This window comes from Variovorax sp. (assembly GCF_965279555.1).
GTDB lineage: Bacteria > Pseudomonadota > Gammaproteobacteria > Burkholderiales > Burkholderiaceae_C > Variovorax.
Genome location: NZ_OZ257247.1, coordinates 4654784 through 4710658 on the forward strand (window position 1 = coordinate 4654784; position 55875 = coordinate 4710658).

The following is a 55875-nucleotide window of genomic DNA, read 5'->3' on the forward strand; positions in this document are numbered from 1 at the left end:
TGGCGCGGCCGCTCGACGGCACGGCGCAGGTGCCTTTCTCGAGCCTCGGAATTGCAAGAACGTAGAAGCCAGCCGCAGGGCGCGGTGCTAGTCTCGATGCAGAAACTCTGACGGCGGATGAATTCCAACAATCGAACGAACGGAGACTTCAGGATGGACAACCTCGCACCCCAAGCGCCACAGCAACCGCAGCAAGAGCTGCAGGCCCACCAGCTGGTCCGCCGCACCATCGCCCTGGTGCTGGCCGGCGGACGCGGCTCCCGCCTGAAGCAGCTGACCGACCGCCGCGCCAAGCCGGCGGTGTACTTCGGCGGCAAGTTCCGCATCATCGATTTCGCGTTGTCCAACTGCCTGAACTCCGGCATCCGGCGCATGGCGGTGGTCACGCAGTACAAGTCGCATTCGCTCATGCGCCATCTGCAGCGCGGCTGGAGCTTCCTGCGGGCCGAGCTCAACGAGATGGTCGACGTGCTGCCCGCGCAGCAGCGCGTGGGCGACGAGCACTGGTACCGCGGCACGGCCGACGCGGTGTTCCAGAACCTCGACATCATCCAGACCCGCTCCACGCCGCACGACTACGTCGTGGTGCTGGCCGGCGACCACATCTACAAGATGGACTACTCGATCATGGTCAAGGACCACGCCGAGCGCGGCCTGGGCTGCACCGTCGGCTGCATCGAGGTGCCGCGCATGGAGGCCACCGCCTTCGGCGTGATGCACGTGGACGGCGACCGCAAGGTCACGGCCTTCCTGGAAAAACCCACCGACCCGCCGGCCATGCCCGGCAAGCCGGACGTGGCACTGGCCAGCATGGGCATCTACGTGTTCGATTCCAGCTACCTCTATCGCTTGCTGGAGGAAGACAGCAAGGACCCGAACTCCGACCACGACTTCGGCAAGGACATCATCCCGCGCGCCGTGGCGGAGGGCCGCGCGCTGGCGCATCCGTTCGGCATGTCGTGCGTGACCCGCGCCATGCGCGGCGGCGACAGCCCGACCTACTGGCGTGACGTGGGCACGATCGATGCCTTCTGGGCAGCCAACCTCGATCTGGCCTCGATCACCCCGGAGCTCGACATCTATGACACCAATTGGCCCATCTGGACCTACCAGCGCCAGTTGCCGCCAGCCAAGTTCGTGTTCGGGCGCGACGGCAAGCCCGGCCTCACGACCAACACCATCGTCTCCGGCGGCTGCATCGTGTCGGGGTCGTCGGTGAGCGACTCGGTGCTGTTCTCGGGCGTGCGCATCCATTCGTTCTGCACGATCTCGCAGGCGGTGCTGCTGCCCGACGTCGAAGTGGGACGCGGCTGCCGCCTGAGCAAGGTGGTCATCGACCGCGCCTGCGTGATCCCCGACGACATGGTGATCGGCGAGGACGCCGAGGCCGACGCCGCGCGCTTCGAGCGCACCGAGAGCGGCGTGGTGCTGGTCACGCGCGAAATGCTCAAGCGGCTTGCGCCTGCCTGATACCCACCTTCATCCAGCCTCCCGATGCGAATCCTGCAAGTCAGCGCCGAACTCTTCCCCCTGCTCAAGACGGGCGGCCTGGCCGACATCGCCGGCGCCCTGCCGCTGGCGCTCATGGCCGAAGGACAGGACACGCGCGTGCTGCTGCCGGGCTTTCCGGCCATCACCCAGGGCGTGCGCGAACTGGCGCCCGTGGCCGGGTTCGACGCCCCCTGGGGCGAGCGCTTCGCGCTGCGGCTCGGGCGCGTGGCGGTCGACGGCACGCCGGGCATCCCGGCCTACGTGATCGATGCGCCCGCGCTCTACGACCGGCCCGGCAACCCGTACGAAGACAACTCGCGCCAGCCCTACGGCGACAACCACCGGCGCTTCGCGCTGCTGGGCTGGGCGGCGGCGCGGCTCGCGCAGGGGCTGGATCCGTCCTGGCAGCCCGAGGTGGTGCATGCGCACGACTGGCACGCCGCGCTGGCGCCGGCCTACCTGCACTTCGCGCGCGAGGCCAGCCAGATGGGCGCATCGCGCGTTGGCAGCGTGTTCACGGTGCACAACCTGGCCTACCAGGGCCTCTTCGCGCCGTGGAACTTCGCGGACCTCGGGTTGCCCGGCCCCGCGTTCCAGATGAACGGCATCGAGTACCACGGCCAGGTCTCGTTCATGAAGGGTGGCCTGTGCTACGCCGACCGGCTCACCACGGTGAGCCCGACTTACGCGCTCGAGATCCAGACGCCCGAGCAGGGCTGCGGGCTCGACGGCCTGCTGCGCCAGCGCAGCGGCGTGCTGAGCGGCATCCTCAACGCGGTCGACGACCAGGTCTGGAACCCGGCGACCGATCCTGCGCTGGTGCAGGGCTATCACACGCCCGAAGGCCGCCACATGGCCGGCAAGGCGCGCTGCAAGTCGGTGCTGCAGCACCAGCTGGGGTTGGCCGAGCGGCCGGACGCGCCGCTTTTCATCCTGGTGAGCCGCCTTACCGAGCAGAAAGGCCTGCGGCTGGTGCTCGACGGCCTGGACTCGCTGCTCGCCCAGGGCGGCCAGCTCGCTCTGCTGGGCAGCGGCGAGGGCTGGCTCGAAGATGCCTTCAGGCAGCGCGCGGCGGCCGCGCCGCAATCGGTCAGCGTGACCATCGGCTACAACGAGGCGCTTGCGCACCAGCTCTTCGGCGCGGGCGACGTGACGCTGGTGCCCTCGCTCTTCGAGCCCTGCGGCCTCACTCAGATGTACGGCCTGAAGTACGGCAGCCTGCCGCTGGTGCGCCGCGTCGGCGGGCTGGCCGACACGGTGGTCGACAGCACGCTCGAAGACCTCGCCAGCGGCGAGGCCACCGGCTTCGTGTTCGATCGCTTCGAGGTGGCCGACTACGAACGCGCCGTGCGCCGCGCCTTCGCGCTCTACCAGCGCGCACCGGACTGGCGGCGCGTGCGCGGCAACGCGATGCGGCGGCCGGCCGACTGGGCTACCGCGGCTGCGCAGTACATCGATGTCTATAGGCAGGCGCCGGGATGAATGCCTGTCTTTCTACTTGTCGGGACTTGTGCCGTTCGGGGGGCGCTCACGCCGACAGGGGACATTCGCGGAGGGGAGTACCCGGTGCCCTGTGCACACACCCCGAACGCCTCCTGACGGCAAATCAGACACACCAACACCCACCCAAAGAGCGCCAACCATGACGATCAAAGACTTCGCCTACGACCACCCCGACCGCGACGTCGCGGCCTTCAAGCGCGCGGTGGCCAACAAGCTGATCTACGCCGTCGGCAAGGACCCTGTCGCGGCCAGCCAGGACGACTGGCTCAACGCCACCTCGCAGGCGGTGCGCGACCAGCTCGTCGAACGCTGGATGATGACCACGCGCGCCAACTACGCGCAGGACCTCAAGCGTGTCTATTACCTGTCGATGGAATTCCTCATCGGGCGCACCTTCACCAACGCGCTGCTGGCCGTGGATTTGTACGACACCGTGCGCGAGGCGCTGGCCGACTTCGGCGTCGACATGGACGCGCTGGCCGAGCGCGAGCCCGACGCGGCCCTGGGCAACGGCGGCCTGGGCCGGCTCGCGGCCTGCTTTCTCGATTCGATGGCCACGCTCGGCGTGCCGGGCATGGGCTACGGCATCCGCTACGAGTACGGCATGTTCCGCCAGCGCATCGTCGACGGCCAGCAGGTCGAGACGCCCGACTACTGGCTCACGCGCGGCAACCCCTGGGAGTTCCAGCGGCCCGAGGTGAACTACCGGGTGCGCTTCGGCGGCCACGTGCAAAAGCGCGAGGGCGCCAATGTGCCGCCCGGCGCGGTCGACTGGGTCGACACGCACGACGTGCTGGCCGTGGCCTACGACACCATCATCCCGGGCTACGGCACGCAGGCCACCAACACGCTGCGGCTGTGGTCGGCGCGCGCCACCGAGGAAATCGACCTCTCGGCCTTCAACCGCGGCAACTACATGGGCGCGGTCGAGAGCAAGAACCAGTCGGAGAACGTGTCGCGCGTGCTCTACCCCGACGACTCCACGCCCTCGGGGCGCGAGCTGCGGCTGCACCAGGAGTACTTCTTCTGCAGCGCCAGCATGCAAGACCTGCTGCGCCGCTACCTGCGCAACCACACGACCTTCGACCAGCTCTCCGAAAAGGTCAGCATCCACCTGAACGACACCCACCCGGTGCTCGCCGTGCCCGAACTCATGCGGCTGCTGCTGGACCAGCACGGCATGCCGTGGGACGAAGCCTGGGCGCACACGCAGAAGGTGTTCAGCTACACCAACCACACGCTGATGCACGAGGCCCTGGAGACCTGGCCGGTCGAGATGCTGGGCCGCATCCTGCCGCGGCACCTGCAGATCATCTACGACATGAACGCGCGGTTCCTGGCCACCGTCGCGCAGAAGCTGGGCAACGACGTCGAGCTGATGCGCAGGCTCTCGCTGGTGGACGAGACCGGCGAGCGGCGCGTGCGCATGGCCTATGTGGCGGTGCTGGCGAGCCACTCGGTCAACGGGGTGTCGGGGCTGCACTCGGAGCTGATGAAGCAGTCGATCTTCTCGGACTTCGCCAAGCTCTTTCCCGAGCGCTTCAACAACAAGACCAATGGCGTCACGCCGCGCCGCTGGCTGGCGCAGGCCAACCCGCCGCTGGCGGCGCTGCTCGACCAGCGCATCGGCAAGGGCTGGCGGCGCGACCTGTCGCAACTGGAGGCGCTCAAGCCGATGGCCGCGCAGCCCGCCTTCGTGCGCGCCTTCCGACATGCCAAGCGCGAGAACAAGCTGCGGCTGGCCAACTGGGTCGAGCAGCACCTGAAGATCGACCTCGACACCGACGCGATGTTCGACGTGCAGGTCAAGCGAATCCACGAATACAAGCGGCAGCTGCTCAACGTGCTGCACGTGGTGGCGCGCTACCACCGCATCCTCGACGCGCAGGCCGCGGGTGTGCCAGTCGACATGGTGCCGCGCGTGGTGGTGTTCGCGGGCAAGGCCGCTTCGGCCTATGTGACGGCCAAGCTGGTGATCCGGCTCATCAACGACGTGGCCAGCACCATCAATGCCGACCCGCGCGTGGGCAAGCTGCTGAAAGTGGTGTTCCTGCCGAACTACAGCGTGAGCCTGGCCGAAATCATCATGCCGGCGGCCGACCTGTCGGAGCAGATCTCGACCGCGGGCACCGAGGCCTCTGGCACCGGCAACATGAAGTTCGCGCTCAACGGCGCGCTGACCATCGGCACGCTGGACGGCGCCAACGTGGAAATGCGCGAGAACGTGGGGCCGGAGAACATCTTCATCTTCGGCAACACCACGCCCGAGGTGGCGGACATCCGCGCACGCGGCTACCAGCCGCGCGACATCTACGAAGGCAACGCCGAACTCAGGCGCGTGCTCGACGCGATCCGCGACGGTGCTTTCTCGCCAGGCGAGCCGGCGCGCTACCAGGGCATCTACGACGCGCTGGTGAACTGGGGCGACCACTACCTGCTGCTGGCGGACTATGCGAGCTACGTGGCGAAGCAGGCCGAGGTGGATGCGCTGTATCGCGATTCGGATGCGTGGACGCGGATGGCTGTTCTGAACGTGGCGGGGATGGGCGCGTTTTCATCGGACCGCACGATTGCGCAGTACGCGCATGAGATCTGGCATACCAAGCCGGTCGTGCTGGGCTGAACCACCTTCGAGGCAACACGCCATGGCATATGCCCGGATGAAAGTCCACACGGCCGCACTGCTCGCGGCACTGGCCCTGTGCACGGTCGCGCACGCCCAGAAGGGCACCCCGCGGGAGCACACTTGGCAACGCAGCACCACGGCGGGCCAGGAGGTGCGCATATTCACCTACGTGCAGCAACGCTCCGATTGCAGCCAGGGACCCGATCCGGTCGTCACCATCCGCACGAAGCCCGCGCACGGCACCGTGAGCGTGCGACCGGGCTCCGTCACCGTCGGCCCGCCGCGGTTCGGCGCGGTCGATTGCAGCGGCCGTACGTTGTCGGGGCAAGGCATCTGGTTCGTGCCGGAAGCGGGATTCAGCGGAACCGACCAGTTCGACTACGAGGTGCAGTTCACCAACGGCGTGGCGCACGACACTGCCATGGTCGAGGTCAAGCCCTGATGCTTCGACGCGCGCGCGGGGCGTTCAGCGTTTGGCGGGCACGGTGGGATCGGTAGCCGGCTGCGGCGCGTCGGTGACGAAGCCGATGCGGCTCAGGCCCGCCTTGTTGGCGATGCCCATCAGCACCACCACCTTGCCGTAGGGCACGGTCTGGTCGGCGCGCAGCTGCACCTCGGTGTCCTTGCTGTCGGCGGCGGCCTTCTCGAAGCGGTCGGCCAGTTCCTCGTCGGTCACGGCCTGGTCGTTGAAGAAGACCTTGCCGGAGGCGTCGACCGACACGCTCACGAACTTGGGCGTGTCGTTGGGCTGGCCCGCGTCGGTCTGCGGGAGGTCGAGCTTGATCGAGCTGGCCATCAGCGGCGCGGTGATGATGAAGATCACCAGCAGCACCAGCATCACGTCGACCAGCGGCGTCACGTTGATGTCGGACAGCGGCCGCTGCGCGCCGCCGCCCATTGCGCGTCCGCCGCCTGCGGCGCCGCTGCCCAGTGAAGTACGACCGAAGGCCATGGTGGTGCCTCGTGCGTTGGTTGCCGGCGGGTCAGACCGGCATCGGCCGCGCGGGTGGCGGCGCGGCGGGCTTCGGCAGCTCGCCGAAACTGCCCAGCAGGTCGTGGGCGAAGCCTTCGAGCTCGGCTTCGATGCGGCCGATGACACGGCCGAACACGTTGTAGGCCAGCACTGCCGGAATGGCCACGGCCAGGCCGAATGCCGTCATGACCAGCGCTTCGCCGACCGGCCCCGCGACCTTGTCGATGGTGAAGCCGCCGGTCTGGCCCGCGATGCCCGACAGCGCGCGGTAGATGCCCCAGACAGTGCCCAGCAGCCCCACGAAAGGCGCGGTGGCGCCCACGGTGGCGAGCAGGATCTGGCCGGCCTGCAGGCGCCGCAGCGCGCCGTGCAGCGCATTGCGCAGGACGCGGGTCAGGCGCTGGTTGCGGTCGACCGCGGCGCCCAGCGTGCCCTCGGGCGCGCTGGCGGCCACGCCGCGGATGGCCGACACCGCCGGCAGCACCAGCGTCGCGCGGTCGAAGGCCCGGAGTTTCTGCTCGGCGTCGGCCAGCGTGGCCGATTGCCAGAAGGCGGCGATGCTGCGCAGCACGTCGCGCGTGCCGCCGCGCAGCAGCCAGGCCTTCCAGAGAATGATGACCCAGCTCGCGATCGACATCGCCAGCAGCAGCGCAGCCACCGAACGGCTGACGCCGTCGCCATGGGTCAGCAGTTCGAGCACGCTCATCGGCGGTCCTTTGGTTTTTTAGCGCAGGCCCAGCACGTCGTACATGTCGAACAGGCCGGCGCGCTGTTCGGCCAGGAAGCGCACCGCGCGCAGGCTGCCCTGGGCATAGGTGACGCGGCTCGACGACTTGTGGGTGATCTCGATGCGTTCGCCGGTACCCGCGAACAGCACGGTGTGGTCGCCCACGATGTCGCCGCCGCGGATGGCCGAGAAGCCGATGGTGGAAGGGTCGCGCTCGCCTGTGATGCCTTCGCGGGCGTAAACGGCGCAGTCCTTGAGGTCGCGGCCCAGCGCGTCGGCAATGACTTCGCCCATCTTGAGCGCGGTGCCCGAGGGCGCGTCGACCTTGTGGCGGTGGTGCGCCTCGATGATCTCGATGTCGTAGCCGGTCGACATGGCCTTGGCCGCCATCTCGAGCAGCTTGAGGGTGACGTTGACGCCCACGCTCATGTTGGGCGCCATCATGATGGCGATGTCCTTGGCGATCTCGGCGATCTCGGCCTTCTGCGCGTCGCTGAAGCCGGTGGTGCCGATGACGGCCTGCACGCCCAGTTCGCGGCACACAGCGAGGTGCGCGAGCGTGCCTTCGGGGCGGGTGAAGTCGATGAGCACCTGCGCATCCTTCAGGCCCGCGCGCAGGTCGGACACGATGGACACGCCGCTGTCGAAGCCCAGGAAGCCGCCGGCATCGGCGCCGAGCGCCGGGCTGCCCGCGATGTCGAGCGCGCCGGCCAGGCGAAGGTCGGGCGTGTTGCGCACGGCCTCGATCAACATGTGGCCCATGCGGCCCGATGCCCCGGCGATGGCGACACGGCGCGGCGCGGAGGCGGAACTTGAGGAAGAAGTGGAAATGGATTCGGTCACGCGGATTCAGTCTTCGAAATGGCCAATGGCATGCATGGACTCGGGACGGACGCCGCCTGACTCGGCGGGCGCCGCCCGCTGTTTTCTTCTGTCGCTTCGGCTCGTTGCCGCAGCACGCTCAGCGCGTGGCTTCGAGCGGAGGGTAGGCGGCCGGCAGCGGCGGCAGGCTGGCCGACGGCGAAGAGGTGGCGCTGTCGGCCTTCTTCTCGTCCTTGGAGGGAGCGAATTTCTTGAGGTCGTCCTCGGATGCCTCGAGCGTGGGCACCTTGCCGGACTTCTTGCGGGTGTCCAGCGTGGCGACGAAGTCTTCCTCGCTGGGCATCTCGTCGCCTTCGAAGCGGTCCATCAGTTCGCCGTTGAAGAACACGGTCAGGTGGCGTTCCTGCGGTTCCACGCCCTGGCGGCGGATGGTGAAGACGTAATCCCAGCGGTTGTTGTGGAAAACGTCGCTCAGCAGCGAGGTGCCGAGGATTTCACGCACCTGCTGGCGCGACATGCCGGGCTTGAGCGCCGCGACCTGTTCCTTCGAGACGAAATTGCCCTGCACCACTTCGACTTTGTAGGGAGTGACGGCCGTCAGGGCGTCACGCGTGCGCTCGCTGAAACCGCTGCAGGCACCGAGGCCGAGCGTCGCGGCGATGGCGGCGACCAGCAGCCAGGGACGGCGTTGGAGAATGGCAGGCATGGGAGGAAGGGGGGGTAGCGATATGATCGGCCATTGTAGCGGCTGCCCTTTTCAGGGCCTTTGCCGCAGCCCAGGGCGCAGGAATCAACATGGCCAACATCGACGAACTCAAGAATACCGGCCTCAAGGCCACATTGCCACGGCTGAAGATCCTCGAGATCTTCCAGACCGGCAGCCAGCGGCACATGACCGCGGAAGACGTGTTTCGCGTGCTTCTGAACGAACACTCCGACATTGGCCTGGCCACCGTCTACCGGGTGCTGACCCAGTTCGAACAGGCCGGCATCCTCGAGCGCAGCCACTTCGAGAGCGGCAAGGCCGTCTACGAACTGAACGAAGGCACGCACCATGACCACCTGATCTGCACCTCTTGCGGCAAGGTCGAGGAGTTCTACGACGCGGAGATCGAACGCCGCCAGCAGATGATCGCAAAGGACAAGGGCTGGATCCTGCAGGACCACGCCATGTCGCTCTACGGTCTTTGCGGAGATTGCGCCAAGAAGCGCTGAACCCGCACCTGTTCCTGCAACAGGAAGCAAAAGAAAAGGGGCGCATTGCCCCTTTTTTGCTTTCAGTCGCTGTCGCGGGCGTTTTCCATCGCCTTGTGGTGGCGTGCCACGAAATCGGCATAGGTGTCGATGCCGCGCAGCTGCAGGATGGAGTTGCGCACTGCCGCTTCCACCAGCACGGCGATGTTCCGCCCCGCCACCACCTGGATGATGACCTTGCGCACCGGGATGCCCAGCACGTCCTGCGTGAGCGGCGCCGAGGGCATGCGTTCGTAGTCGCGCTCGAAGCTGTCGCGCCGCACCAGGTGCACGATGAGCTTGAGCCGCATCTTCCGGCGCACCGCCGTCTCGCCGAAGATCGCGCGGATGTCCAGCAGGCCGATGCCGCGCACCTCCAGCAGGTTCAGCAGCAGATCGGGGCAGCGCCCCTCGATGGTGTTCTGGTTGATGCGGTAGAGGTCGACCGCGTCGTCGGCCACGAGGCCGTTGCCGCGCGAGATCAGCTCCAGGCCCAGCTCGCTCTTGCCCAGGCCCGACTCGCCCGTGATCATCACGCCCATGCCCAGGATGTCCATGAACACGCCGTGCATCGAGGTGCGCTCGGCGAAGTGCTTGGACAGGTAGGCACGCAGCAGGTCGATCACGAAGGCCGACGATTCGCGCGTGGCAAAGAGCGGCAGCTGCGCGCGCTCGCAGATCGACAGCAGCTCGTCGGGAGCGGCCTGGCCGTCGGCCAGCACCAGCATTGGCGGCTCCAGCGTGACGATGCGGGCAATGCGGCGGGCGCAGTCTTCCTGGCTGCCGCGCGTCAGGTAGGCCACTTCGCGTGCACCCAGTATCTGCACGCGGTACGGATGGATGTAGTTGAGGTAGCCGACCAGGTCGGCCGCCGACTGCGCACGGCTGATGACTTCGGGGTCGAACTGGCGCTCTGACGCCCCGAGCCCGGCGAGCCATTCCCAGCGGAGCGACCCGCGGAACTCCTCGAACATGGCATCGGCGCTGATGACGGTCGGCTTCATGCGTTCAGGAGATGGCGCTCACGCACCAGATTTGGGGCAGGCCAGAATACCGCGGAACCGGCTTTGCCGGGCCGCTGGTATTGCCCCCGGTAGGGGGTTGGCGAAGCGACACGAAGTGCGCGAAGCCTGGGGGCGAGCCACAGGTCAGGCGATTTGAGTGGAGTGCCAGCCGGCAATGAGGCCGTGCAGGGCGGCGGCGTCGGTGCTGGACTTGATCTGCTCGCGCAGGCTGGAGTCGCTCAGCAGCTCGGCGATTTCAGAGAGGATTTCGAGATGCTTCTGCGTGGCCGCTTCGGGCACCAGCAGGAAGATCAGGAGCGCGACGGGCTGTTCGTCGGGGGCATCGAAGCCGATCGGGTTGGCCAGCTGGAACACGGCGGCCATCGGCGCCTTGAGGCCCTTGATGCGGCCATGGGGAATGGCGACGCCGTGGCCCAGGCCGGTGGAGCCGAGGCGCTCGCGCGCAAACAGGCTGTCGGTGATCAGGGCGCGTCCCAGGCCGTGAAGGCTTTCGAACAGCAGACCTGCTTCTTCGAAAGCACGTTTCTTGCTAGTAGCGTCAACGCTCACAAGCACTTGAGCGGGCGGCAGGATGGACGCGAGGCGATTCATGGTGGGTGCAGAGCGGGGGCGATTATGCACCCGCTTGGTAAAAACCCCCAGTCCCCCTATTTACTTTCTGTCTACATGTTGCCCGGAGGCCTCGCCCGCCCTCTGAGCGACGGCAATGCCCCAGCGCAATAGTCGGAAAACAAAAAGCCGCCCGAAGGCGGCTTGTGGGTGGAGCCGGAGGGCTCGGGTCTACATCAGGCGCTTGGGCGCCGCGTGATGGTGGTCTTGCAGGCGGTCCTTGTGACGGACCACCTGGCGGTCGAGCTTGTCGACCAGTTCATCGACCGCAGCGTAGAGATCAGCGTGGCTCGACTCCGCGAACATGTCATTGCCCTTGACGTGAATGTTGCACTCCGCCCTTTGGCGGCGTTCCTTTTCCTTCTGCTTTTCCACCGTGAGGATCACCTTGACATCGACTACCTGGTCGAAATGTCGCGTGATCCGGTCCAGCTTGCTCGTGACGTAGGTGCGCAAGGCAGGTGTGACGTCGAGGTGATGACCGCTGATCGTCAAATTCATGAATGACCTCCTGGAATTGACGGTTGGGGAAATGACCGCACTCCGGAATGGAGCTTGGCCGGCGAAACAGGTGTGTGGGGAAGGGAAAGAGAAGAAGAGACTGGGTAAGAGAAGAAGAAAGCTGGAAGGGTCGATTCACTATGCCCAAGCTGTCACGGTATTGCAATACCAGAGTTGTCCCAAGCTGCGGCCGCACCGCGTGTTTCCCGCGGCACGCTAGCGAATCAATAGCAGCACCCGCGCGCAGGACAGGCGCCGCGGCGTTTCGTTCAAAAGTGTTTCAACAGGAAAGCCCTCGAGACCCTGCCGCCGAGAGGGCCGGCGAACAGGCTCAGCGCCAGGCGGCGCGCATGCGGTTGCGCAGGTCGATCACGGCGGTGGGCGGCGGCACGGCCGGCGGGCGCTCCGGCGGAGGCGGCCAGGTCTGCTGCTCGAAGCCCGCGAGGTCGGCATCGGCAATGAAGCGCGTGCGGTTGGCATACAGATGCCGGTCGCCGCGCGCCGACTGCTGCGTGACGTAGAAGCGCTGCGGCACCAGCAGGTGCAGGTGGTCGCGTGCGCGGGTCATCGCCACGTAGAGCAGGCGGCGTTCTTCTTCCAGCTCGTGCGCGCTCTGCGCCACGTCGGCCGGCAGGCAGCCGTCGACCACATTGATCACATGCACCGAGTTCCACTCCTGCCCCTTGGCCGAATGGATGGTCGAGAGGATCAGGTAGTCCTCGTCGAGCAGCGGCGGCCCCGGGCGGTCGCTGGTGGCCTCGGGCGGATCGAGCGTCAGTTCGGTCAGGAAGCGTTCGCGCGAACCGTAGCCGGCGGCCAGCCGCGAAAGCTGCTCGACGTCGGCGCGCCGCACGCCCGAGGTGTCTTCGTACAGCCGCTCCAGGTGCGGCTGATACCAGGCCATCGCCACCTCCACGTCGGCCGGCCATGCCAGCGAAGGCGAGCGCAGCGCCTCGTAGGCCTTGGCGAAATCGGCCCATTGCTCGCGCGCCGCGGAGGGCGGCACGAAGTCGCGCACTGCGGCCACGGGGTCGGCGGCCTGGTCCATCGCGTCGAGCAGCCGCGTGCCGGTGACGGGCCCGATGCCCGGGATCAGCTGCGTCACGCGAAAGCCCGCCATGCGGCCGCGCGGGTTCTGCGCGAAACGCAGCACTGCGAGCAGGTCCTTCACATGCGAGGCCTCGAGAAACTTGAGCCCGCCGAACTTCACGAACGGGATGTTGCGCCGCGCCAGCTCGAGTTCGAGCGCCGCGCTGTGCGACGAGGTGCGAAACAGCACCGCCTGCGACTTCAGCGCCAGCCCGCCCTCGCGGTGCGCCAGCACCTTGTCGGCCACCCAGCGCGCCTGCTCCGCCTCGTCGGGCACGAGCACCAGCAGCGGCTTGCCGGCCGATGGCTTGTCGGTCCACAGCGTCTTGGCGTGCCGCTCGGCTGCTTGCGCGATGACGCGGTTCGAGGCGTCGAGGATCGGCTGCGTCGAGCGGTAGTTGCGCTCCAGCGTGACCACGCGCGCGTCCTGCGTGAACTGCGACGGGAAGTCGAGGATATTGCGCACCGTGGCGCCCCTGAACGAGTAGATCGACTGCGCGTCGTCCCCCACCACCGTCACGCCGCGCCCGTCGGGCTTGAGCGCCAGCAGGATCGAGGCCTGCAGCAGGTTGGTGTCCTGGTATTCGTCGACCAGCACATGGTCGAAGCGCGCGCCGACGTGCGCTGCCAGCGCGGGCTCGGCGACCATGCCGGCCCAGTAGAGCAGCAGGTCGTCGTAGTCGAGCACGTTCTGCTGCTGCTTGGCCTCGACATAGGCGCCGAACAGCTTCTTCAGCTCGGCTTCCCATTCGCCGCACCAAGGGAACGACTCCCGCAGCACCTCGGCCAGCGGCGCGCGCGTGTTCACGCAGCGCGAGTAGATGGACAGGCAGGTGCCCTTGCGCGGAAAGCGGTTGACGGTGGAAGACAGGCCCAACTCGTGGCGCGCCAGCCCCATCAGGTCTTCGGCATCGCCACGGTCGTGGATGGTGAAGTTCTCGTCCAGCCCGATCTGCGCGGCGTACTCGCGCAGCAGCCGCGCGCCTATGCCATGGAAGGTGCCCGCCCACGGCAGCGAAGGCGGTGCCTCCGACTTCAGCCCCAGCACCTTCGTCAGCACCTGGCCGGCGCGCCGGCCCATTTCCTGCGCGGCGCGGCGCGAGAAGGTCAGCAGCAGCAGGCGCTGCGGATCGACGCCGCCGGCTATCAGGTGCGCCACGCGATGCGCCAGCGTGCTGGTCTTGCCCGACCCGGCACCGGCAATGACGAGCAGCGGCCGCTCGTCGCGCTCGGCAATGGCCGCTCCCACCCCGTGCTCGACCGCCGCGCGCTGCGCGTCGTTGAGCGTGGCCAGCGCGGCGGCCAGGCGCTCGGCCTGGGTCTTCGGGGCGGTGGAAAGAACGGGGAGCGCAGCGGTCTGCATGGGCACGACTTTACTGTATGCCCGTCCAGTCCAGCCACCTTGCTGCCATGTGGCCGGTGACATAATCGCGCCTCGCTGCAACCGGAGACTCTTCCCATGGAAACCGCCCCGTCTCGGCAGCTTTCAACTCCCTTTCACTGACGCGTTTTCTTCACGCACGTCGGGCCCGGGAATTGAAAGCGCCCCTCCCTCGCCCATCGTCCAGTCACCCCCGGGAGTGAGCCAATGCTCAACATCTTTACGCTCGCCAACGGCCGCCTCGTCCAGGAAGAGATCGAGGCGCTCGAAGAGCTTTCCAAGTTCCAGCCGATCTGGGTCGACCTCGAATCGCCCACGCTCGAAGAAAAGCGCTGGATCAAGCAGTACTACGGCCTGTCCATCCCCGAAGACGCGATGGACGAGGACATCGAGGAATCCGCCCGCTTCTACGAGGAAGACAACGGCGAGCTGCACATACGCTCCGACTTCCTGATCGACGACGACGAGAACCCGCGCACCGTGCGCGTCGCTTTCATCCTGAACCAGCACAACACCGACCTGCGCAGCCGCGGCGTGCTGTTCTCGATCCACGACGAGGACGTGCCGGTGTTCCGCCTGCTGCGCATGCGTGCGCGCCGCGCACCGGGGCTTATCGAGGACGCCAAGGAAGTCATGCTCAAGCTGTTCGACGCCGACGCCGAGTATTCGGCCGACACGCTCGAGAACATCTACGACGAACTCGAAGTGGCCGGCAAGAAGGTGCTGTCGGGCAACGTGAGCGACGAGCTGGCCGGCGAGGTGCTCGGTGCCATCGCGCGGCAGGAAGACTTGAACGGCCGCATCCGCCGCAACGTGATGGACACGCGCCGCGCGGTCAGCTTCATGATGCGCAGCAAGATGCTCAACGCCGAGCAGTTCGAAGAGGCGCGCCAGATCCTGCGCGACATCGAGTCGCTGGACAACCACACGGCCTTCCTGTTCGACAAGATCAACTTCCTGATGGATGCGACCGTCGGTTTCATCAACATCAACCAGAACAAGACCATCAAGATCTTCTCGGTGGCCAGCGTGGCGCTGCTGCCGCCCACGCTGATCGCCAGCATCTACGGCATGAACTTCAAGTTCATGCCGGAGCTCGACTGGGCCATGGGCTATCCGTATGCCATCGTGCTGATGGCTGCCAGCGCGCTGGTGCCGATGTGGTACTTCCGCCGGCGCGGCTGGCTCAAGTAGCCGCGTCTTCCGTGGGCAGCGTGGCCAGCCACGCGCCCACCAGCGCGAGGCTGTAGCGGCTCGCCACCTCCACCACGAAGCGCGCGAAGTCGCCATGCGCGGCATCGTCGGCGCGGTCCGAAATGGTGCGCATCGCGGCATACGGCACGCCGTAGTCGTGACACACCTGCGCCATCGCCGCGCCTTCCATCTCGACCGCGAGCGCATCGGGCAGCTCGCGCTGCAAGGCCGCGCTCTCCGCGGTGGTCGATACGAAGCGGTCGCCGCTCACCAGCAGGCCACGGTGCACACGAGGCTGCCAAAGGCTGAATTCGTCCACCGCCTGTTTGCCGACCAAGGCTACTGGGTCACGCAGCACATCGGCCACCACGACCGCCAGCGCGTTGCCGATGGCGGCATCGGCCGCGAAGCGCGCCATGCCCATCAGCGGCACCTCGTGCTTCGGGAAGAGCGGCGAGGCGTCCATGTCGTGCTGCAGCAGTTCGGTGGGCACGACCACGTCGCCCACGTTCACGCCCGGCGCCAATCCACCCGCCACGCCGGTGAACACGATGGCCCGCACGCCGAAGCGCTCGAGCAGCACCGTGGCCGTGACCGCCGCCGCGACCTTGCCGATGCGCGACAGCACCGCGACTACCGGCTGGCCCTGCAGATGGCCCACCCAGAAGTCGCGTCCGGCCACGCGCACACGCTGCTCGTCGGGCATCTGCGCAAGCAGGGCACTCAGCTCCTCGTGCATCGCCGCAACGATGGCGACGGGTGCAACACCGCTCATTCGGCCGCGTCCATCACTTGATGTCTACGCCATAGAAGGTGTGGCGGCCGAAGGGGCTCAGCTTGAAGTCGACCACTTCCTTGCGCACCGGCTTCAGCTGCACCGCGTGGGCGATGGTGAACCACGGCGCCTGCTCCTTGAAGATGACCTGGGCCTTCTTGTAGAGCGCGTCGCGGTCGGCCTGCTTGGTCGCGCTCTTGGCCTTCACCACGAGGTCTTCGTAAGGCTGGTAGCAGAACTTCGAGATGTTGCTGCCGCTGGCCGACTTGGCCGATGCGCAGCCCAGCAGCGTGTAGAGGAAGTTGTCTGGATCGCCGTTGTCGCCGGTCCAGCCCAGCATGCCCATCTGGTGCTCGCCGGCCTGCAGGCGCTTGCGGTACTCGCCCCACTCGAAGCTCTTGATCTCGGCCTTGACGTTGATCTTGGCCAGGTCGGCCTGCATCAGCTCGGCGATGCGCTTGGCGTTCGGGTTGTACGGGCGCTGCACCGGCATGGCCCAAAGGTCGGTCGAGAAACCGTCCGGGTAGCCAGCCTGCGCCAACAGCTTCTTCGCTGCTTCGGGGTCGTACGGGTCGTCCTTCACCGCGTCGTTGTAGGACCACATGGTCGGCGGGATCGGGTTCTTCGCGGCCACGCCGGTCGTGAGGTACACCCCGTCGATGATGGCCTTCTTGTTGATCGCCATGTTGATGGCCTTGCGCACGCGCACGTCGTCGAAAGGCTTCTTCGTCGTGTTGTACGAGAGGTAGCCCACGTTCAGGCCGGGCTGCTCCAGCACCTGCACGTTCGGGTCCTTGCGGATCGCGTCGAGGTCGGCCGGGTTCGGGTACGGCATGACGTGGCACTCGCCCTTCTGCAGCTTGGCCCAGCGCACCGAGGCATCGGGCGTGATGGCAAACACGAGGTCGTCGATCTTTGCCTTGCCGCCCCAGTACTGCGGGAAGGCCTTGAAGCGGATGATCGCGTCCTTCTGGTACTGCACCAAGTAGAAGGGGCCGGTGCCGATCGGGTCCTGGTCGACTTTCTCGGGTGTGCCGGCCTTCAGCATGGCAATGGCGTATTCCTTCGACTGGATGCCCGCGTACTGCATCGCCAGGTTCGCGAGGAACGGCGCCTCGGGCTGGTTGAGCACGATCTTCACCGTGTAGTCGTCGATGCGGTCGACCGTCTTCAGCAGCTTGGGCATGCCCATGTCGTTGAAGTACGAGTGGTTCTGGCTCGTGACCTTGAAGAAGGGATCGCTCTCCTTCCACTGCCGCTCGAGCATGAAGATGAAGTCGTCGGCGTTGAAGTCGCGCGTGGGCTTGAAGCTCTTGCTCGTGCTGTGCCACTTCACGCCCTTGCGCAGGTGGAAGGTGTAGACCGTGCCGTCGGCGGAAATGTCCCACTTCTCGGCCAGGCCCGGCACGACCTTGGTGCCGCCGCGCTCGAACTCGACGATGGTGTTGTAGACCTGCGTGGTCACGTCGAACGAGGTGCCGGTGGTGTTCATGCCCGGATAGAAATTCTCCGGGCTGCCTTCCGAGCAATACACCAGCGTCTTGGCTGACACCGCGCCGCAGGCCAGGGTAAGGGCCGCAATCGCTGTCGGTGCCAGGAGCGCCAGGCTTCGTGAGCGGCGCGAAACGGTGGGCTGGGTCTTCATTTGGACTCCTTGGGACACGGTTGAAAAAGCAGGTTGCTAGGGATTCGTCGCCATCGCGATGGCGCCCGACGGAACATCGGCGCGCACGAGCGGCGCGCCTTCGAGAAACTTCTCCGAGAAATGGCATGCCACCAGCCGCTCGTCGAGCATGCGCGGCAGCGGGCGTTCTTCGCGGCAGCGCTGGGCCACATGCGGGCAGCGCGTGCTGAACACGCACCCCGTGGGCGGATTCAGCGGCGAAGGCAGTTCGCCCTTGAGCACGATGCGCTGGCTGCTGAGCCCCGGCGTGGAAGCCAGCAGCGCCTGCGTATAGGGATGCAGCGGCCGCGCGAAGATGCGCGACTTCGGGCCCTGCTCCACAGCATGGCCGAGGTACATCACGAGCACGTCGTGCGCGATGTGCCTCACCACGCCAAGGTCGTGCGAGATGAAGAGATACGCCAGCCCCAGTTCGGCCTGCAGGTCGGCCAACAGGTTCAGCACCTGCGCCTGGATCGACACGTCGAGCGCCGACACAGGCTCGTCGGCCACCAGCAGGCGCGGGTTCAGCATCAGCGCGCGCGCAATGGCGATGCGCTGGCGCTGGCCGCCGGAGAACATGTGCGGATAGCGGTTGGCGTACTCGGGCCGCAGGCCCACGCGCGCCAGCATCTCGCGCGCCTTGGCTGCGCGCTCCTGCTTGCCCATGGTGGTGTTGATGGCCAGCGGATCTTCGAGCACCGCCGAAATCTTCTTGCGCGGATTGAGCGAGCCGTACGGGTTCTGGAACACCAGTTGAACGGCCTGGCGCAGCTCGCGCTTGCGCTCCGGCGGCGGGTTCACCGCATCGGCGCCGACCAGCATGAGCTGGCCCGCCGTCGGCTTCTCGATCAGCGCGACCATGCGCGCGAGCGTCGACTTGCCGCAGCCCGATTCGCCGACCACGGCCAGCGTGCGGCCGCGCTCGATGCGGAAAGAGATGTCGCCCACCGCGCGCAGATGCGACGGTGCACGGAACATGCCACGGCGGATGTCGTAGGTACGCTGCAGGTGGGCCGCCTCGACGACCACTTCGTTCGTTGTACCGGCCGATGCTTCGCTCATGGCAGCACCTCGTCGGCCGCTCGCCGCTTGGGCGGATCGCTTTCGATGGCCGCCTTGCGCCCCGGCTCGCCGAGCGGAAAGTGGCATCGCACTTCCGCGCCCTGCCATTCGCGCAGCGCCGGGCGCACCTGGCAGGCGCGCTCGGTGACATAGCCGCAACGCGGCGCGAACAGGCAGCCCGCCGGCCGGTCGTGCACGCCCGGCACCATGCCGCTGATGGTGGCGAGCCGGCCTTCGGGCGCGACGCGCTCGGGCAATGCCGCGAGCAGTGCCTCGGTGTAGGGGTGCTGCGGCGATGCGAAAAGCCGGTCGACGCGCTGGTGCTCCATCACCTGGCCCGCGTACATCACCGCGATGCGCTGCGCCATCTCGCTCACCACGCCCATGTTGTGCGTGATGAGCACCAGCGCCATGCCGCGCTCCTTCTGCAGGTCGCGCAGCAGGTCGAGGATCTGCGCCTGGATGGTGACGTCGAGCGCGGTGGTCGGCTCGTCGGCAATCAGCAGGCGCGGGTTGCAGGCGATGGCCATCGCGATCATCACGCGCTGGTTCATGCCGCCCGAGAGCTGGTGCGGATAGCTGCCCAGGCGCGACGACGCGGCGGGAATCCCGACCTGTTCGAGCAGCTCTGTCGCGCGGCGCTTCGCATCGCGCTTGTCGAGCTTCAGGTGCAGCCGCAATGTCTCCATCAGCTGGAAGCCGATGGTGAAGCAGGGGTTGAGGCTGGTGGTCGGCTCCTGGAAGATCATCGCGACCTCCTTGCCGACCAGCGAGCGCCGCGCCTTGTCGGAAATGCCCAGCAGTTCCTTGCCGGCAAAGCGCATGTGCTCCGCGCGAACGCGGCCCGGGAAGCCGACCAGGCCCATCAGCGCCATCATCGTGACGCTCTTGCCCGAGCCCGATTCGCCGACGATGCCGAGCACCTCGCCTTCTTCGAGCGTGAGGCTCACGCCATCGACTGCGTGCAGCACGCCGCCTTGCGTGGGGAACTCGACGTGCAGGTCCTTGATGTCAAGCAAAGGCATCTGTCCGTTCCTTTGCTTTAGCGTTTGAGCTTGGGGTCCAGCGCGTCGCGCAGCCCGTCGCCCAGCAGGTTGAAAGCCAGCACGGCCATCAGGATCGCCAGGCCCGGAAAGGTGACGACCCACCACGCGCGCAGCACGAACTCGCGCGCATCGGCCAGCATGGTTCCCCACTCGGGCGACGGTGGCTGCGCGCCGAGGCCCAGGAAGCCGAGCGCCGCCGCGTCGAGGATGGCCGTGGAGATGCCGAGCGAAGCCTGCACGATCAGCGGCGCGGCGCAGTTGGGCAGCACCTCGCGGAACATCAGGCGCAGCGTGCCGGCGCCGCTCACGCGCGCGGCGGTCACGTAGTCGCGCGAAACCTCGGCAATGACCGCTGCGCGCGTGATGCGCACATAGTGCGGCAGCACCACGATGGCCACCGCCAGCATCGCGTTGACCAGCCCCGGCCCGAGGATGGCGACGATCACGATGGCCAGCAGCAGGCTGGGCAGCGTGAGCACGATGTCCATGAGCCGCATGATCGCGATCTCGAGCACCCCGCGGAAGAAGCCCGCGATCAGCCCGAGCACCACGCCCGCGACCACCGAAATCGCCACCACCGCAACACCGATCGACAGCGACAGCCGTGCGCCGTACATGAGCCGCGAAAGAATGTCGCGCCCGATGGCGTCGGTGCCCAGCAGGTAGCTCATGGAGCCGCCCTGCTGCCATGCCGGCGGCAGCAGGAAGACGGCACTGTTGGTTTCGTTCGGCGCATGCGGGGCGATCCATGGCGCGGACAGCGCGACCAGCAACAGCAGCACGATGGTGACCAGCCCGATGACCGCGCCGCGGTTGGCCGAGAAGGCCGTCCAGAACTCGCGCCAGGGGCCGGGAGGAGCGGTGCTTTTCGCACCGGTGGAAATGGTTTGTGTCGAGGCCATGAGCTCAGCGCCGGATGCGCGGGTTGATGACGCCATAGGCCACGTCGACGAGCAGGTTCACCAGCATCACGATGCCGCCGAGCAGCAGCATGCCGCCTTGCAGCACCGGGTAGTCGCGCCGGCCGATGGCCTCGATGAGCCATTTGCCGACGCCCGGCCACGAGAAGATGGTCTCGGTGAGGATGGCGCCGGTGAACAGCACGCCCACCTGAAGGCCGATCACCGTCACCACCGGAATGAGCGCATTGCGCAGCGCGTGCAACCCGACCACGCGAAAGCGCGAGAGGCCCTTGGCGCGCGCGGTGCGGATGTAGTCTTCGCCGAGCACCTCGAGCATGGCCGAGCGCGTCATGCGCGCGATCACCGCGAGCGGCACGGTGCCGAGCACGACGGCCGGCAATATCAGGTGATGCAGGGCCGACCAGAATGCGCCGGTGTCGCCGGCGCGCAGCGAGTCGATCAGCAGGAAACCGGTCTCGGGCTCGATGTAGTACTGCACCGCGATGCGCCCCGACACCGGCGTCCAGCCGAGCTGCACCGAAAAGAACAGGATCAGCAGCAGCCCCCACCAGAAGATCGGCATCGAGTAGCCGGTCAGCGACGTGGCCATCACGCCGTGGTCGAAGATGGAGTTGCGCCGCACCGCCGCCAGGATGCCGGCCGGCAGGCCCAGCAGCAGCGCGAAAAGGATCGCGCAGACCGCGAGCTCGACGGTGGCCGGGAAAAGCGCGAGGAACTCGCTCATCACCGTGTCCTGCGTGATGAGCGACTTGCCCAGGTCGCCGTGCAGCACGCGGCCGATGTAGATGCCGTACTGCACGATCACCGGCTTGTCGAAGCCGTAGGCGGTGCGCAGCTCGGCGTGGCGCGCGGGGTCGATGCCGCGCTCGCCGGCCATCGTCTCGATGGGGTCGCCGGGTACGAGCCGGATGAGAAAGAAGGCAAGCAGCGTCATGCCGATGAAGGTCGGCACCAGCAAGCTCACACGGGTCAGAATGAATCGAAACATCGACCCGCGAATATGCAAGATCGATGCCGTGGCCCTACCCGGGCCGAACCCTTACTTTTTAACGTCGCGCAGCTCGCGGCGCAGGATCTTGCCGACCGGCGTCTTCGGCATGTCGGTACGAAACTCTACGATTCGCGGCTGCTTGTAACCCGTAAGGTTTGCCCGGCAATATTCGCGCACCTGCGCCTCGGTGAGCGACGGGTCTTTCTTCACGATCACGAGCTTCACGGCCTCGCCGGTCTTCTCGTCGGGCACGCCGACCGCCGCGCATTCGAGCACGCCCGGAATCAGTGCCACCACATCTTCCACCTCGTTCGGGTACACGTTGAAGCCCGACACCAGGATCATGTCCTTCTTGCGGTCGACCACCTTGAAGTAGCCGCGCTCGTCGACCACGCCGATGTCGCCGCTCTTGAAGTAGCCGTCGGGCGTCATGACCTTGGCGGTCTCGTCGGGACGCTGCCAGTAGCCGGCCATCACCTGCGGGCCCTTGATCGCGATTTCGCCGCGCTCGCCCATGGGCACTTCGTTGCCTTCGTCATCGAGCAGCTTGAGCCAGGTGCTCGGCAGCGGCAGGCCGATGGTGCCGGTGTAGGCGGTGCTGTTGGTCGGGTTGCAGGTGGTCGACGGCGAGGTCTCCGACAGGCCGTAGCCTTCGCAGATGGGGCAGCCGGTCTTCTCGAGCCAGAGCTTGGCCACCGCCGCCTGCACGGCCATGCCGCCACCCACCGAGATCTTCAGGTTCTTCCAGTTGACGGTGTTGAAGTCGGGGTGGTTCGCCAGGCCGTTGAACAGCGTGTTGACGGCCGGGAAGCTGTGGATCGTGTGCTTCGACAGCTCCTTCAGCACGGCAGGGATGTCGCGCGGATTCGGGATCAGGATCAGCTTGCCGCCCGTGCGCATGCTCAGCATCATGCCGACCGTGAACGCGAAGATGTGATACAGCGGCAGCGCACACACGCCCGTGGGCTGCTCGTTGGCCGGCACCTTGGCCATGGCCGGTTCGTTCCAGGCTTCGGACTGCAGCACGTTGGCGATCACGTTGCGATGCAGCAGCACAGCGCCCTTCGACACGCCGGTGGTGCCGCCGGTGTACTGCAGCACGGCCACGTCGTCGGGGCCGATGGCCGCCGGCTTGAGCGAGCCGCTCGCGCCCTTGTCGAGCGCGTCGTTGAAGCGCACCGCGCCGGGCAGGCTGAAGTGGGGCACCAGCTTCTTGACGTTGCGCACCACGTAGTTGACCAGCGCGCCCTTCAGGAAGCCGAGGCGGTCGCCCATGGAGGCCAGCACGATGTGCTTGATCGGCGTGGACGCGATGCACTGCTGCAGCGTGGTGCCGAAGTTCTCCATGATGACGATGGCCTTCGCGCCCGAGTCCTTGAGCTGGTGCTCGAGTTCGCGCGGCGTGTAGAGCGGGTTCACGTTGACCAGGATCAGGCCGGCGCGCAGGATGGCAGCGACCGCGATCGGGTACTGCGGACAGTTGGGCATCATCGCGGCAACGCGGTCGCCCTTCACCAGGCCCAGTCCCTGCAGGTAGGCCGCAAAGGCCTTGCTCTGCCTGTCGGTCTCGCCGTAGCTGACGTCCTTGCCCATGAAGCTGTAGGCCGTGCGGTCGGCGTACTTCGAGAAGCTCTCTTCCATGAGCGCAACCAGCGAGGGGTAGTGCGATGCATCGATATCTGCGGGCACACCCTGCGGGTAGCTGCTGAGCCAGGGACGATCGGTCATTGGATTTGTCTCCTCCGGGGTCGGACTGTTGAAAACGAAAACGGCGCACTAAGTGGCGCCGAGAGGAAGCGCGCCGCTCGGCGCGGCACGGACCCGGGCCTATTCGATGGCCTTGCCCATATCTTCCACTACTTTTTTGGCATCCCCAAAGACCATCATGGTCTTGTCCATGTAGAACAGCTCGTTGTCCAGGCCCGCATAACCGGCGGCCATGGAGCGCTTGTTCACGATGACGGTCTTGGCCTTGTAGGCCTCAAGGATGGGCATGCCGTAGATCGGGCTGCCCTTGGTGTGCGCGGCCGGGTTCACCACGTCGTTGGCGCCCAGGATGATCGCCACGTCGGCCTGGCCGAACTCGCCGTTGATGTCCTCCATCTCGAACACCTGGTCGTAGGGCACCTCGGCCTCGGCCAGCAGCACGTTCATGTGGCCGGGCATGCGGCCCGCCACCGGGTGGATGGCGTACTTCACGGTGATGCCCTTGTCGGTGAGCTTCTGCGCAAGCTCCTTCACCGCATGCTGCGCGCGTGCCACCGCCAGGCCGTAGCCGGGCACGATCACCACCGTTTCGGCGTTGCCCAGCACGAAGGCCGCGTCGTCGGCGCTGCCGGTCTTCACCGGGCGCTGCTCCTTGGCCGCACCGCCGGTCGTGGCCGCCTCGCCGCCGAAGCCGCCCAGGATCACGTTGAAGAACGAGCGGTTCATGGCCTTGCACATGATGTAGCTCAGGATCGCACCCGAGGAGCCCACCAGCGAGCCCGCCACGATCAGCATCGCGTTGTTCAGGCTGAAGCCGATGCCCGCGGCCGCCCAGCCCGAGTAGCTGTTGAGCATCGACACCACCACCGGCATGTCCGCCCCGCCGATCGGGATGATGATGAGCACGCCCATCACGAAGGCCAGCGCCAGCATCGCGAAGAACGCGCCCCAGCTCTCGGTGGCCACGAACAGCAGGCCCAGCGCCACGGTCAAGAGGCCCAGCACCAGGTTGAGCATGTGCTGGCCCTTGAACTGCACCGGCGCGCCCTGGAACAGGCGGAACTTGTACTTGCCCGACAGCTTGCCGAAGGCGATGACCGAGCCGCTGAAGGTGATGGCGCCGATGGCCGCGCCCAGGAACAGCTCCAGGCGGTTGCCGTAGGGAATGGCGTAGCGCACGAAGCCGTCGAGGATGACGGCGCCGTCGGGCGTCTGCGCGCCGATGAGCGCGGCAACGGGCGCGGCCGTGATGCCGAAGGCCCAGGGCTCGGCCACCGCGGCCACACCGATGAACACCGCCGCCAGGCCGATCATGCTGTGCATGAAGGCCACCAGCTCGGGCATCTTGGTCATCTCGACCTTGTTGGCCATGAAGGCGCCCAGGCCGCCGCCGACCACCACTGCGGCCAGCACCCAGCCGATGCCGGTGGCGAAGTTCACGCCGAGCGAACGCGTCAGCCCGTGGATCAGCGCGATGGTCGTCAGCACGGCGATCGCCATGCCGGTCATGCCGAAGATGTTGCCGCGGATCGAGGTGGTGGGATGGCTCAGGCCCTTCAAGGCCTGGATGAAACAGACGCTGGCAACGAGGTACAGCAGCGTGACGAGGTTCATGCTCACTTGGAAGCTCCCTCTTCAGCCTTCGGTGCGGCTGTCTTCTTTTCTTTCTTCTTGAACATCTCCAGCATGCGCCGCGTGACCAGGAAGCCGCCGAAGACGTTCACCGCGGCCAGCGCCACGGCCAGCACGCCCATGGTCTTGCCCAGCGGCGTGGTGGTGAGCGCGGCCGCCAGCATGGCGCCCACGATCACGATGGCCGAGATCGCGTTGGTCACCGCCATCAGCGGCGTGTGCAGCGCGGGGGTTACTGTCCACACCACGTGATAGCCCACATAGATGGCCAGCACGAAGATGATCAGGTTGATGACGGTATGGGATACGGGATCCATTTGCTCTTCTCCTCGCGTGTTCGCTGGCTACTTGCGGGTGACCTGGCCGTCCTGCGTCATGCGGCAGGCGGCGACGATGTCGTCCTCGAGGTCGATCTTCAGCGCGCCCTCCTTGGTGACGATGAGCTTGAGGAAGTCGAGCACGTTGCGCGCGTAGAGCGCCGAGGCATCGGCCGCCACGAGCGCGGCGAGGTTGGTCTCGCCCACGATGGTCACGCCGTGCTTGACCACCGTCTTGTCGGCTTCGGAGAGGGGGCAGTTGCCGCCGATGCCATCGGCGCCTTTGCCGGCGGCGATGTCGACGATCACCGAACCGGGCTTCATGGCCTTGACCATGTCCTCGGTGATGAGCGTCGGCGCGGCGCGCCCGGGGATGAGCGCGGTGCTGATGACGATGTCGGCCAGCGCCACGCGCTTGGCCACCTCGACCTGCTGGCGCGCCAGCCAGCTCGCGGGCATGGGCTTGGCGTAGCCGCCGACGCCGACGGCGGCTTCCTTTTCTTCATCGGTGTCGTAGGACACCTCGATGAACTTGCCGCCCAGCGATTCGATCTGCTCCTTCACGCTCGGACGCACGTCGGACGCCTCGATGACGGCACCCAGGCGCTTGGCCGTCGCAATGGCCTGCAGGCCGGCGACACCGACGCCCAGGATCACGACGCGCGCGGCCTTCACGGTGCCGGCGGCCGTCATGAGCATGGGGAAGAAGCGCTGGTATTTGTCGGCCGCGATCATCACGGCCTTGTAGCCGGCGATGTTGGCCTGCGAAGAGAGCACGTCCATGCTCTGGGCGCGCGTGGTGCGCGGCGCGGCTTCCAGCGCGAAGGCGGTGACGCCGGCCGCGGCCAGGCGCTGCAGGCCGGCGGCATCGAAGGGGTTGAGCATGCCGATGACGACGGCGCCGGACTTCAGCAGCGCGGTTTCCGAGTCGGTGGGCGTGCGCACCTTGAGCACCATGTCGGCACCGAAGGCGCCGGCCTGGTCGGTGATCTCTGCCCCCGCGGCCTGGTACGCCGCATCGGTCACACTGGCTGCAACGCCAGCCCCCGACTGCACGCGCACCGTGTGCCCTGAGGCCGACAGTTTCTTCACCGTCTCGGGTGTCACGGCCACTCGGGTTTCGCCAGCCACGGTCTCGGCAGGCACGCCTATCAGCATAGAGTTCTCCTCAGAGCAAGGGGGGGCACACGGAATGCGGGCAGAGCTTACAGCAAGATTACAGGCCGCCGTTGTCGCGCAAATTCCCTTCCCGCTTTCTTTTGGAAGGCCTGTGCCTGCTGGCATAACAGCTATTTAATTGATAGCAAATTCGGGTATTCGATAGCCTGCCACCGGGCACTCGGATTGACCTGGACACCACAGCAAGCCTCCGGCAAAGGCCTTGAATTAACAAGTTGACTAACAAGTCAATAGAACCGTTGATTTAATAATTCAATATCTGCGTTTAAAAGTAGCTAAATGTTATTAGATTGATTTAGAAAAATCAGAATAGCGTGCATTAGTTGCATCTCGCTTTTTCTTGCGTCGGTTCCGGGTGGATAGACTTTGGTTCCTATCGCCAGCTCATGGAGGCTGGCGAAGGGAGGAAAAAGAGGGATGGAATGCGTATTGCTGTACTCGACGACGGCCCGGACCAACGCAGGCTGATCAATCAAACCATGGTGGCGCTCGGCCATGAGTGCCATACGTTCACCGCAGGAAGGGTGCTGCTGCAGTCGCTGCGCCGGCAAACCTTCGATCTGCTCATACTCGACTGGAACCTGCCCGACATGGCGGGCCCCGACGTGGTGAAGACCATCCGGCTCGATCTGAAGAGCCGGCTTCCCATCCTCTTCGTGACCGACCGTCGCGACGAGGACGACATGGTCGAAGGGCTCAACGCCGGCGCCGACGACTTCATGGCCAGGCCCATCAGGGCAGGCGAGCTCGAAGCCCGCGTCAATGCGCTGTTTCGCCGCTCCTACCCCTCCCGCCACGAGGCCGAGCTGGTGTTCGGGCCCTATCACTTCTACCCGCCTTCACGGGTACTGAAAGTGCACGGCAAGGAGGTCGAACTGAAGAACCGCGAGTACGAACTGGCGCTGTTCCTGTTCCAGAACCTGGGGCGGCTGCTGTCGCGCGAGCACCTGCACGAAGCCGTGTGGGGGCTGGGCATCGAGGCGCTGTCGCGCTCGCTCGACACTCATGTCTCGCGGCTGCGCACCAAGCTCGACCTGCGTCCTTCCAATGGCTTCCTGCTGCTGGCGATCTACGGCCTGGGCTACAGGCTCGAGACGATCGACGAGAACACCACGTTCAAGGTCGGCAACATGCGCTGAAAAGCCCCCGGGAATCTCTGCCACGCTAAAGTCTCCAACGGTCTTTGGACGTATCGAAACGAGACGAGACGAATGAAACCCATGATCAGGCTGCTGCTCGCCGCCATGCTGCTCTGGAGCTGGATCGGGCCGGCCACCGCGCAGGAGGTCGAGGCCGGCGACATGGTGCGAGGCGGGATGCAGGCGATCCAGATGATCGACCAAGGCAAGGCCGGCGAACTATGGGACGGAGCCACGGCCGCCACCCGCAAGCGCGTGCCGCGCGCCGACTTCATCAATCAGGTCGCCAGCAGCCGGGCGCCACTCGGCGCGCCGCGCATGCGCACATGGGTTGCGGTCAACCGCCAGGTCGTGACCGACCCCGACGACGACACCGCTGGCCAGTACGTCAGCATCGAATACGAAACCCGCTTCGCCAACCGGCCCGACAGCACGTTGCGCGAACTCGTGAGCTTTCACCTCGACCACGACCGCATGTGGCGCTTCAGCGGCTACGTGCTGCGCTAAACAGGGCAAGGACAGGAAAAGATGGCTGCCGCCACGCGCTGGAAACCCAATGTCACCGTGGCTGCGGTGATCGAACGCAACGGACGCTTCCTGCTCGTCGAAGAACAGGCCGGCGACGGCCTGAGGCTCAACACGCCCGCCGGCCACCTCGACCCCGGCGAATCGCCGGCCGAGGGCTGCGTGCGCGAGACGCTCGAGGAAACCGCCCACCACTTCACGCCCACGGCGCTGGTCGGCGTCTACATGGCGCGCTCCCGACCGCTGGCCGAGCGCGGCGAAGACGTGACCTACATGCGCTTCTGCTTCACCGGCACGCTGGGCGCCTTCGAGGAGGGCCGCGCGTTGGACGACGGCATCGTGCGCACCCTCTGGATGACGCCGGACGAAATCCGCGCCAGCGTGGCGCGACATCGCAGCCCACTGCTTCTGCAGTGCGTGGAGGACTACCTCGCCGGCAAGCGCTACCCGCTCGAACTCGTGCAGGTCGACGAATCGGTGCGCTCGGCTCCCTGAATCAGACGATGACGCCGCCGCCCAGGCAGCGTTCGCCGTCGTACAGCACCGCTGACTGGCCAGGCGTCACGGCCCATTGCGCCTCGCCGAAGCGCAGGCTGAACGCCGCCGCGTTGCCGCCATCGCCCGCCCCCATCTCGCAGGCCGCGTCGGCCTGCCGATAGCGCGCCTTCGAACCGTAGCTCCCGGCGGCGGGCACCTCGCCCGACACCCAGCTCGCATCATCAGCCCTCAGCTCCGACGACAGCAGCCACGGATGGTCATGCCCCTGCACCACCCAGAGCGTGTTCTTCTCGACGTCCTTGCGCGCCACGAACCAGGGCGAATGGTCGCCCGAGCCCCTCTGCGCGCCCTTCTCCTTCACGCCGCCGATGCCCAGCCCCTGCCGCTGCCCCAGTGTGTAGAAGCTCAACCCCTGGTGCTCGCCCAGCTTGCGGCCGCGGTCGTCCTTGATCGGGCCCGGCTCCTTGGAGATGTAGCGGTTGAGGAACTCGCGGAACGGCCGCTCGCCGATGAAGCAGATGCCGGTCGAGTCCTTTTTCTTCGCATTGGGCAGGCCTATTTCCTCCGCGATGCGGCGCACCTCGGTCTTGTGCAGCTCGCCCACCGGGAACAGCGTCTTCGACAGCTGCGCCTGGTTCAGGCGGTGCAGGAAGTAGCTCTGGTCCTTCGACGGATCGAGCCCCTTCAGCAGCTCGTGCTTGCCGGTGGCCTCGTTCAGGCGAACGCGCGCGTAGTGCCCGGTGGCGATCTTTTCGGCGCCCAGCCGCATGGCATGGTCGAGAAACGCCTTGAACTTGATCTCGGCGTTGCACAGCACGTCGGGGTTCGGCGTGCGGCCGGCCTTGTATTCGCGCAGGAACTCGGCGAACACGCGGTCCTTGTAGTCTGCCGCGAAGTTGACGTGTTCGATCTCGATGCCCAAAACGTCGGCCACGCTGGCCGCGTCCACGAAATCGATGTTCGACGAGCAGTATTCGCTGTCGTCGTCGTCTTCCCAGTTCTTCATGAAGATGCCGACCACCTCGTGCCCCTGCTGCTTGAGCAGGTGCGCCGTCACCGCGGAGTCCACTCCGCCGCTCAGTCCCACCACGATGCGTTGCTTTGCCATAAGCCCGCCATTGTCCCAGCCTCGCGTTAGGGGCTCCCGGCGTGTGGGAAATCGGGAAAACCCGTGTCGCCGGCTTGTCAGCTGCCGCCCCACGATGCGAAAGGCCGGCGCTAAAGTGCCGCAAAAGCACAGCGGAGACAAGACGCATGGCCACCCCCTCCCCCGCCGCCCAGCCCGGCAACGACACCCCCTGGACGCGCAACTACCCGCCCGGCATGCGCTGGGACGCCGAGTTGCCCGTCAAGCCGGTGCAGCAGATGCTCGATGAAGCCGTCGCGCGCTGGCCCGAGCATTCGGCCGTGGAGTTCATGGGCCAGGCCATCACCTACCGCGAGCTCGGCGCGGCTGTCGAGCGTGCCGCCAAGGGTTTGCAGGACCTGGGCGTGAAGCCCGGCGTGCACGTAGGCCTGTACCTGCCGAACACGCCCCACTACCCCATCGCCTTCTTCGCGGTGCTGAAGGCCGGCGGCACGGTGGTGAATTACTCGCCGCTCGACGCCGAGCGCGTGCTGGCCCACAAGATCGAGGACAGCCGCACAGACATTCTTATCACGCTGGATCTCGTCAACCTGTACCCGCAGATGGCGCGCCTGCTCGACAGCTCGCGCCTGCGCAAGCTCGTGGTCGGCAGCCTCGGCGACTACGGCGCTGCGGGCGACAAGGTGCAGGCCCAGTTGCAGGGCGCCGGCCAGATCGCGCCCGTGCCCACCGACGACCGCCACCTGCGCTTCACCGACCTGCTCAAGAGCGAAGGCACGCACCAGACCTATCCGCTCGGCGATCTCGCGGAAGAAATCGTCGTGCTGCAGTACACCGGCGGCACCACCGGCCTGCCCAAGGGCGCGATGCTCACGCACGCCAACCTCACTTCGGCCTCGGCGCAGTATTACGAGTCGACCAAGGGCGATCCGCCGATCCTCGACGAGGGCAGCGAGCGCTTCCTGGTCGTGCTGCCGCTGTTCCACATCTTCGCGCTCAGTGCCGCCATGCTGCTCGGCGTGCGCCTGGGCGCCGCGCTGGTGCTGCACACCCGCTTCGACGTCGACGCGGTGATGAACGAGCTCGCGGCCAGCAGGATCAGCGTGTTCCCCGGCGTGCCGACGATGTACACCGCCATCCTCTCGCACCCCAAGGCGAAGGAAATGGACCTGCGCTCGCTCAAGTTCTGCGGCTCCGGCGGCGCGCCGCTGCCGGTGGAGGTGGAACAGCGCTTCTTCGAACTCACCGGCTGCCACCTCAACGAAGGCTGGGGCATGACCGAGACCTCGCCCGTGGGCACCTTCACGCCCGCGCGCGGCGTGCGCAAGGCGGGCTCGTGCGGCATGCCGCTGCCGCAGGTGCGCATCAAGCTCGTGAGCCTGGACGATCCTTCGAAGGACGTCACCGCGTTCGGCGAAGCGGGCGAGCTCTGCATCAAGGGCCCGAACGTGATGAAGGGCTACTGGAACAACCCCAAGGCCACCGCCGAGTCGATGACGCCCGACGGCTACTTCCGCAGCGGCGACGTCGCGAAGATGGACGCCGACGGCTATTTCTACATCGTCGACCGCACCAAGGACATGCTGCTGTGCGGCGGCTACAACGTCTATCCGCGCGTGCTGGAAGAAGCGGTGTACGAGCACCCCGCCGTGGCCGAGGTGTGCGTGATCGGCATTCCCGACGAATATCGCGGCCAGTCGCCCAAGGCCTTCGTGAAGCTGAAGGAAGGCGCGGGCGAGTTGACGCTCGATGCGCTCAAGGCCTTCCTGAAGGACCGCCTCGGCAAGCACGAGATGATCGGCGCGCTGGAGATTCGCGCGGAGCTGCCCAAGACCGCAGTGGGCAAGCTCTCGAAGAAGGACCTCGTGGACGAGGAAGCCCGCAAGCGGGCGTGACGCTTACTTCTGCCCGAACGCACCGGCAAGCAGCTCATAGGAGCGCAGCCGGGCAGCGTGATCGAACACCTGCGAGGTGATCATGAGTTCGTCGGCGCCGGTGCGCGCGACGAATGCTTCGACGCCTTTCTTCACCGTCTCGACCGAACCGACGGCGGAGCACGACAGCACGGAGTCGAGCAAGGCGTTCTCGGCCGGGCCGACCTTCTGGCGGTAGTTTTCCACCGGCGGCGGCAGGCGCCCGGGCCGGCCGCTGCGCAGGTTCACGAAGGCCTGCTGCCACGAGGTGGCGCGGAACTCGGCCTCCTCGTCGGTGTCGGCCGCGAACACGTTGAAGCCCAGCATCACGTAAGGCTTCTGCAGTTGCGCCGAGGGCTTGAAGGTCTCGCGGTAGATCTGGATGGCCTGCATGATCTGCTGCGGCGCGAAGTGCGAAGCAAAGGCATAGGGCAGCCCCAGGTGCGCCGCGAGCTGCGCGCCGAAGGTGCTGGAGCCGAGGATCCACACCGGCACCTCGAGCCCCGCGCCGGGCACGGCGCGCACCGCCTGCTGCGGGTTCTTCGACATGAAGTCCATCAGCTCGATCACGTCTTGCGGAAACTGGTCGGAGTCTGATTCGAGGTTGCGCCGCAACGCCCGCGCGGTGCGCTGGTCGGAGCCGGGCGCGCGGCCCAGGCCCAGGTCGACGCGCCCCGGGTACAGCGATTCGAGCGTGCCGAACTGCTCGGCGATCACCAGCGGCGAATGGTTCGGCAGCATCACGCCGCCGGCGCCGATGCGGATGGTCGAAGTGCCCGCGCCCACGTACGACAGCAACACCGCCGTGGCCGCGCTCGCGATGCCCGGCATGCCGTGGTGCTCGGCCAGCCAGTAGCGCGTGTAGCCGAGCTTCTCGCCATGCTGCGCCAGCGAGAGCGAGTTGCGGAACGACTGCGCGGCGTCGCTGCCCTCGGTGATCGGGGATAGGTCGAGGATCGATAACGGAATCATGGGCGCGATCATGGCGCGAACCGCCCAACGCCGTCGCGGGAGGGGCTATTCGGTTTGGTATAGCGTGGTCACGCTCGCGAAGTCCCGGCCGTTCTGCTCCACGTTCACCTGGAACGGCACGCTCTCCCCCGGCGCGATGGCCGGCAGGTTTTCCACCAGCTTGAACCCAGTGAGCTGCCCGCCGCGGTCGCGCAGGCTCACCCACAGCCGCACCTTGCCGACGATGCCGTTGCCCGGGTTCTTCACGCTGCCCGTCACCTCCACGCTCTTGTAGATGAAGCGCTGGCTGAAGTTGAGCAGCACGCTGCCGGTCTGGGCCTTGGTGCCCGTCACCCGCACTTCCAGCGGCTTGCGCGGGCCCGGCATGGCGGCGCGGCGCATCGGCTTCCACTCGATGCGGGTCTCGGTCAGCTTCTCCATGTCTTCCGGCTCGAGGAAGATCGGAAAACGCTCGCCTGGGTAGAGGTAGGCCAGCCCCGAGATGTTGGTCGTGCCGCGCGCCTTGTTGCCGCTGAAACGCGAGATCACACCGCCCGGCGCCAGCACGATCGCGTCGGCGCTGCGGTTCACCAGCTCGGTCAGGAACAGCCGCTGCTGGATGTTGTTGCGCCCGTCGATCAGCGGCAGCAGTTCCAGCTGCTTCGCGTCGAAGCGCTCGCTGTCGCCGGCCAGCAGGTCGTCGGTGCCCAGCCGCAGTTCGGGGTTGAAGTTCTCCGGGCCGCCGGTGGCGCGGATCACGCGGTCGGCGCTCAGCACCGGCGTGCGCGCGCCCGATGCCTCGACGACGCTGTAGCCGATTCGGTAGTCCCACGCCGCTATGGCCGCCGCGCGGCCGAAGCGCGCGATGCTGACGTCCACCGAGGTCTGCGCGCCAGGCTGGATTTCATTGGCCTGCCCGTAGCCGTGGCCGATGCCGATCACCTGGCCGGCGTCGTCGTAGAGCGTGGCCAGCACCTCGATGCCGCCGACCATCACGCCGTCGGTGCGTGCGTTGGCGATGCGGCCCACCAGCCGCACGCGCTCGCCCTGCTGCACCAGCCGCACGCGCGAGAAGGTCATGCGCGGCCCCTCGGTTGCGCTGTAGGGCTCGGCCAGTTTCTGCACGCGCAGCTCCTGCCGCGTGATGTTCTTGCCGCTTGGCATGTCGATGAGCGCAGGCGCGCTCTCGCCGGGCTGCAGCACCGACACCGGCAGCATCTCGCTGCGCTCGTCGAGCCGCGAGTCGCCGTCGTAGTAGATGGCGCGCACGCCGGCACGCGACAGCGGCTTGCCGGTCTCGTTGCGCGCCACCACCAGCAGCTTGGGCAGGGCCGAGCTGCCGGTACCCACCAGCACCTGGCGCGGCTCGCCGAGCTTCAGCCCATCCGGCGGAATGGTGCGATCGGCCACGGCCGCGACCACCGCGGCGGGCCGCGCATCGGGCGACGGCTTGCCGGAGCCGATGAACAGCCCCACGATGCGCCCCACCAGCACCACGCCGAGCACCGCGATCACGCCGATGCCGATCTTGCGCAGCAGCAGCTTCTGCTTGAGCGCCTCCTCGGCCGCGAGCCGCCGGCCGGCCTCGTTCTTCACCTGGTCGAGCACGCGCTCCAGCCGGTCGGACACGTTGTCCTCGACCAGCGTGACCGAGCCGCAGTGCTCGCAGGTGTATTCATTGAGGCCCGTACGCTTGAGCACGCTGCTGCCGCATTCGCCGCACTTGAGCGTCTGGAGGTCGATGGTCATGAAGTGCTTCCGTGTTCTTTTTCTTGATTGCTGCCTGCGCAGTGCCGCTACCAGTCGAACGCAGCGGCCAGGCCTTCCGCTGCCGCGGCACCGCCGAGCAGCGGCGCCAGCCGTTCGACCAGCCGCGCGCGATACAGCGGATTGACGGAATCGTCGTCCAGGAAGATGTCGTCGCCCGCTTCCTCCCAGACCTGGCCCATGGTGCCGAGGCACGCCGCCATCTCGAGGATGTCGCCAAAGATCGGTTCGTCGTCCTGCCACGCGCCCGCGCCGTGGAAGGCGAACTGTATCGCGCCGGTGCGCAGGTCGAAGATGAACGGGTCCGCGCCCTGGTCGGCCACCACCAGCCAGTGATCTGGCCAGTCGGCCAGGCGCTCGCCGGTGATGCCGTGCCAGCGGTAGCCGGCCTGCAGCTGCCACAGGCGCGCGAGCGGCGGGATGCTGAAGTCGTTGCCGGCAGTCGGGATCGAGAGGCCCGCATGGCCCACGCGGTCGTTGATCCATTCGCCGAGCGGACCGACCTGTGCGTAGAAGGCCTCGATGGCGGGCGGCAGCGCGATGTCGCCGCGCCAGTGATCGGCCGCGGACTGCGGCGCCAGCGCGCCATGGGGAGCCAGGGCCGCTCGGGCCTGTTCGATCGATGCCAAGTGTGTTGTTCTCCGTTCAGGGATTGCAGGCAGCCCGCAAGGCGGCGCGCAGCGATTCCACGTCGCCCGGCGCGACCTCATGCACGCCGGGCAGGGCCGAGAGGCCGCAGGCGGTCGAGGCCACCACCGGCACGCCGGCCGCCACCGCGCGCAAGACCGCGCGCGGCGCATGCTCGATGTGCGCCGGCAGCACGACCACGCTGGCGCCCGCCAGCGCATCGCCCTGCCAGTTCATGTGTTCGACCTGCGCAATGCCTTGCCAGAGCTGCACGTCGCTCGATGGCGCGCCGAGCACGCGCAGGCGGCACGGCCAGTCTTGCAGCGCGGCGGCAAGTTCGCGTGCGCCCTTGCGGGCCAAGGCGCTTGCCGCGAACACGACGAGGGGCGGGTCGGCTCGCCTGCTGGCGACGGCCTTGGCCTCGGACAGCACCCAGTCGAGCCGCACCACCGCGGCCCGCGGCGCGAGCCGCTCGATCTGCGCCGCAGCCTCGGCATGCGGCGTGACCACGGCCACCGCGCGTGCAAGGGCCTGTGCCTCGGCGCGCGCCAGCGCGGGGTCGGCGCGGAAATCGCGCAGCGTTTCATCGTCGGGCCAATGGTTCGCGGCAGCATCGAGCCGGCGCTCGATCTCGGCCATCGGCAATGCACCGGCCAGAACGGTGACGCGGCGTCCGTCGAGCGCGCCGATGCGCTGCAGATGCGGCAGCAGCGATTGCTCGACCACCAGTTGCGTGTGCGCCGGCTTCAGCCGTGCGGCGAATGCCAGCGCGAGCCACCGCTGCCCGTCGATCAGGCTCGCCTGCCGCCGCCCCGCGTGCCGCGCCCAGAGCCGCTGCCACAGCGCCCGCCGCAGGCTCACGGCCCACAGCGTTTGCACGACCTGCGTACCTTCAGCGACGGCTTCGCGGTGCCAGCCGGTGGCGGGCCGGCGCCAGAACGCGAGCCGCAGCGGCACGGGCTGCATGCGCTCGGCCTGCGGATGCGCAGCGTGCAGGTAGCGCGCGAACTCGGGCGTCCAGCCATCGACCAGCACGGCGGTACGCCCCTGCGGCTCGATGTCGATGCGGGGGCGGTGCCGAAAGCACGCGGCCTGGTCGCAGCTCAGGCAGCCGCGCGCGAGCGGCGATGCAGCAGGCGTATCCACCTCGTTCGCGCGCCGCGGCACGAGCGGCGCAACGACCGCCGGGAACGGCGAGCGGGCGCGGATGCGCAATACCAGCTCGCTGTCGGTCAGCTCCACTTCGAGCCGCCATGCGTGCCTGGCGCGCAGCTTGAGATCGACGTAGTTCCAGAACACCGTCGCGTCGATCGCATCGCCATCGGCCTCGTCGGCCTGCTCGATGCGCGCCGTGTGTACGTGGCGCTCGACCAGCTCGAACCCCGCGCGCGCAGCGACTGTCGCCAGTGCGTTCGACAACTGGCAGAGGCCGCCGGCCAGCGTCGGCACCACGCAGCCACCGCGCACTTCGCGCCCGACCACGAAGCCGCGCCAGGCAGCAGGCCGGCCGAGCTGGCGCCAGAAACTCAGCAGCTCGCCCGCCGGCACCTCGACTGCATCGAAGGCGCGGCGCGCCACGCGCAGGTTCTGCACCTTGCCGGCCACCAGCGGAAATTCGTCGGCGCGGCCATCGGACCAGAGGGGCGTGCGGTATTGCGCAATGACCGGCGCATCTGCCAGTGCGTGGCTGCCGGCGTGCCAGCGCCGGGCCGAAGGCCGCAGCGCCTCGCGCAGCGCATGGGCAGTGGCCAGCAGCCGCGAGCGCAGCCAGAAATCGATGGCGTCGATACGGCGCGGCGGCTGCCAGGCCTGCACGCTCACGCGGAGGGGCCTCGCTTGCGCCATTGGCCGAGGTCGGCTTCGATGCGCTCGTTGATGTCGCCGCTCCAGTGCGCGCCGAAGCCCGCGGCGCGCAGCAGCTCGACGATGCGGCGGCCCACGACGACGGTGTTGGCCTCGCGCTGGTCGATCTCGGGGATCATGCCGCCGCTGAACGCCAGGTGCAGGCGGCCGGTGCGCACTGCCGTATCGAGATCCTGCGAGTGATAGAAGCAGCAGCCGCGGATGCCCGACGCCAGGCGCCCCGCGGCGCGCCATTGCTCGCGCACGTCGTCATGCCCGTCGGCCAGCGAGTTGCCGGCGCGATGCAGCGCGATGATCTTCTCGGCACGTAGCTGCGCGAACACGGCGTCGAGCCGGTCGTACTCGGTCAGAGCAGGCCAGCCTGCCTCGGCGGCGCGCTTGGCGGCGCATGCGTTCGCTGCCTCGGCCTTGATCCATGCACGGTCTTCGGCCGTGAGCTCGTCGGGGTCCAGATACTCGTCGGTGATCATCCATTCGACGTCGGCGTCGGGATGGAAACCGCACCACACCAAATCGTGGATGCGTCCGCGCGTGTCTTCGGGGTCGAGAGTAAGGGCCATGCGTAAGGGGTTGCCACCTCGGTGGCGACGGATCGTGCTTTCGTTTTTTCCTGGCAGGAGCGCTTCGTATTTTCGCCCGACTGCACCACTATGGCGCATTAATGCGAAAGCATGAGGTCTCGCGGCCTGCCCTTCCGCACCACACCATCATGCGGGATGCCCAGCGGCAAGGCAATGCGCCTTTTGGCGGAGACGGCAGCTATGCTCCGCGCCTTCATGCAAGAGCACCAGCCCGCCATCGACCCTCAGCCCATCGACGAACGGCTCCCGGACGAATGGACTTCGGGCGCACCACAGGCCACCGAGCGCGCACCGAAGTCGCCCGCCGATTGGCTCGGCTGGCTGATCGCGCTCGCGGTGCTGGCTTTCTTCGCGGTCTTCGGCTTCCAGGCCATGACCTGGGCACTGGCCGGCGGCTGGCAATGGCTCTGGATGCTGGTCGGCCTGCCGGTGTTCGCGATGTTCTCGGTGCTGACCGTGGTGTTCGTCTGCACCACGCTGCGCGAGCGGCGCTGCGTGCGCGTGGCGCTGGAGAACATCCGGCTGGAGCGCGGCGAGGGCTTGCGCATCGGCGAGCCGCTCGAACTGCGGCTGCGCGCGACTGTGCCCGCTGCCCGCCAGGGCGAACGCACGACAGCGCCGGTGCGACTCACGCTGCGCCTGATGAAGCGCGTCGATGCCTCGCTGCCCGACACCTGCCGCGGCGAGACCGTCGTGCGGTGCGAGGACGCGCAAGCGGCGCGGCTGCTCTACACGGGCACGCTGTGCACGCGGCCTGATGAGGATGGCGGGCCGGCGCGGTGGTTCGTCACGGTCCACGAGACGGACGCAGTTGACGCCGCGCCCTTCCTCGTCGCCCCGCTGCGGCTGCTGCCTGCCCGCTGAATCAGCGCTGCTGCTGGCCGGCAGCAGCGATGGCCTCCAGCACCACCTCGGTCGAACGCACGCGGCCCATGCGCGGGAACACCTGCTGGTTCGCGAAGTCGTGCGGCTCGGCCGCGAGCGAAGTCATCGCGTCTTCCACGAACACCAGTTCATAGCCACGGTCGAAAGCCGCGCGCGCCGTGGATTCGACGCCGAAATTGGTCGCGATGCCGCTCATCAACAGCGTCTTGATGCCGCGGCGGCGCAGCTGCTGGTCGAGGTCGGTGCCGTAGAAGGCACCCCACTGGCGCTTGGTGATCCGCACGTCGGCGGGCTGCACTTCGAGTTCGGGCACCAGTTCGGAGAACTCGGGCGGCGGCACCGGCGACCCGGCGGGCCGGCTGATGGATGCATCCGCCGGCAGGCTCAGCAGCGCCGCCACGTCCACACGCACCCAGACCACCGTGCCGCCGGCCTTGCGAAGGCTGTCGGCAATGCGCTTGCCGCGCTGCACCACGTCGGCGGCGGCGTGCGGCGCAAGCTGCCGGGCTACGTTGCTGTTCTGCAGATCGATGGAGATGAGTGCAGCTTGACGGGGGTTGATGTCGAAATGTTGGATTTGCATGCAGACCATGATACGGACGCCGTATGAGCCGGCCATGAGCATCGCCATACGCAAAATACGCAAAAAGGCCGGACCATGCAGATGCACGGTCCGGCCTTTTATCGAAAGATGCCCACCGAAGCGGGCATGCTGCCGAAGATTACAGCGGCAGGGCGTCGCCGCGAGCTGCGGCACGGGCTGCTGCGCGCACTGCGGCACGGTCCACGGTGCTGGCCAGCACGGGAGCCACGCCCGACGAAGCGCCTTCTGCGTACGGGTCGGCGCTGTGCGCTGCGGCAACGGCTTCGGCACGGACGGCAGCGCGGCTGGTGTTCGACACGATCACCAGGGCCGGGCCGGCGTTGGCGCCGGTGGCGTAGGGGTTGGCGCTGTGCGCGGCCACGACGGCTTGGCTGGCGACGTCGGCGCGGCTGGCGGCCGAGGTCAACTGATGCACGCCTTCATAGGTTTCGGCGTGGGCAGCACCGGCGGCGGCCAGCAGGGCGATGGAGATGGCGGAGAGGAGCTTCGAGGCGGTCATTTGGATGTCCTTCAATTGGTTCGGTTCTTGTTTCTTGGTCTGGATCAGCTGAAGGGCTGGTCCATGGGAAGAATTGTGCGCCGATCTCTAAGTAAAAACCCTTAGCAAACGGAACCGCGGTGTTCACACGGTGGAAACAATCACCGCTCCGAAAAGGAGAAAACGGCTTGTCGTAGAGTGCCGGGATGCGCGCGCAGCCCCCCTCTTCCACCCTTCCGCCCCAAGCTCCCTGGGGCGGTCCGGACACCGTCTTCGATGCGCTGGCGGGCGCCTGGGCCCTCGCGCGAACCATCGAGGGCCAGGCCACCATGACCGGCACCGCGGTGTTCACGGAATTCGCCCCGGACATGCTCAAGTACCGTGAAGAAGGCCGCATACGGCTGGCCGACGGCAAGGAATTCGACGGGCATCGCGAATACCTCTTCGAGCGAGCGCCGGGCGGCTTCGTGGTGCATTTCGCCGAAACCCCGTCGCGCCTGTTCCACGCCATCGGCATCGAACGCGACGGCGCGGCGCTCGCCGGCTCGGCCGTGCACCTGTGCACGCCCGACACCTACGACAGCAGCTACCGCTTCCTGCCGGACGGCTCGTTCGAGATCCGGCACACGGTGCGCGGCCCGCGCAAGAACTACCTGTCGGCCACGGTATTTAACCGGCAGGGCGCGCGGCCCGGCTGAGGAAGACCGATCAGTCGCGGTCGAGCCGCCAGCCCGGCATGCCGCGCATGACCGTCTGCACGAGCATCGCGCAGATGCCGCACTTGATGAGGTCGCCGGGAATGAAGACCAGCATCGCGAGCGCGGCCTGCGACAGCGACATGTGGGCGATCAGCGAAAGCCCGACGATGCCGAAGGCGTAGACCACGCCGATGCCGCCGACCACCGACGCCAGGAAGGCAGCGGCCAGCAGGCCCGTGCCGGTGGCGCCGGCCATGCGCCGCATCGCCAGGCGCATCAGCAGGCCGCAGGCGAAGGCGCCGAACATCCAGCCGAACAGGAAGCCGCCGGCCGGCGCCACGAACACGCTCAGCCCGCCGCGGCCGCCCGGCAGCAGCGGCAGCCCGAGCGCCACCGCGAGCAAAAACAGCGCGATGGCCAGGAAGCCGCGGCGCGGCCCCAGCAGGCAGCCCGCGAGCATCACGCCCAGCGACTGCAGCGTGATCGGCACGCCGAACGGCAGGTCGATCTTCGGGATCAGGCCGAACACCGCCATCAGCGCCGCGAACAGCGCGATGTAAGACAGGGAGCGGGACGAACTGAGGGAGCCGGTGGTGGTCATGGCGGTCAATCGCAATCGAAGAAAAAGAGAAGAAGCTCAGCGGCCGAGCCGTGCTGCCAGCGCGTCGGCCACGCGCTCCGCGGTCTGCAGGGTGCGGATGGTCAGCGGCGCCAGCAGCCGCAAGCCGCCGCCGTGGCCAGCGCGGGCGCGGTAGGCGTCGTCCAGGCGCTGCCACTGCACATAGAAATTTTCGGCGAAGCGCAGCATCAGGCCAAGGCCGAGCGCGATCCGCTCGGTCGGCACACCCACGCGCTGCAGCGGATGCAGCACCGCTTCGAGCACCGCCAGCAGGTCTTCGAAGCGCGTGGTCAGCGTCAGCATCAGCGCCAGCGTGGCCGCACTGGCGAGCCGCAGCGCGCTGGCCACGCCCAACGAGGTCGTGCCCATGGCCCAGTGGAAACCGATGATCAGCGCACCCGCCATCGCCACGCCGAGCAGCATGCGCACGCGGCGCCACGCAGGCGGCCCGAGCGACGCGAAGATGCCGAGCACCACGACGCAGGCCACCGCCAGCGGCACCGGCCGCTCGACCAGCACCAGCAGCGTGCCGCACACCGACAGCACCGCGAGCTTGGCCCACGCCGCAATCGCGTGCATCCACGTCGGCTGTTCCGAATAGAGGCTACGCACGGCGGCCTCGCTCCAGCGCGGCGCGTTCGCGCACGTTCTCGGCATAGGCCTCGCACACCTCGCGGCCCGGCCCGTCGGCGCGCACCTTGCCCTGGTCGAGCCACAGCACGCGCTCGAAGTCGTAGACGTGTTCGAGCAGATGCGTGGACACGACGATCTGGTGGCCGGTGTCTTCGAGTTGCGCGGCCAGCCGCGCCTGGCTCAACAGGTCGAGGCTGGCAAAAGGCTCGTCGAGCAGCAGCGTGGCTGGCTCGCTGATCTGCAAGGCCAGCAGGCACACCTGCTGGCGCTGCCCCTGGCTCAGTTCGCCGACCGCGCGCGAGGCCCAGGCTTCGAGCCCGCGCCGGGCGAGGAAGTCACGCGCCTGCTGGCGCGCCGCCTGGCGTGTTTCGCCGCGCGCCGTCAGGCTGAAGGCCAGCTCCTCGGCCACAGTGGGAAAGATGATCTGGTCGTCGGGGTTCTGGAACATCAGTCCGACGTGCTTCGACAACTGCCTGCGGTCGGCCTGCGTGTCCATGCCATGCACGGTCACGCGCCCCTGCTGCGGCTGGTCGAGCCCGCTGATCAGCCGGAACAGGCTGCTCTTGCCGGCCCCGTTGTCGCCGATCAGGCCAATGCGCGTTTCCTGCAGGCTCAGCGTGAGCCCTTCGAAGACATGCTGGTTGCCGCGCACCAGCGTCACCGCGTCGAGGCGGATGCTGTGCGTGGACATGGGTTCTGGCGGGGGCGGCTGCGGCAAGGGGCGCCCACTGTACCCGAACCCGCCCCGGCGGCAGGCGGCTCAGGGCGTCGCGGGAAAGAGCCCGTTGATCTCGCCGACCGACAGCATGCCCTCGCCCATCGCGTCGAAGCGGCCCTGTGCAAAGGCTTCCCGGGCGATGCGCCCCACGAGCCCCAGCGCCGATTGCAGCGGGCCGCAGCCCAGGCTGATGCGCCGCGCGCCTGCGCGCGCAAGCTCGCCGGCCGGCGGAGCGCCCGCATAGCCGGCGTACACGTTCAGGGGCAGTCGCACGGCACCGGCCAGCTCCGCGATCTCCTCGAGGCTGGACATGCCGGGCACGAAGATGCCGTCCGCGCCCACCGCCGCGTACAGCCGCGCGCGGCGCAGCGCCTCGTCGAAGCGCGCCGCCGGGTCGTCCCAGGGCACGAAGTAGGCGTCGGTGCGCGCATTGATGAAGAAGCGCGCGTCGAGCTTGCGAATGGCGGCGATGCGCTCGCACAGCACCTCCGGCGGCGCAAGCTCGCGCGTACCCGGCCGCGTGCCGTCCTCGATGTTGATGCCGGCCGCGCCCATGTCGACCAGCGCGCCGGCCACATCGCGCACCGCCTGCGTGCTGTCGCCGAAGCCGCGCTCGATGTCCACGCTGACCGGCACGCCGGCAACGCGGCAGATGCGCGCGCAGGCCGCGATCAGTTCGCCGGCGGGCATGCGCTCGCCGTCCGCATGGCCGAGCGCCCAGGCCATGCCGGCGCTGGTGGTGCCGATTGCTGTCGCGCCCGCGCGTTCGACGATGCGGGCGCTGACGGCGTCCCAGGCGTTGACGAGAACCAGCGGGGCCGGGCCAGCGTGGAGTTGGTGGAAGGTGTCGGCGTGCTGCGTCGATTGGGTGGTGTGCATCTGCGGCAATGGCCCGGGGGCGTCATGGAATGACCGCAGCTTAAGAACGCCCCGGCTCCAGGACTTGGAGAAAATTGCTGTCCCCCTTGCCCGTGTCAGGGGCGCTCACGCCATCAAGGCCACCACCGGATACCGCCGCCACTCCAGCTCCGCATGCCGCTTGCCGTGCGCGAAGAGAAAGCCCAGCACAGCGCACTGATCGGACAGCTTCGCGGGATTCGCTGTCTTCCACTCTTCGAACCGGCGCTTGAGCTCAGGCTCGTCCTCCAGCATCTGCAGCGCGGTGTCTTCGAACACATAGGCGGAGAAGGCTTCCTTCTTCTCCAGCACGCTGTTGAAGAAGCCCCAGCGAAAGAAGCTGTCGTGGGCTTCGGGCTCCAGCGTCTCGACGGCATAGCGGGCATTGGGCTGGTCCAGCGGCACCCACATGTCGCCCACGCGCGCCTGGAAGGGCTCTGTGTGCGACGTGAGCACCACCCGGTCATGGAACATGTGGCCTTCGTAGGCGCCCGGGCGCGATGCCACTTCCTGCACGCGGTAGACGCGGGCCGCGTCGATCAGCTGGTCGGCCTCCAGGCGGCGCATCGCGACGCCGTTCCATTGCAGGCGCTCGATCACTTCGCGCCAGGCCTGGGGCACCAGGTAGGCCTTGGGCGCCGCGACCGCGATGTCTTCCACGCAGCGGTCGAAGTGGACGATGTCTTTCTCCCAGGGCTGGTTGCGGTCGTAGGCCAGCCTTTCGTAATTGCCGAGCCTGCTGGGCGTTCGCACGGCCTGGTAGCCCTTGAAGCGCAGGCTGGCCGGGCGCTCATGGTCGTTGCGCCATGTCAGCGGCCAGCGCGCCTGTTGCGCGGCTTCGGCCCGGGCATCGCCGCGCAGCGCCTGGATGCGCGCCGCGTTGGCCACGGTGAACGCCAGCACCACTTCGACCAGCGTGCGCATCGACGCCACGCGGTCTGCGAAGGGCTTCAGCATGTGGGTCTCGGGCATGAAGCCGATGGTGTGGTGCAGCGCGGCGTAGCCGGTGGAAAAGCGCGGCAGGTCGAGGAAGTCTTCAATGCCGTCGTCCGGCGTCTCGGCCAGCAGGTTCACGTAGGGGCAGGTGGGCCAGCCGCGCCGGTCCATGTCGCCGTAGATCGCGGGCAGCATGCGCTCGCGCAGGAAGTCGCCCAGCCCGCCGCCCAGCTTGTCGGGCTGGGTCGGGATCAGCGTCATGGTGCAGGCGTAGTCCGCGCCGTTGGAGGTGTGGGTGTCGACCATCACGTCCGGGTCCCACGCGGTGAAGAACCGGTTGAACACCTGCGCGGCGAGGCTGTCGCACTTGATGAAGTCGCGGTTCAGGTCAAGGTGCCGGCCGTTGCCGCGGAAGCCGAAGGACTCGGGCCCGAGCTGGTTCACGCGCGAGGTGGCCTGGCGGTTGATGCAGCCGTCCACGTTGTAGACGGGAATGAACAGGAACACCGTGTCGCCCAGCGCCGCCAGCCGCTCGGGCTGCAGGCAGAAGTCGCGCACCAGCGCCATGCAGGCGTCTATGCCCTCGGGCTCGCCGGGGTGGCTGCCGTTGTTGTTGAAGAACACCGGGCGGCGCTGCCGCTGCAGCGTCTCGCGGTCGAACACGCCGTCTGCCGTGACCACGCCGGCGTGCATCGGCGCGCCGGTGTCCGACAGGCCGATCCGCCGCCAATGCAGCACGCCGGGGAACTGCGCGGCGAGCCGCTCGTAGAAGGCGATGCATTCGGCCCAGGTGGCGGTCCGGTTGCCATTGCCGGATTCGAAGGGCGTGGGGTACGGGGTGTCTTGTGCGGCGGTCATGAAAAAAGCTCCGTTCTTGCGGCAACGGCGCGGGAACCGCTGCTGTTCACGGGCTTTTAGCACGGCCTCCGGCTACAGTAACGGCCCCAACCGGTCATCCAGCCCTTCTGCAGAGAGCCAGACACGGCCGCAAACACACACTCGAGAAGGAATCAGCCATGGGCGCCCAATGGAAAGCGAAACACAAGGACCTGGCAGCCAATGCCAAGGGCCGGTTGTTCGGCAAACTCGCCAAGGAAATCATGATGGCCGCGCGCAACGGCGCCGATCCGGCCGGCAACTCGCGTCTTCGCCTCGTGGTGGAACAGGCCCGCAAGGTCTCGATGCCCAAGGACACGCTCGACCGCGCCATCAAGAAAGGCGCCGGCCTCACCGGCGAGGCAGTGCATTTCGAGCACGTGATCTATGAAGGCTTCGCGCCGCACCGCGTGCCGGTGATGGTCGAGTGCCTGACCGACAACGTGAACCGCACCGCGCCTGAAATGCGCGTGCTGTTCCGCAAGGGCCAGTTGGGCACCTCTGGCTCGGTGTCGTGGGACTTCGACCACGTCGGCATGATCGAAGCCGAACCCGCCAGGCCCGACGCCGACGCCGAAGTGGCCGCCATCGAGGCCGGCGCGCAAGATTTCGAAACGGCCGAGGAAGGCAATTCCGTGGTCTTCCTGACCGACCCGACCGACCTCGACCTGGTGAGCCGCGCGCTGCCGGCCCAGGGCTTCACCGTGCTGTCGGCCAAGCTGGGCTACAAGCCCAAGAACCCGGTCGACCCGGCGAGCCTGAGCGCGGAAGACCTGGAGGAAGTCGAGACCTTCCTGGCGGCCATCGACGCGAACGACGACGTGCAGAACGTGTTCGTGGGGCTGGCGGGCTGAGGCCGCTTTTTTGCTGCACCAGATGCTTGCCGGAAGATGCCTGTGCGGCGCCGTCCACTACGCGGTGGCAGATGAGTTCGGCTATGCGCTGAACTGCCACTGCGGCGACTGCCGCCGCGCCACAGGCTCGGCCTTCAAGCCCTTCGCGGGCATCGAGCGGCACAAGCTGTCGATCACCCGGGGCGAAGACCAATTGATGGTCCACGGAGAAAAGGACGCGGGCGACCTGCATTGCGGCAAGTGCGGATCGCTGCTCTTCTCGGTGGTGCGCGAAGGCCTGTTCGTGCACGTCACGCTGGGCACGCTGACGGACACGCCGCGCATTCGCCCGAGCGCGCACATCTTCGTCGGCTCCAAGGCGCCCTGGTTCACCATCACGGACGACCTGCCGCAGTACGAAGGCCATGTCGTGGACACGAGGCCGCGCGGCGACCGGACCTGACTGGCGGGCAAAGAAAAAGGCCCGCCCTTGGAAGAGCGAGCCTTTGTTGACAAATCCGAAAAGTCGGTCCTAGAACGGAATATCGTCATCCATGTCGTCGAAGCCCGACGACGACTTGGCCGGTGCCTGGCGCGGAGCCGGTGCCGGAGCACGCGGAGCCGCCGCGGGTGCACGGGGTGCGTATCCGCCGCCACCGCCGTTGCCGCCCTGCGAGTAACCGCTGCCGCCACCGCCACCGCCTTGCGAGTAGCCGCCGTCGTCCTCGGGACCGCCCGACGGGCCGCCCTGGCCTTGACGGCTGCCGAGCATCTGCATCTGGTCGGCGCGGATTTCGGTGGTGTACTTTTCGATGCCGTCCTTGTCGGTCCACTTGCGCGTGCGCAGGCTTCCTTCGACATAGACCTGCGAACCCTTGCGCAGGTACTGGCCGGCGATTTCGGCAAGGCGGCCGTTGAAGACGATGCGGTGCCATTCGGTGGCTTCGCGCATTTCGCCGCTTTGCTTGTCTTTCCAGCGATCGGTGGTGGCCACTGTGACGTTCGCGACCTGATCGCCGCTCGGGAAGGTCCGCATTTCGGGGTCGCGCCCCAGGTTGCCGACGACGATGACTTTATTGACCGATGCCATATGCACTGCCCCTGATAAGTGGATAAAGGAGAAGGTTGAGAGGAACCCTCCATTGTGCCCGAAGGCCGACAAGCCAAATACCCCGTCGGTGCCAGAATGCCCTCCCATGAACCGCGAACCCGATTTCCTCGAGCACCTGCGCGCCGAGTTGTCCAGCGGCCGCGTCTGGCTCGACCGGGCCATCGTGCTGGGCTACGCCATCGCGGCCGGGCTTTTCGTGGTGGGCTTCACGCTCGCCAGCGACTGGGTCTTCGGCCAGTTCCACCGCTTCTACCGCGCTTGGCCCTGGGCCGTGCTGCTGACGACGCCGCTGATCACGGCGGGCATCGTGTGGTTCACGCTGCGCTTCTTTCCCGGCGCGGGCGGCTCGGGCATTCCGCAGATCAAGGCGGCGCTGCACCCCGCCCTGCCGGAAGAGCGCCGCTTCTTCTTCGCCTCATTGCGGCTCACGGTCGCCAAGATCGGGCTGGGCGCGGCGGGTTTCGCGGCCGGGCTGTCGATCGGGCGCGAGGGGCCTTCCGTGCAGGTCGCGGCCGGGGTGATGCAGCACGCGCGGCGCTGGCTCTCGCCCAACACCGCCATCGACGGCCGCGCGCTGCTGGTGGCCGGCGGTGCCGCCGGCATCGCGGCGGCCTTCAATGCGCCGCTGGCGGGCGTGGTGTTCGCCATCGAGGAACTCTCGGGCCGGCTCGAGGCGCGCTCCAGCGGCCTGATCATCACGGCCATCGTGCTGGCGGGCCTGGTGGCCGTCTCGGCGTTCGGCAACACCAGCTACTTCGGCGTGATCCGCGTGCCCCGGCTGGGCTGGGACGCGCTCGGGCCCGGCCTGCTGGTCACGCTGCTCAGCGGCGCTGCCGGCGGGCTGTTCGCGCGGCTGCTGACAGCCTCGCTCACCGGCGCGCCGGGGCGCTTCAACCGCTGGCGGGCACGTTTTCCGGTGCGGTTCGCGGCTGCGGGCGGGCTGGCGGTGGCCGTCATCGGGCTGGTCACGGGCGGCGTCACCTTCGGCGCGGGCTCCGAGGCGGTCAAGCAGATGCTGCAGGGCCATGACGAGCTGACGCCGCTCTATACGGTGCTCAAGTTCGTCGCCACCTGGCTCACGGCGTGGTGCGGCGTGCCGGGCGGCATCTTCGCGCCGGCGCTGTCCATCGGCGCGGGCATCGGCGACGCGGTGTCGCAGCTGGGCAGCAGCGAACTCGGCCCGGCGCTCATCGCGCTGGGCATGGCCGCCTTCCTGGCGGCGGTGACGCAGGCGCCGCTCACCGCCTTCATCATCGTGATGGAAATGGTCGACGGGCATTCGATGGTGCTGAGCCTGATGGCCGCGGCCATGCTGGCCAGCCTGGTCTCCCGCATGATCAGCCGCCCGCTGTACGACACCCTGGCCGAATACATGGTCGGGCGGGCCATCGGCGCCGCCGAACCGGTGCATCCGCCGCCGCCGCAAGCCCCCGCGCCCGCGCCCGCGCCCGCGGCGCCTGATCCCGCCCGCTCGCCATGAATTCCCGGGCGGTCTATCATGTCCGGTTGCCCTCGGACGATCGCCTCCTTTGAATTCCAAAGCCACTGAACTAGCCACGGCAGAAGCCGCTGAAGCTGCAGAACGCGCCCGCGATGCGGAACGCGAACGCGACACCTACCTCGGCGCGGTGCTGGCGCAGCAGCGCATCAGCATCCGCGGCGCGCGCACCCACAACCTGAAGAACGTCGACCTCGACATTCCGCGCAACAAGCTGGTGGTCATCACCGGCCTGTCGGGCTCGGGCAAGTCGAGCCTGGCCTTCGACACGCTGTATGCCGAAGGGCAGCGGCGCTATGTGGAAAGCCTCTCGGCCTACGCGCGGCAGTTCCTGCAGCTCATGGACAAGCCCGATGTCGACGTGATCGAGGGCCTGTCGCCCGCCATCAGCATCGAGCAGAAGGCCACCAGCCACAACCCGCGCTCCACCGTGGGCACGGTGACCGAAATCCACGACTACCTGCGCCTGCTGTATGCCCGCGCCGGCACGCCCTACTGCCCCGACCACCACCTGCCGCTGCAGGCGCAGACCGTCTCGCAGATGGTCGACGCCACGCTCGCCCTGCCCGGCGAGCCGCGGCTGATGATCCTGGCGCCGGTGGCACGCGAGAAGAAAGGCGAGTTCCTCGAGCTCTTCGCCGAGATGCAGGCGGCCGGCTACATCCGCTTCCGCGTCGACGGGCAAACATACGAATACAACGACCTGCCCAAGCTCAAGAAGACCGAGAAGCACGACATCGACGTGGTCATCGACCGCCTGCGCGCTCGCCCCGACATGCAGCAGCGGCTGGCCGAGAGCTTCGAGGCCGCGCTGCGCCTGGCGGAAGGCCGCGCCATTGCGCTGGAGCTGGGCGCCGAAGGTGCGGCCGATAAGGAGCACCTGTTCAACGCCAAGTTCGCCTGCCCGATCTGCCACTACTCGCTGTCGGAGCTGGAGCCGCGCCTGTTCTCTTTCAACTCGCCGGTGGGCGCCTGCCCGAGCTGCGACGGCCTGGGCCACAGGGAAGTGTTCGACCCGGCGCGCGTGGTGGCCTTCCCCTCGCTGTCGCTGGCCAGCGGCGCCATCAAGGGCTGGGACCGCCGCAACGGCTACTACTTCAGCATGATCGAGAGCGTCGCCAAGCACTACAAGTTCGACGTCGACGCGCCCTTCGAGTCATTGCCGGCCTCGGTGCAGCAGGTGCTGCTGCACGGCTCGGCCGCCGAGGAGATCAAGTTCAACTACACCATGGAGTCGGGCAACTTCGCGGGCAAGAAGCTCACGAAGAAGCACCCCTTCGAGGGGATCATCCCGAACATGGCGCGGCGCTACCGCGAGACCGACTCGGTGATGGTGCGCGAAGACCTCGCGCGCTTTCGCAATCTGCAGCCCTGCCCCGACTGCGGCGGCTCGCGGCTGCGGCGCGAGGCGCGCAACGTGTTCCTGGTCGATGAATCGGCACGTCCGGCCGACGGCGGCGAGCCGCCGCGCATGGCGATCTTCGAGCTCAGCCATCTCACCTTGCGCGATTCGCTGGCCTGGTTCCAGACGCTCAAGCTGCGCGGCGCCAAGGCCGACATCGCCGACAAGGTGGTGCGCGAAATCGGCCTGCGCCTCAAATTCCTGAACGACGTGGGCCTGAACTACCTGAGCCTGGACCGCAGCGCAGAGACGCTCTCCGGTGGCGAGGCGCAGCGCATCCGCCTGGCGTCGCAGATCGGCTCGGGCCTCACCGGCGTGATGTACGTGCTCGACGAGCCCAGCATCGGCCTGCACCAGCGCGACAACGACCGCCTCATCGGCACGCTGAAGCATCTGCGCGACATCGGCAACAGCGTGATCGTGGTCGAGCACGACGAGGACATGATCCACGCCGCCGACCACGTAATCGACATGGGCCCCGGCGCCGGCGTGCACGGCGGGCGCGTGATGGCGCAGGGCACCTATGCCGAGGTGTCGGCCAACCCCGATTCGCTCACCGGCCAGTACCTGTCGGGCACGCGCAAGATCGAAGTGCCCAAGCGCCGCACCGCATGGCTGCCGGTGGTGAACAAGCCCGCGTTCAACGAAGGCAAGAAGCCCTCGCGCTTTCCGCAGAGCCCGGCCGCCGAGCGCCGCGCGGCGCGCGAGGCCGCCCACCTGGCCACGCAGACCGACCTGCAGGAGATTCGCGTGGTCGGCGCCACCGGCAACAACCTGAAGAACGTGAGCGTCGCCTTCCCGGTCGGCCTGCTGACCTGCGTGACGGGCGTGTCGGGCTCGGGCAAGTCGACGCTGGTGAACGACACGCTCTACACCGCGGTGGCGCGCACGCTGTACCGCGCGCATGAGGAACCGGCCGAACACGAATCGGTCGAGGGCATCGAGTATTTCGACAAGGTCATCAACGTCGACCAGAGCCCCATCGGCCGCACGCCGCGCAGCAACCCGGCCACCTACACCGGCCTGTTCACGCCCATCCGCGAACTGATGGCAGAGACCAACACCGCGCGTGAGCGCGGCTACGGCCCGGGCCGCTTCAGCTTCAACGTGGCGGGCGGGCGCTGCGAGGCCTGCCAGGGCGACGGCGTGGTGAAGGTCGAGATGCACTTCCTGCCCGACGTGTACGTGCCCTGCGAGGTATGCCACGGCCAGCGCTACAACCGCGAGACGCTGGAGGTGCTCTACAAGGGCAAGAACATCGCGCAGATCCTGGAGATGACGGTCGAGACCGCGCACGAGTTCTTGAAGGCCGTGCCGACCATCGAGCGCAAGCTGCGCACCCTGCTGGACGTGGGCCTGAGCTACATCAAGCTCGGCCAGTCGGCCACCACGCTGTCGGGCGGCGAGGCGCAGCGCGTGAAGCTCGCGCTGGAGCTGAGCAAGCGCGACACCGGCCGCACGCTCTACATCCTCGATGAGCCGACCACCGGCCTGCACTTCGCCGACATCGAGCTGCTGCTGAAGGTGCTGCACCAGCTGCGCGACGCGGGCAACACCATCGTCGTGATCGAGCACAACCTCGACGTCATCAAGACGGCCGACTGGCTGATCGACATGGGGCCTGAAGGCGGCGCGGGCGGCGGCACGGTGGTGGGCGAAGGCACGCCGGAAGACATCGCGGCGAACGAGGCGAGCCACACGGGGCGGTATCTGAAGCGGCTGCTGACGAACTGAATGAACGATGCTTGAGCACTGACGCTCAATCACGACTCAAGCGTTAAGGTCGCCCAGGAGTCCTCGTTGGCCATTGTCAAACCAGGCGGAGTCGAAGCCGTCGGCCAACAAGATCGGCTTTACGACGCTGGTGCCAGCGTCGTTCAGTCTGCGTAGGTACTTCACCAAAGTTTGAGCATCCTCTGTGAGGATATGCGTCAACGATTCGCAGATCGCCTGGGCGATCAGCTTGATGTCGTCCTTGACAGCACTTCGATCATCGTTGCCATCTCTCTTGAGATCGCGCATCAGCAATCCGGCGGTCATGGCGTGGTCGATGTTGAAAGGGAGTACTTCGAAATTGCGCAATGGCAAATCGGTCACTGCTTGCTTGACCTGGAATTCCGAAGCCGCAATTGCCGATAGATACAGCGGCACGCCGCGCTTCAGAGCTTCTCGAAGATAGCTGACCGCAGCTTGATGATGCGCACGCGTCGGATCGGCCAGCGAGATCAGGTAGCTCGTGTCGAGCAGAATCGCGCTCACTCCTTGCTTCCCCGAAGCTCGTCGATCCAAGCACCCGCATCAGGCACATCGCGCCATGCCTTGGCCCCGCGTTGAGTCAAACGATCCAGGTCTTTTTCATCGAGCCGGCTCTCGTGCTCGACGAACTCCAAGAGTTTGGCGCCTCGATACTCGCGTGTCATGACGTTGTATTCAGCAACGATCCTGATCATCGCCGGCTTGTAGAGACGATTGATTTTTTCATCTCGCAGCATTTCGCGGGCCGCATCAACCAGCAGTGCCTTGCCGTCCGGCAGGCGAATGTGGGCGTTGGGCTTTGCATGGCCGCCCATGTCTTCGATTTCACCGCGCACATAGCGCTCGACACGTACCCACTGGTCCGCATCGTCGGCCCTGAAGTCGGATTCGGCGCTGATCACAATGGCAGCGGGCAGAAAATCCGCTGCAATACTCACTCGCCATCGACGACCGCCGCGCGCGCTTTTTTGCCAGCGCTCGATCACCGCGCGTCGCTTCAAGCCGACACCATCCATCTCTTGGCCGTTGGCGAGCTTTCGCAGATCGTTCAGCAAGACAGGATTGGCCGTAGGCGCCGTGCGAATGGCCAGCGATCCTTTTTCGATGGAAATGTCGAGCGCGTTGGTATCGACGTCGTTGCCGTCGCCGCGAAGAAATTCATCCACGTCCCGGGTAAAGCTGCGCAGCACGGACAGGGGCACTCGGTCGGGCGAGATTTCATATCCAGCCGACTCATCGTGCAAAGCTATCAGCAACTCTTGGGCTTCCATCGGTTCATTCTAGGGGTCGAAGCAATTCCCTTGTAGTGGGGCCGTCCAAGGCGCATGAGGCCAATCGCGGCACGAATACGCAGGCAGCATCAGTTGTTCGCCCTTCCCAGGCCTCGCGCAACGCCGCGAAGAGCTGAGTACTACGTCAGGTCGTCGTCTGCACGTGCAGCCGGCTGGTCTTGCAGCGGTGCAGCGCGCGGTAGTGCTCCAGCGGCCTTCCGTTGGCACCATAGGCGATCGACTCGATGCGCAGCAGCGGCTCCGGCGTGGGCAGGTTCAGCAGCCGGCAGGTGTCGGCGTCGGGCAGCACCGCGTCGATCCAGCGTTCGGCGCGCACCAGGCGCAGGCCGTACTGGCGGCGCAGCACGTCGTACAGCGAGCGGTCGTCCAGGCGTGTGCGGTGCAGCCCCGGCGCCAGGTCGGCGGGCACCACGGTTTCCACCAGCAGGCGCAGCTCGCCGTCCACGCTGCGCAGGCGCTTGAGCGCCACCACCTGGGTGTCGTCGGTGAGCCCGAGCGACGCCGCTTCCTGTTCTGTGGGCGGGCGCAGTTCCTGAGTGAGGATCTGCGTGCGCACCGAGCGGCCCTTGCGCTCCATCTCGTCGGAGAAGCCGAGCACGGTCGAGACGAAATCTTCATCCCGCTCGCGAGCCGACACGAAAGCGCCGCGGCCCTTGATCTTGTAGATGAGGTTGTTGCGCACCAGGTCGGCCAGCGCCTCGCGCACTACGATGCGCGAGATGCCGAACTGCTCGCCCAGCTCGGCTTCGGACGGCAGCTTGGCGCCGATGGGCAGCACGCCTTGCAGGATCTGCAGGCGCAGCGCGTCGCGAAACTGGGCCCACAAAGGCGATTCGGAGCCACGGTCGAGCACGGTCGAGATTTCGGTCGGAGAGTTCACGTCGAGGGTTGGCCCAGGGCCTGAGGAGTCGTCAATGATGCATCGAAAGGTGCGGGCGCATCGGTGGCCACCGGCGAAAGCCGCACGCCGTGGCGCTCGCGCAGGGCGGCGGAGCAGGCCAGCAGTTCGCGCCGCGCAAGGGCCGCGTCCCAGCCCAGCGCCTCGGCCGCGATGCCCGCCATTTCCGCCAGCGCCTCGCCTGTGACGAGGCCGCGAATCGCGAGCAAGGTCCGGCGGATCACGAGATCGTCGAGATGGATCACGCCCGTCTCGAGGCACAGGTAGGACAGCTCGGCGACGGAGTAGTCGGGCGCATGCTGCAGCGGCACGTCGCCCGATGCTCCGAGGCGCTGCGCCAGCGGCAGCGCCTTCGAGCCGTAGCGGCGCAGCAGCACCTGTGCGCGCGCACGGCCCAGGCCGGAGGCCGTGACCATGCGGTCGAGAAAGCGTTCAGTGGCCTGCGCATCGGCAGGCAGTTCCGCGCCACCGCCGATGGGCAGCCGCTCGGTCGATGCGGTGCGCGGGCGGCCCAGTTGCTGCAGCACTTCGTTTGTCGCTTCTTCTGCCAGCGCGCGGAATGTCGTCCACTTACCGCCGACCAGGCCGACGATGGGAATGTCGCGCGTGGCGTTGGGCAGGTCGACCACCACCGAATGGTCGCGCGAGATCTGCCCCGGCTTGTCGGCGTCGGAGCGCGCGAGCGGACGCACGCCGACATAGGTGTACACCACGTTGCCGCGGCCGAACGAGAGGTTCGGGAACACCTCGGCCAGCACCTCGAGCAGGTAGTCGACCTCGGCCGGCTCCGTGGCGATCTGGTCGGGGTCTTCCACCGGAATGTCGGTGGAGCCCACCAGCACGCGGTCGAGGAAGGGATAGACGATGCACACGCGCCCGTCCACCGCCTCGAAGTAGGCCATGCGCCCCTGCAGCGCATCGCGCAGCGCGGGATGGTCGAGCACCAGGTGCGAGCCCTTGGTGCCCATCACGCGCGAGCCCGCGCCGCCAAGCACAGCCGTGCTGCGGTCCAGCCACGCGCCGCTGGCGTTCACCACGGTGTCGGCCGTCACGCGCACCAGCGCGCCGGTGATCTCGTCGCGCAGGGTGAGGATGTTGCCCGCGCAGCCCATCACGCGGCAGTAGTTGGCGGCGGCCGAGCGCGGCTGGTCGCGGCAGGCGTCGCCGATGAGTTCCAGCACCAGCCATTCGGGGTGGCTGATCCAAGCGTCGAAGAAGGTCGCGGTCCAGCGCACTGCCGCGCGGAACAGGCTGCGGTCGGCGGGCGGCACGCGGCTGATGCGGTGGTTGGGCATCACGCGCTGGCGGCGGCCCAGCAGGTCGTACAGGCGCAGGCCCGCCGCCACGGCCAGCAGGCCGCGCGTGCGTTGCGGCGGCGTGCGGCCGAAGAACTTGAGCGCGCTGCTCATGAGGCCGCCGAAGAAGCTCGACAGCGGCACCACCGTCTTCAGCGGCTGCACCAGGTGCGGCGCGTTGCGCAGCAGCAGGTTGCGCTCGCGCGTGGCCTCGGCCACCAGCGAGAAGCTGCCGTTCTCCAGGTAGCGCAGGCCGCCGTGGATCATGCGCGAAGGCGCGCTGCTCGCGCCCGCGCTGAAGTCGCCCTTGTCGACGATGAGGCAGTCGACGCGCTGCAGGCACAGGTCGCGGAACACGCCCACGCCGTTGATGCCGGCGCCGACGATCACCGTCGAAAAATGGCGATCCGCCAGGGCAGCCGGACGCACGAAAGGCAGTTGCCAGGCGCTCATTGCTTGCCCCCGGCCAGATGTGAAAACACAGGAGACATGGTGTCGATCAGTTCGTTGAAGCCGGCCATGAAGTCGGCATGGGCGCGCGCCTGCGCGGCGTCGGGTTCGACCGTGTCGCAGGGCGCGAGCAAGGCGCTGTCTTGCCCGGCGTGGTCAATGCCTTGCGACATGGCGGCGTAGATGGCCGCGCCGCGCGCGCCGGTTTCGTCGTCGGCGCAGCGCTCGACCAGATGCGCCAGAAAGCCGGCCAGCAGGCGCACGAGGCGCGTGTCGCTCGCACCGCCGCCGAGCACGGTCGAGGCCGACACCGGCAGCCCGCAGGCCGCGAGCCGCGCCGTGTGGCGTGCGTGCAGCGCGGCCACCGCATCGACCACGGCGCGCGCCATGTCGCCGCGCGTGTGATGGCTCTTGAGGCCGACGAAGCCCGCCGTCACGCCGCCGCCGCCGTTCACGAACGGCAGGAAGCGCAGGCCGCCCGCGCCCAGCGGCACCGACATAGCCAGGTCGACCACGGCGCGCGAATCCGGCAGGCCCAGCACGCCGGCCAGCCATGCGATGTTGGCCATCGACG

Annotated in this window: 54 protein-coding genes (2 of these 54 only partly in view); 17 read left to right on the top strand and 37 right to left on the bottom strand. The window is 67.4% G+C overall.

Features of this window, described 5'->3' with window-relative positions:
* The 5 genes from glgX to ACQY8B_RS21785 all read left to right on the top strand — a co-directional run.
* Positions 1-65 carry the 3' end of a glycogen debranching protein GlgX gene (gene glgX / locus ACQY8B_RS21765; RefSeq protein WP_422088611.1) on the top strand. Its footprint begins 2047 nt before the window's first position, so only the last 65 of its 2112 coding nucleotides appear in the window; the start codon falls outside the window, past its left edge; it ends in the stop codon at positions 63-65.
* Positions 66-153: 88 nt separating this feature from the next.
* Complete coding sequence (glgC, locus tag ACQY8B_RS21770) at positions 154-1470, top strand: glucose-1-phosphate adenylyltransferase (RefSeq protein ID WP_422088612.1); 1317 nt, start codon at positions 154-156, stop codon at positions 1468-1470.
* A gap of 24 nt (positions 1471-1494) precedes the next feature.
* The gene (gene glgA / locus ACQY8B_RS21775; RefSeq protein WP_422088613.1) at positions 1495-2973 is read left to right on the top strand and encodes a glycogen synthase GlgA; all 1479 of its coding nucleotides are present in this window, start codon (positions 1495-1497) and stop codon (positions 2971-2973) included.
* Positions 2974-3133: 160 nt separating this feature from the next.
* Positions 3134-5617 (top strand): glycogen/starch/alpha-glucan phosphorylase, encoded by a 2484-nt coding sequence (locus ACQY8B_RS21780; protein ID WP_422088614.1) that lies wholly within the window; start codon positions 3134-3136, stop codon positions 5615-5617.
* 22 nt (positions 5618-5639) lie between these two features.
* Positions 5640-6062, top strand: a complete 423-nt coding sequence (locus ACQY8B_RS21785) for a hypothetical protein (protein WP_422088615.1) — start codon at positions 5640-5642, stop codon at positions 6060-6062.
* 24 nt (positions 6063-6086) lie between these two features.
* Here ACQY8B_RS21785 and ACQY8B_RS21790 read toward each other — a convergent pair whose 3' ends face one another.
* The 4 genes from ACQY8B_RS21790 to ACQY8B_RS21805 form a co-directional block, all read right to left on the bottom strand.
* On the bottom strand, positions 6087-6572 hold the full coding sequence (locus tag ACQY8B_RS21790; protein ID WP_422088616.1) for an ExbD/TolR family protein: 486 nt from the start codon (positions 6570-6572) through the stop codon (positions 6087-6089).
* Positions 6573-6603: 31 nt separating this feature from the next.
* A complete protein-coding gene (locus ACQY8B_RS21795) occupies positions 6604-7299 on the bottom strand; it encodes a MotA/TolQ/ExbB proton channel family protein (protein ID WP_422088617.1) in 696 nt (231 codons plus the stop codon).
* An 18-nt stretch (positions 7300-7317) separates the two neighbouring features.
* A complete protein-coding gene (dapB, locus tag ACQY8B_RS21800) occupies positions 7318-8082 on the bottom strand; it encodes a 4-hydroxy-tetrahydrodipicolinate reductase (RefSeq protein ID WP_422089092.1) in 765 nt (254 codons plus the stop codon).
* Between the two features lie 199 nt (positions 8083-8281).
* A complete protein-coding gene (locus ACQY8B_RS21805; protein WP_422088618.1) occupies positions 8282-8848 on the bottom strand; it encodes an outer membrane protein assembly factor BamE in 567 nt (188 codons plus the stop codon).
* A gap of 89 nt (positions 8849-8937) precedes the next feature.
* Here ACQY8B_RS21805 and fur point away from each other — a divergent pair, with 89 nt between their 5' ends.
* Entirely contained in the window at positions 8938-9357 is a 420-nt protein-coding gene (gene fur, locus ACQY8B_RS21810) for a ferric iron uptake transcriptional regulator (protein WP_019655576.1), read from the top strand.
* A 62-nt stretch (positions 9358-9419) separates the two neighbouring features.
* On the opposite strand, the gene hprK is transcribed toward fur, so the two are convergent.
* The 4 genes from hprK to ACQY8B_RS21830 all read right to left on the bottom strand — a co-directional run bounded on the left by hprK (position 9420) and on the right by ACQY8B_RS21830 (position 13962).
* Positions 9420-10379: an HPr(Ser) kinase/phosphatase gene (gene hprK / locus ACQY8B_RS21815; RefSeq protein ID WP_237678285.1), complete on the bottom strand. Its 960-nt coding sequence runs from the start codon at positions 10377-10379 to the stop codon at positions 9420-9422.
* Between the two features lie 144 nt (positions 10380-10523).
* On the bottom strand, positions 10524-10991 hold the full coding sequence (locus ACQY8B_RS21820) for a PTS sugar transporter subunit IIA (RefSeq protein ID WP_081270769.1): 468 nt from the start codon (positions 10989-10991) through the stop codon (positions 10524-10526).
* A 189-nt stretch (positions 10992-11180) separates the two neighbouring features.
* A complete protein-coding gene (gene hpf / locus ACQY8B_RS21825) occupies positions 11181-11510 on the bottom strand; it encodes a ribosome hibernation-promoting factor, HPF/YfiA family (RefSeq protein ID WP_081270768.1) in 330 nt (109 codons plus the stop codon).
* 331 nt (positions 11511-11841) lie between these two features.
* Positions 11842-13962, bottom strand: coding sequence for an ATP-dependent helicase (locus tag ACQY8B_RS21830; RefSeq protein WP_422088619.1), 2121 nt, complete (start codon positions 13960-13962; stop codon positions 11842-11844).
* 225 nt (positions 13963-14187) lie between these two features.
* Here ACQY8B_RS21830 and corA point away from each other — a divergent pair, with 225 nt between their 5' ends.
* The gene (corA, locus tag ACQY8B_RS21835) at positions 14188-15174 is read left to right on the top strand and encodes a magnesium/cobalt transporter CorA (RefSeq protein ID WP_081270766.1); all 987 of its coding nucleotides are present in this window, start codon (positions 14188-14190) and stop codon (positions 15172-15174) included.
* Here corA and ACQY8B_RS21840 read toward each other — a convergent pair.
* From ACQY8B_RS21840 to ACQY8B_RS21885, 10 genes are all read right to left on the bottom strand, one after another.
* Positions 15167-15949, bottom strand: coding sequence for a 5'-methylthioadenosine/adenosylhomocysteine nucleosidase (locus ACQY8B_RS21840; protein WP_422088620.1), 783 nt, complete (start codon positions 15947-15949; stop codon positions 15167-15169). The genes corA and ACQY8B_RS21840 overlap by 8 nt on opposite strands.
* A 13-nt stretch (positions 15950-15962) precedes the next feature.
* Positions 15963-17594, bottom strand: coding sequence for an ABC transporter substrate-binding protein (locus tag ACQY8B_RS21845; RefSeq protein ID WP_422088621.1), 1632 nt, complete (start codon positions 17592-17594; stop codon positions 15963-15965).
* 36 nt (positions 17595-17630) lie between these two features.
* Positions 17631-18677: a dipeptide ABC transporter ATP-binding protein gene (locus ACQY8B_RS21850; protein ID WP_422088622.1), complete on the bottom strand. Its 1047-nt coding sequence runs from the start codon at positions 18675-18677 to the stop codon at positions 17631-17633.
* Positions 18674-19702, bottom strand: a complete 1029-nt coding sequence (locus ACQY8B_RS21855) for an ABC transporter ATP-binding protein (protein WP_422088623.1) — start codon at positions 19700-19702, stop codon at positions 18674-18676. The genes ACQY8B_RS21850 and ACQY8B_RS21855 overlap by 4 nt, the downstream gene beginning before the upstream one ends.
* 17 nt (positions 19703-19719) lie before the next feature.
* Positions 19720-20625 carry an ABC transporter permease subunit gene (locus tag ACQY8B_RS21860; protein WP_422088624.1) on the bottom strand — a complete coding sequence of 302 codons (906 nt, stop codon included), beginning with the start codon at positions 20623-20625 and terminating at the stop codon, positions 19720-19722.
* A 4-nt stretch (positions 20626-20629) separates the two neighbouring features.
* Entirely contained in the window at positions 20630-21634 is a 1005-nt protein-coding gene (locus tag ACQY8B_RS21865; protein WP_285411529.1) for an ABC transporter permease subunit, read from the bottom strand.
* Between the two features lie 51 nt (positions 21635-21685).
* Positions 21686-23365, bottom strand: a complete 1680-nt coding sequence (locus ACQY8B_RS21870) for a long-chain-fatty-acid--CoA ligase (RefSeq protein ID WP_422088625.1) — start codon at positions 23363-23365, stop codon at positions 21686-21688.
* 99 nt (positions 23366-23464) lie between these two features.
* Positions 23465-24964, bottom strand: a complete 1500-nt coding sequence (locus ACQY8B_RS21875; protein ID WP_422088626.1) for an NAD(P)(+) transhydrogenase (Re/Si-specific) subunit beta — start codon at positions 24962-24964, stop codon at positions 23465-23467.
* The gene (locus tag ACQY8B_RS21880; protein ID WP_116912477.1) at positions 24961-25293 is read right to left on the bottom strand and encodes an NAD(P) transhydrogenase subunit alpha; all 333 of its coding nucleotides are present in this window, start codon (positions 25291-25293) and stop codon (positions 24961-24963) included. The genes ACQY8B_RS21875 and ACQY8B_RS21880 overlap by 4 nt, the downstream gene beginning before the upstream one ends.
* 27 nt (positions 25294-25320) lie before the next feature.
* Positions 25321-26451, bottom strand: a complete 1131-nt coding sequence (locus tag ACQY8B_RS21885) for a Re/Si-specific NAD(P)(+) transhydrogenase subunit alpha (protein ID WP_422088627.1) — start codon at positions 26449-26451, stop codon at positions 25321-25323.
* Between the two features lie 443 nt (positions 26452-26894).
* Between ACQY8B_RS21885 and ACQY8B_RS21890 the strand changes: the two genes are divergently transcribed.
* From ACQY8B_RS21890 to ACQY8B_RS21900, 3 genes are all read left to right on the top strand, one after another.
* The gene (locus ACQY8B_RS21890; RefSeq protein WP_422088628.1) at positions 26895-27611 is read left to right on the top strand and encodes a response regulator transcription factor; all 717 of its coding nucleotides are present in this window, start codon (positions 26895-26897) and stop codon (positions 27609-27611) included.
* A gap of 72 nt (positions 27612-27683) precedes the next feature.
* Positions 27684-28118 (top strand): DUF4019 domain-containing protein, encoded by a 435-nt coding sequence (locus tag ACQY8B_RS21895; protein ID WP_422088629.1) that lies wholly within the window; start codon positions 27684-27686, stop codon positions 28116-28118.
* Positions 28119-28139: 21 nt separating this feature from the next.
* Positions 28140-28631, top strand: coding sequence for an NUDIX hydrolase (locus tag ACQY8B_RS21900; protein ID WP_422088630.1), 492 nt, complete (start codon positions 28140-28142; stop codon positions 28629-28631).
* Position 28632: 1 nt separating this feature from the next.
* Here ACQY8B_RS21900 and mnmA read toward each other — a convergent pair whose 3' ends face one another.
* On the bottom strand, positions 28633-29742 hold the full coding sequence (mnmA, locus tag ACQY8B_RS21905; RefSeq protein WP_422088631.1) for a tRNA 2-thiouridine(34) synthase MnmA: 1110 nt from the start codon (positions 29740-29742) through the stop codon (positions 28633-28635).
* A 146-nt stretch (positions 29743-29888) separates the two neighbouring features.
* Between mnmA and ACQY8B_RS21910 the strand changes: the two genes are divergently transcribed.
* Complete coding sequence (locus ACQY8B_RS21910; RefSeq protein ID WP_422088632.1) at positions 29889-31616, top strand: long-chain-fatty-acid--CoA ligase; 1728 nt, start codon at positions 29889-29891, stop codon at positions 31614-31616.
* A 3-nt stretch (positions 31617-31619) separates the two neighbouring features.
* Here the strand turns inward: ACQY8B_RS21910 and ACQY8B_RS21915 are convergent, their stop codons facing one another.
* The 5 genes from ACQY8B_RS21915 to ACQY8B_RS21935 are packed head-to-tail and all read right to left on the bottom strand — an operon-like array spanning position 31620 to position 37402.
* Positions 31620-32606, bottom strand: a complete 987-nt coding sequence (locus ACQY8B_RS21915) for an LLM class flavin-dependent oxidoreductase (protein WP_422089093.1) — start codon at positions 32604-32606, stop codon at positions 31620-31622.
* A 45-nt stretch (positions 32607-32651) separates the two neighbouring features.
* Positions 32652-34334 carry an FxLYD domain-containing protein gene (locus tag ACQY8B_RS21920; protein ID WP_422088633.1) on the bottom strand — a complete coding sequence of 561 codons (1683 nt, stop codon included), beginning with the start codon at positions 34332-34334 and terminating at the stop codon, positions 32652-32654.
* 47 nt (positions 34335-34381) lie between these two features.
* On the bottom strand, positions 34382-34981 hold the full coding sequence (locus ACQY8B_RS21925; protein WP_422088634.1) for a hypothetical protein: 600 nt from the start codon (positions 34979-34981) through the stop codon (positions 34382-34384).
* Positions 34982-34997: 16 nt separating this feature from the next.
* Complete coding sequence (locus tag ACQY8B_RS21930) at positions 34998-36800, bottom strand: VanW family protein (RefSeq protein ID WP_422088635.1); 1803 nt, start codon at positions 36798-36800, stop codon at positions 34998-35000.
* Positions 36797-37402 carry a DUF6891 domain-containing protein gene (locus tag ACQY8B_RS21935; RefSeq protein ID WP_422088636.1) on the bottom strand — a complete coding sequence of 202 codons (606 nt, stop codon included), beginning with the start codon at positions 37400-37402 and terminating at the stop codon, positions 36797-36799. The genes ACQY8B_RS21930 and ACQY8B_RS21935 overlap by 4 nt, the downstream gene beginning before the upstream one ends.
* 201 nt (positions 37403-37603) lie before the next feature.
* Here ACQY8B_RS21935 and ACQY8B_RS21940 point away from each other — a divergent pair, with 201 nt between their 5' ends.
* Positions 37604-38287 (top strand): hypothetical protein, encoded by a 684-nt coding sequence (locus ACQY8B_RS21940; RefSeq protein ID WP_422088637.1) that lies wholly within the window; start codon positions 37604-37606, stop codon positions 38285-38287.
* Between the two features lies 1 nt (position 38288).
* Here ACQY8B_RS21940 and ACQY8B_RS21945 read toward each other — a convergent pair whose 3' ends face one another.
* Together ACQY8B_RS21945 and ACQY8B_RS21950 are read right to left on the bottom strand one after the other, a co-directional pair.
* Entirely contained in the window at positions 38289-38891 is a 603-nt protein-coding gene (locus ACQY8B_RS21945; protein WP_422088638.1) for an isochorismatase family protein, read from the bottom strand.
* A 139-nt stretch (positions 38892-39030) separates the two neighbouring features.
* Positions 39031-39411 carry a helicase SNF2 gene (locus ACQY8B_RS21950; protein WP_422088639.1) on the bottom strand — a complete coding sequence of 127 codons (381 nt, stop codon included), beginning with the start codon at positions 39409-39411 and terminating at the stop codon, positions 39031-39033.
* A gap of 185 nt (positions 39412-39596) precedes the next feature.
* On the opposite strand from ACQY8B_RS21950, the gene ACQY8B_RS21955 reads away from it, so the two are divergent.
* Positions 39597-40088 (top strand): DUF6314 family protein, encoded by a 492-nt coding sequence (locus tag ACQY8B_RS21955; RefSeq protein WP_422088640.1) that lies wholly within the window; start codon positions 39597-39599, stop codon positions 40086-40088.
* Positions 40089-40098: 10 nt separating this feature from the next.
* Here the strand turns inward: ACQY8B_RS21955 and ACQY8B_RS21960 are convergent, their stop codons facing one another.
* From ACQY8B_RS21960 to ACQY8B_RS21980, 5 genes are all read right to left on the bottom strand, one after another.
* Positions 40099-40689, bottom strand: coding sequence for a biotin transporter BioY (locus ACQY8B_RS21960; RefSeq protein WP_409194702.1), 591 nt, complete (start codon positions 40687-40689; stop codon positions 40099-40101).
* 36 nt (positions 40690-40725) lie between these two features.
* On the bottom strand, positions 40726-41319 hold the full coding sequence (locus ACQY8B_RS21965) for an energy-coupling factor transporter transmembrane component T family protein (protein ID WP_422088641.1): 594 nt from the start codon (positions 41317-41319) through the stop codon (positions 40726-40728).
* On the bottom strand, positions 41312-42031 hold the full coding sequence (locus tag ACQY8B_RS21970; RefSeq protein ID WP_422088642.1) for an energy-coupling factor ABC transporter ATP-binding protein: 720 nt from the start codon (positions 42029-42031) through the stop codon (positions 41312-41314). Before ACQY8B_RS21970 ends, ACQY8B_RS21965 begins: the two co-directional genes overlap by 8 nt.
* Before the next feature lie 69 nt (positions 42032-42100).
* A complete protein-coding gene (locus tag ACQY8B_RS21975) occupies positions 42101-42937 on the bottom strand; it encodes an isocitrate lyase/PEP mutase family protein (RefSeq protein ID WP_422088643.1) in 837 nt (278 codons plus the stop codon).
* A gap of 105 nt (positions 42938-43042) precedes the next feature.
* Positions 43043-44749 carry a M14 family zinc carboxypeptidase gene (locus ACQY8B_RS21980; protein WP_422088644.1) on the bottom strand — a complete coding sequence of 569 codons (1707 nt, stop codon included), beginning with the start codon at positions 44747-44749 and terminating at the stop codon, positions 43043-43045.
* Between the two features lie 158 nt (positions 44750-44907).
* Here ACQY8B_RS21980 and ACQY8B_RS21985 point away from each other — a divergent pair, with 158 nt between their 5' ends.
* A complete protein-coding gene (locus tag ACQY8B_RS21985; RefSeq protein ID WP_422088645.1) occupies positions 44908-45621 on the top strand; it encodes a YebC/PmpR family DNA-binding transcriptional regulator in 714 nt (237 codons plus the stop codon).
* Positions 45622-45643: 22 nt separating this feature from the next.
* Positions 45644-46063, top strand: a complete 420-nt coding sequence (locus ACQY8B_RS21990; RefSeq protein WP_422088646.1) for a GFA family protein — start codon at positions 45644-45646, stop codon at positions 46061-46063.
* A gap of 69 nt (positions 46064-46132) precedes the next feature.
* On the opposite strand, the gene ssb is transcribed toward ACQY8B_RS21990, so the two are convergent.
* A complete protein-coding gene (ssb, locus tag ACQY8B_RS21995) occupies positions 46133-46690 on the bottom strand; it encodes a single-stranded DNA-binding protein (protein WP_422088647.1) in 558 nt (185 codons plus the stop codon).
* A 106-nt stretch (positions 46691-46796) separates the two neighbouring features.
* Between ssb and ACQY8B_RS22000 the strand changes: the two genes are divergently transcribed.
* Together ACQY8B_RS22000 and uvrA are read left to right on the top strand one after the other, a co-directional pair.
* Positions 46797-48191, top strand: a complete 1395-nt coding sequence (locus ACQY8B_RS22000) for a chloride channel protein (RefSeq protein ID WP_422088648.1) — start codon at positions 46797-46799, stop codon at positions 48189-48191.
* 49 nt (positions 48192-48240) lie between these two features.
* Positions 48241-51345: an excinuclease ABC subunit UvrA gene (gene uvrA, locus ACQY8B_RS22005; protein WP_422088649.1), complete on the top strand. Its 3105-nt coding sequence runs from the start codon at positions 48241-48243 to the stop codon at positions 51343-51345.
* Positions 51346-51381: 36 nt separating this feature from the next.
* Here uvrA and ACQY8B_RS22010 read toward each other — a convergent pair whose 3' ends face one another.
* The 5 genes from ACQY8B_RS22010 to ACQY8B_RS22030 all read right to left on the bottom strand — a co-directional run.
* Positions 51382-51870 (bottom strand): type II toxin-antitoxin system VapC family toxin, encoded by a 489-nt coding sequence (locus tag ACQY8B_RS22010; protein ID WP_422088650.1) that lies wholly within the window; start codon positions 51868-51870, stop codon positions 51382-51384.
* On the bottom strand, positions 51867-52637 hold the full coding sequence (locus ACQY8B_RS22015; RefSeq protein WP_422088651.1) for a hypothetical protein: 771 nt from the start codon (positions 52635-52637) through the stop codon (positions 51867-51869). The genes ACQY8B_RS22010 and ACQY8B_RS22015 overlap by 4 nt, the downstream gene beginning before the upstream one ends.
* 145 nt (positions 52638-52782) lie before the next feature.
* Positions 52783-53538, bottom strand: a complete 756-nt coding sequence (locus ACQY8B_RS22020; RefSeq protein WP_422088652.1) for a GntR family transcriptional regulator — start codon at positions 53536-53538, stop codon at positions 52783-52785.
* Complete coding sequence (locus ACQY8B_RS22025; protein WP_422088653.1) at positions 53535-55304, bottom strand: glycerol-3-phosphate dehydrogenase/oxidase; 1770 nt, start codon at positions 55302-55304, stop codon at positions 53535-53537. Before ACQY8B_RS22025 ends, ACQY8B_RS22020 begins: the two co-directional genes overlap by 4 nt.
* Positions 55301-55875: the 3' portion of an FGGY family carbohydrate kinase gene (locus ACQY8B_RS22030; RefSeq protein ID WP_422088654.1), read on the bottom strand. The gene runs 913 nt beyond the window's last position; only the last 575 of its 1488 coding nucleotides appear in the window; the start codon falls outside the window, past its right edge; it ends in the stop codon at positions 55301-55303. The genes ACQY8B_RS22025 and ACQY8B_RS22030 overlap by 4 nt, the downstream gene beginning before the upstream one ends.

Bases quoted from the DNA above. Each gene is read 5' to 3' on its own strand.
- ACQY8B_RS21915 (WP_422089093.1), bottom strand. From the start codon at position 32,606: ATGATTCCGTTATCGATCCTCGACCTATCCCCGATCACCGAGGGCAGC.
- ACQY8B_RS21990 (WP_422088646.1), top strand. From the start codon at position 45,644: ATGCTTGCCGGAAGATGCCTGTGCGGCGCCGTCCACTACGCGGTGGCA.
- ACQY8B_RS22025 (WP_422088653.1), bottom strand. From the start codon at position 55,304: ATGAGCGCCTGGCAACTGCCTTTCGTGCGTCCGGCTGCCCTGGCGGAT.
- ACQY8B_RS21840 (WP_422088620.1), bottom strand. From the start codon at position 15,949: ATGAGCGGTGTTGCACCCGTCGCCATCGTTGCGGCGATGCACGAGGAG.
- ACQY8B_RS22000 (WP_422088648.1), top strand. From the start codon at position 46,797: ATGAACCGCGAACCCGATTTCCTCGAGCACCTGCGCGCCGAGTTGTCC.
- ACQY8B_RS21950 (WP_422088639.1), bottom strand. From the start codon at position 39,411: ATGACCGCCTCGAAGCTCCTCTCCGCCATCTCCATCGCCCTGCTGGCC.
- ACQY8B_RS21785 (WP_422088615.1), top strand. From the start codon at position 5,640: ATGGCATATGCCCGGATGAAAGTCCACACGGCCGCACTGCTCGCGGCA.
- ACQY8B_RS21945 (WP_422088638.1), bottom strand. From the start codon at position 38,891: ATGCAAATCCAACATTTCGACATCAACCCCCGTCAAGCTGCACTCATC.
- corA (WP_081270766.1), top strand. From the start codon at position 14,188: ATGCTCAACATCTTTACGCTCGCCAACGGCCGCCTCGTCCAGGAAGAG.
- ACQY8B_RS21860 (WP_422088624.1), bottom strand. From the start codon at position 20,625: ATGGCCTCGACACAAACCATTTCCACCGGTGCGAAAAGCACCGCTCCT.
- ACQY8B_RS21790 (WP_422088616.1), bottom strand. From the start codon at position 6,572: ATGGCCTTCGGTCGTACTTCACTGGGCAGCGGCGCCGCAGGCGGCGGA.
- hpf (WP_081270768.1), bottom strand. From the start codon at position 11,510: ATGAATTTGACGATCAGCGGTCATCACCTCGACGTCACACCTGCCTTG.
- ACQY8B_RS21960 (WP_409194702.1), bottom strand. From the start codon at position 40,689: ATGACCACCACCGGCTCCCTCAGTTCGTCCCGCTCCCTGTCTTACATC.
- ACQY8B_RS21975 (WP_422088643.1), bottom strand. From the start codon at position 42,937: ATGCACACCACCCAATCGACGCAGCACGCCGACACCTTCCACCAACTC.
- ACQY8B_RS21805 (WP_422088618.1), bottom strand. From the start codon at position 8,848: ATGCCTGCCATTCTCCAACGCCGTCCCTGGCTGCTGGTCGCCGCCATC.
- ACQY8B_RS21920 (WP_422088633.1), bottom strand. From the start codon at position 34,334: ATGACCATCGACCTCCAGACGCTCAAGTGCGGCGAATGCGGCAGCAGC.
- ACQY8B_RS21980 (WP_422088644.1), bottom strand. From the start codon at position 44,749: ATGACCGCCGCACAAGACACCCCGTACCCCACGCCCTTCGAATCCGGC.
- ssb (WP_422088647.1), bottom strand. From the start codon at position 46,690: ATGGCATCGGTCAATAAAGTCATCGTCGTCGGCAACCTGGGGCGCGAC.
- ACQY8B_RS21910 (WP_422088632.1), top strand. From the start codon at position 29,889: ATGGCCACCCCCTCCCCCGCCGCCCAGCCCGGCAACGACACCCCCTGG.
- ACQY8B_RS22015 (WP_422088651.1), bottom strand. From the start codon at position 52,637: ATGGAAGCCCAAGAGTTGCTGATAGCTTTGCACGATGAGTCGGCTGGA.
- ACQY8B_RS21820 (WP_081270769.1), bottom strand. From the start codon at position 10,991: ATGAATCGCCTCGCGTCCATCCTGCCGCCCGCTCAAGTGCTTGTGAGC.
- ACQY8B_RS21935 (WP_422088636.1), bottom strand. From the start codon at position 37,402: ATGGCCCTTACTCTCGACCCCGAAGACACGCGCGGACGCATCCACGAT.
- ACQY8B_RS21795 (WP_422088617.1), bottom strand. From the start codon at position 7,299: ATGAGCGTGCTCGAACTGCTGACCCATGGCGACGGCGTCAGCCGTTCG.
- ACQY8B_RS21940 (WP_422088637.1), top strand. From the start codon at position 37,604: ATGCTCCGCGCCTTCATGCAAGAGCACCAGCCCGCCATCGACCCTCAG.
- ACQY8B_RS21870 (WP_422088625.1), bottom strand. From the start codon at position 23,365: ATGACCGATCGTCCCTGGCTCAGCAGCTACCCGCAGGGTGTGCCCGCA.
- fur (WP_019655576.1), top strand. From the start codon at position 8,938: ATGGCCAACATCGACGAACTCAAGAATACCGGCCTCAAGGCCACATTG.
- glgC (WP_422088612.1), top strand. From the start codon at position 154: ATGGACAACCTCGCACCCCAAGCGCCACAGCAACCGCAGCAAGAGCTG.
- ACQY8B_RS21955 (WP_422088640.1), top strand. From the start codon at position 39,597: ATGCGCGCGCAGCCCCCCTCTTCCACCCTTCCGCCCCAAGCTCCCTGG.
- glgA (WP_422088613.1), top strand. From the start codon at position 1,495: ATGCGAATCCTGCAAGTCAGCGCCGAACTCTTCCCCCTGCTCAAGACG.
- ACQY8B_RS21985 (WP_422088645.1), top strand. From the start codon at position 44,908: ATGGGCGCCCAATGGAAAGCGAAACACAAGGACCTGGCAGCCAATGCC.
- hprK (WP_237678285.1), bottom strand. From the start codon at position 10,379: ATGAAGCCGACCGTCATCAGCGCCGATGCCATGTTCGAGGAGTTCCGC.
- ACQY8B_RS21970 (WP_422088642.1), bottom strand. From the start codon at position 42,031: ATGTCCACGCACAGCATCCGCCTCGACGCGGTGACGCTGGTGCGCGGC.
- ACQY8B_RS21885 (WP_422088627.1), bottom strand. From the start codon at position 26,451: ATGCTGATAGGCGTGCCTGCCGAGACCGTGGCTGGCGAAACCCGAGTG.
- ACQY8B_RS21855 (WP_422088623.1), bottom strand. From the start codon at position 19,702: ATGCCTTTGCTTGACATCAAGGACCTGCACGTCGAGTTCCCCACGCAA.
- ACQY8B_RS21845 (WP_422088621.1), bottom strand. From the start codon at position 17,594: ATGAAGACCCAGCCCACCGTTTCGCGCCGCTCACGAAGCCTGGCGCTC.
- ACQY8B_RS21895 (WP_422088629.1), top strand. From the start codon at position 27,684: ATGAAACCCATGATCAGGCTGCTGCTCGCCGCCATGCTGCTCTGGAGC.
- ACQY8B_RS21865 (WP_285411529.1), bottom strand. From the start codon at position 21,634: ATGTTTCGATTCATTCTGACCCGTGTGAGCTTGCTGGTGCCGACCTTC.
- ACQY8B_RS21900 (WP_422088630.1), top strand. From the start codon at position 28,140: ATGGCTGCCGCCACGCGCTGGAAACCCAATGTCACCGTGGCTGCGGTG.
- ACQY8B_RS21880 (WP_116912477.1), bottom strand. From the start codon at position 25,293: ATGGATCCCGTATCCCATACCGTCATCAACCTGATCATCTTCGTGCTG.
- mnmA (WP_422088631.1), bottom strand. From the start codon at position 29,742: ATGGCAAAGCAACGCATCGTGGTGGGACTGAGCGGCGGAGTGGACTCC.
- dapB (WP_422089092.1), bottom strand. From the start codon at position 8,082: ATGGGCCACATGTTGATCGAGGCCGTGCGCAACACGCCCGACCTTCGC.
- ACQY8B_RS21850 (WP_422088622.1), bottom strand. From the start codon at position 18,677: ATGAGCGAAGCATCGGCCGGTACAACGAACGAAGTGGTCGTCGAGGCG.
- ACQY8B_RS21780 (WP_422088614.1), top strand. From the start codon at position 3,134: ATGACGATCAAAGACTTCGCCTACGACCACCCCGACCGCGACGTCGCG.
- ACQY8B_RS21890 (WP_422088628.1), top strand. From the start codon at position 26,895: ATGCGTATTGCTGTACTCGACGACGGCCCGGACCAACGCAGGCTGATC.
- ACQY8B_RS21830 (WP_422088619.1), bottom strand. From the start codon at position 13,962: ATGCAGACCGCTGCGCTCCCCGTTCTTTCCACCGCCCCGAAGACCCAG.